Annotated in this window: 44 protein-coding genes; 20 read left to right on the top strand and 24 right to left on the bottom strand. The window is 39.4% G+C overall.

Annotated features, from left to right (window positions below; translation table 11 throughout):
- Positions 1 to 592: 592 nt before the first annotated feature.
- The 3 genes from groL to AC27JP_RS16655 all read right to left on the bottom strand — a co-directional run bounded on the left by groL (position 593) and on the right by AC27JP_RS16655 (position 3,217).
- A complete protein-coding gene (gene groL, locus AC27JP_RS16665) occupies positions 593 to 2,245 on the bottom strand; it encodes a chaperonin GroEL (protein WP_487117210.1) in 1,653 nt (550 codons plus the stop codon).
- Between the two features lie 72 nt (positions 2,246 to 2,317).
- On the bottom strand, positions 2,318 to 2,608 hold the full coding sequence (locus AC27JP_RS16660) for a co-chaperone GroES (RefSeq protein WP_487117058.1): 291 nt from the start codon (positions 2,606 to 2,608) through the stop codon (positions 2,318 to 2,320).
- A gap of 105 nt (positions 2,609 to 2,713) precedes the next feature.
- Positions 2,714 to 3,217 carry an FxsA family protein gene (locus tag AC27JP_RS16655; protein WP_487117057.1) on the bottom strand — a complete coding sequence of 168 codons (504 nt, stop codon included), beginning with the start codon at positions 3,215 to 3,217 and terminating at the stop codon, positions 2,714 to 2,716.
- A gap of 229 nt (positions 3,218 to 3,446) precedes the next feature.
- On the opposite strand from AC27JP_RS16655, the gene cutA reads away from it, so the two are divergent.
- Positions 3,447 to 3,758, top strand: a complete 312-nt coding sequence (gene cutA / locus AC27JP_RS16650; protein WP_487117056.1) for a divalent-cation tolerance protein CutA — start codon at positions 3,447 to 3,449, stop codon at positions 3,756 to 3,758.
- 5 nt (positions 3,759 to 3,763) lie between these two features.
- Complete coding sequence (locus AC27JP_RS16645) at positions 3,764 to 5,614, top strand: protein-disulfide reductase DsbD (RefSeq protein WP_487117055.1); 1,851 nt, start codon at positions 3,764 to 3,766, stop codon at positions 5,612 to 5,614.
- A gap of 140 nt (positions 5,615 to 5,754) precedes the next feature.
- On the opposite strand, the gene AC27JP_RS16640 is transcribed toward AC27JP_RS16645, so the two are convergent.
- From AC27JP_RS16640 to AC27JP_RS16630, 3 genes are read right to left on the bottom strand one after another with little or no spacing between them, the layout of a single operon-like run.
- Entirely contained in the window at positions 5,755 to 8,205 is a 2,451-nt protein-coding gene (locus AC27JP_RS16640) for a bifunctional diguanylate cyclase/phosphodiesterase (RefSeq protein ID WP_487117054.1), read from the bottom strand.
- Positions 8,206 to 8,207: 2 nt separating this feature from the next.
- A complete protein-coding gene (locus AC27JP_RS16635; protein ID WP_487117053.1) occupies positions 8,208 to 9,437 on the bottom strand; it encodes a hypothetical protein in 1,230 nt (409 codons plus the stop codon).
- Positions 9,409 to 9,882 (bottom strand): hypothetical protein, encoded by a 474-nt coding sequence (locus AC27JP_RS16630; protein WP_487117052.1) that lies wholly within the window; start codon positions 9,880 to 9,882, stop codon positions 9,409 to 9,411. The genes AC27JP_RS16635 and AC27JP_RS16630 overlap by 29 nt, the downstream gene beginning before the upstream one ends.
- Before the next feature lie 270 nt (positions 9,883 to 10,152).
- Between AC27JP_RS16630 and aroQ the strand changes: the two genes are divergently transcribed.
- The 4 genes from aroQ (at position 10,153) to AC27JP_RS16610 (ending at position 12,766) form a co-directional block, all read left to right on the top strand.
- The gene (gene aroQ, locus AC27JP_RS16625; RefSeq protein WP_487117051.1) at positions 10,153 to 10,608 is read left to right on the top strand and encodes a type II 3-dehydroquinate dehydratase; all 456 of its coding nucleotides are present in this window, start codon (positions 10,153 to 10,155) and stop codon (positions 10,606 to 10,608) included.
- Positions 10,609 to 10,679: 71 nt separating this feature from the next.
- Positions 10,680 to 11,132: an acetyl-CoA carboxylase biotin carboxyl carrier protein gene (accB, locus tag AC27JP_RS16620; protein ID WP_487117050.1), complete on the top strand. Its 453-nt coding sequence runs from the start codon at positions 10,680 to 10,682 to the stop codon at positions 11,130 to 11,132.
- Positions 11,133 to 11,154: 22 nt separating this feature from the next.
- Positions 11,155 to 12,501 (top strand): acetyl-CoA carboxylase biotin carboxylase subunit, encoded by a 1,347-nt coding sequence (gene accC / locus AC27JP_RS16615; protein WP_487117049.1) that lies wholly within the window; start codon positions 11,155 to 11,157, stop codon positions 12,499 to 12,501.
- 91 nt (positions 12,502 to 12,592) lie between these two features.
- The gene (locus AC27JP_RS16610; protein ID WP_487117048.1) at positions 12,593 to 12,766 is read left to right on the top strand and encodes an oxidoreductase-like domain-containing protein; all 174 of its coding nucleotides are present in this window, start codon (positions 12,593 to 12,595) and stop codon (positions 12,764 to 12,766) included.
- Positions 12,767 to 12,809: 43 nt separating this feature from the next.
- Here AC27JP_RS16610 and elbB read toward each other — a convergent pair whose 3' ends face one another.
- Genes elbB through AC27JP_RS16595 form a run of 3 tightly spaced genes read right to left on the bottom strand, consistent with a single transcriptional unit; the run spans position 12,810 to position 16,125 of the window.
- A complete protein-coding gene (elbB, locus tag AC27JP_RS16605; protein ID WP_487117047.1) occupies positions 12,810 to 13,466 on the bottom strand; it encodes an isoprenoid biosynthesis glyoxalase ElbB in 657 nt (218 codons plus the stop codon).
- Positions 13,463 to 14,656, bottom strand: a complete 1,194-nt coding sequence (locus AC27JP_RS16600) for a Bcr/CflA family efflux MFS transporter (RefSeq protein WP_487117046.1) — start codon at positions 14,654 to 14,656, stop codon at positions 13,463 to 13,465. The genes elbB and AC27JP_RS16600 overlap by 4 nt, the downstream gene beginning before the upstream one ends.
- A gap of 2 nt (positions 14,657 to 14,658) precedes the next feature.
- Positions 14,659 to 16,125 carry an aminotransferase-like domain-containing protein gene (locus AC27JP_RS16595; protein WP_487117045.1) on the bottom strand — a complete coding sequence of 489 codons (1,467 nt, stop codon included), beginning with the start codon at positions 16,123 to 16,125 and terminating at the stop codon, positions 14,659 to 14,661.
- 346 nt (positions 16,126 to 16,471) lie between these two features.
- Here AC27JP_RS16595 and AC27JP_RS16590 point away from each other — a divergent pair, with 346 nt between their 5' ends.
- Both AC27JP_RS16590 and AC27JP_RS16585 read left to right on the top strand, forming a co-directional pair.
- The gene (locus AC27JP_RS16590; protein WP_487117044.1) at positions 16,472 to 17,437 is read left to right on the top strand and encodes a DMT family transporter; all 966 of its coding nucleotides are present in this window, start codon (positions 16,472 to 16,474) and stop codon (positions 17,435 to 17,437) included.
- A gap of 176 nt (positions 17,438 to 17,613) precedes the next feature.
- A complete protein-coding gene (locus tag AC27JP_RS16585) occupies positions 17,614 to 19,533 on the top strand; it encodes an alpha/beta hydrolase family protein (RefSeq protein WP_487117043.1) in 1,920 nt (639 codons plus the stop codon).
- Between the two features lie 57 nt (positions 19,534 to 19,590).
- On the opposite strand, the gene speB is transcribed toward AC27JP_RS16585, so the two are convergent.
- Both speB and AC27JP_RS16575 read right to left on the bottom strand, forming a co-directional pair.
- A complete protein-coding gene (gene speB / locus AC27JP_RS16580; RefSeq protein ID WP_487117042.1) occupies positions 19,591 to 20,403 on the bottom strand; it encodes an agmatinase in 813 nt (270 codons plus the stop codon).
- A gap of 58 nt (positions 20,404 to 20,461) precedes the next feature.
- Entirely contained in the window at positions 20,462 to 22,897 is a 2,436-nt protein-coding gene (locus tag AC27JP_RS16575) for a zinc-dependent metalloprotease (protein ID WP_487117041.1), read from the bottom strand.
- Between the two features lie 228 nt (positions 22,898 to 23,125).
- Between AC27JP_RS16575 and AC27JP_RS16570 the strand changes: the two genes are divergently transcribed.
- Positions 23,126 to 24,094, top strand: coding sequence for a class 1 fructose-bisphosphatase (locus AC27JP_RS16570; protein ID WP_487117040.1), 969 nt, complete (start codon positions 23,126 to 23,128; stop codon positions 24,092 to 24,094).
- A 251-nt stretch (positions 24,095 to 24,345) separates the two neighbouring features.
- A complete protein-coding gene (locus tag AC27JP_RS16565; protein ID WP_487117039.1) occupies positions 24,346 to 25,884 on the top strand; it encodes a methyl-accepting chemotaxis protein in 1,539 nt (512 codons plus the stop codon).
- 67 nt (positions 25,885 to 25,951) lie between these two features.
- Here the strand turns inward: AC27JP_RS16565 and AC27JP_RS16560 are convergent, their stop codons facing one another.
- Together AC27JP_RS16560 and AC27JP_RS16555 are read right to left on the bottom strand one after the other, a co-directional pair.
- Positions 25,952 to 26,275, bottom strand: coding sequence for a hypothetical protein (locus AC27JP_RS16560; RefSeq protein WP_487117038.1), 324 nt, complete (start codon positions 26,273 to 26,275; stop codon positions 25,952 to 25,954).
- A gap of 219 nt (positions 26,276 to 26,494) precedes the next feature.
- Positions 26,495 to 26,914, bottom strand: coding sequence for a tetratricopeptide repeat protein (locus AC27JP_RS16555; RefSeq protein WP_487117037.1), 420 nt, complete (start codon positions 26,912 to 26,914; stop codon positions 26,495 to 26,497).
- Positions 26,915 to 27,183: 269 nt separating this feature from the next.
- Between AC27JP_RS16555 and AC27JP_RS16550 the strand changes: the two genes are divergently transcribed.
- The 3 genes from AC27JP_RS16550 to AC27JP_RS16540 all read left to right on the top strand — a co-directional run bounded on the left by AC27JP_RS16550 (position 27,184) and on the right by AC27JP_RS16540 (position 30,252).
- Entirely contained in the window at positions 27,184 to 27,726 is a 543-nt protein-coding gene (locus AC27JP_RS16550; RefSeq protein WP_487079962.1) for a GbsR/MarR family transcriptional regulator, read from the top strand.
- Between the two features lie 163 nt (positions 27,727 to 27,889).
- The gene (locus tag AC27JP_RS16545; RefSeq protein ID WP_487117209.1) at positions 27,890 to 29,254 is read left to right on the top strand and encodes a cytochrome ubiquinol oxidase subunit I; all 1,365 of its coding nucleotides are present in this window, start codon (positions 27,890 to 27,892) and stop codon (positions 29,252 to 29,254) included.
- On the top strand, positions 29,251 to 30,252 hold the full coding sequence (locus AC27JP_RS16540; protein WP_487117036.1) for a cytochrome d ubiquinol oxidase subunit II: 1,002 nt from the start codon (positions 29,251 to 29,253) through the stop codon (positions 30,250 to 30,252). Before AC27JP_RS16545 ends, AC27JP_RS16540 begins: the two co-directional genes overlap by 4 nt.
- A gap of 71 nt (positions 30,253 to 30,323) precedes the next feature.
- Here the strand turns inward: AC27JP_RS16540 and AC27JP_RS16535 are convergent, their stop codons facing one another.
- Entirely contained in the window at positions 30,324 to 32,393 is a 2,070-nt protein-coding gene (locus AC27JP_RS16535; RefSeq protein ID WP_487117035.1) for a S9 family peptidase, read from the bottom strand.
- A 288-nt stretch (positions 32,394 to 32,681) separates the two neighbouring features.
- Between AC27JP_RS16535 and AC27JP_RS16530 the strand changes: the two genes are divergently transcribed.
- Positions 32,682 to 33,605, top strand: coding sequence for a manganese-dependent inorganic pyrophosphatase (locus AC27JP_RS16530; protein ID WP_487117034.1), 924 nt, complete (start codon positions 32,682 to 32,684; stop codon positions 33,603 to 33,605).
- 125 nt (positions 33,606 to 33,730) lie between these two features.
- Here AC27JP_RS16530 and AC27JP_RS16525 read toward each other — a convergent pair whose 3' ends face one another.
- Entirely contained in the window at positions 33,731 to 35,905 is a 2,175-nt protein-coding gene (locus AC27JP_RS16525; RefSeq protein ID WP_487117033.1) for a prolyl oligopeptidase family serine peptidase, read from the bottom strand.
- A 256-nt stretch (positions 35,906 to 36,161) separates the two neighbouring features.
- Here AC27JP_RS16525 and AC27JP_RS16520 point away from each other — a divergent pair, with 256 nt between their 5' ends.
- From AC27JP_RS16520 to AC27JP_RS16510, 3 genes are all read left to right on the top strand, one after another.
- On the top strand, positions 36,162 to 38,960 hold the full coding sequence (locus AC27JP_RS16520) for a TonB-dependent receptor (protein WP_487117032.1): 2,799 nt from the start codon (positions 36,162 to 36,164) through the stop codon (positions 38,958 to 38,960).
- A gap of 108 nt (positions 38,961 to 39,068) precedes the next feature.
- Entirely contained in the window at positions 39,069 to 40,439 is a 1,371-nt protein-coding gene (locus AC27JP_RS16515; protein WP_487117031.1) for a metallophosphoesterase, read from the top strand.
- Between the two features lie 170 nt (positions 40,440 to 40,609).
- Positions 40,610 to 41,164: a GNAT family N-acetyltransferase gene (locus AC27JP_RS16510; RefSeq protein WP_487117030.1), complete on the top strand. Its 555-nt coding sequence runs from the start codon at positions 40,610 to 40,612 to the stop codon at positions 41,162 to 41,164.
- Positions 41,165 to 41,405: 241 nt separating this feature from the next.
- On the opposite strand, the gene AC27JP_RS16505 is transcribed toward AC27JP_RS16510, so the two are convergent.
- The 3 genes from AC27JP_RS16505 to fadB form a co-directional block, all read right to left on the bottom strand.
- Positions 41,406 to 41,621: a tautomerase family protein gene (locus AC27JP_RS16505; protein WP_487117029.1), complete on the bottom strand. Its 216-nt coding sequence runs from the start codon at positions 41,619 to 41,621 to the stop codon at positions 41,406 to 41,408.
- A gap of 182 nt (positions 41,622 to 41,803) precedes the next feature.
- Complete coding sequence (gene fadA / locus AC27JP_RS16500) at positions 41,804 to 42,967, bottom strand: acetyl-CoA C-acyltransferase FadA (RefSeq protein ID WP_487117028.1); 1,164 nt, start codon at positions 42,965 to 42,967, stop codon at positions 41,804 to 41,806.
- Between the two features lie 15 nt (positions 42,968 to 42,982).
- The gene (gene fadB / locus AC27JP_RS16495) at positions 42,983 to 45,142 is read right to left on the bottom strand and encodes a fatty acid oxidation complex subunit alpha FadB (protein WP_487117027.1); all 2,160 of its coding nucleotides are present in this window, start codon (positions 45,140 to 45,142) and stop codon (positions 42,983 to 42,985) included.
- Between the two features lie 336 nt (positions 45,143 to 45,478).
- Between fadB and AC27JP_RS16490 the strand changes: the two genes are divergently transcribed.
- Positions 45,479 to 45,760, top strand: a complete 282-nt coding sequence (locus AC27JP_RS16490; RefSeq protein ID WP_487117026.1) for a hypothetical protein — start codon at positions 45,479 to 45,481, stop codon at positions 45,758 to 45,760.
- Positions 45,761 to 45,842: 82 nt separating this feature from the next.
- Here the strand turns inward: AC27JP_RS16490 and AC27JP_RS16485 are convergent, their stop codons facing one another.
- Positions 45,843 to 46,127: a MazG nucleotide pyrophosphohydrolase domain-containing protein gene (locus tag AC27JP_RS16485; RefSeq protein ID WP_487117025.1), complete on the bottom strand. Its 285-nt coding sequence runs from the start codon at positions 46,125 to 46,127 to the stop codon at positions 45,843 to 45,845.
- Between the two features lie 155 nt (positions 46,128 to 46,282).
- Here AC27JP_RS16485 and AC27JP_RS16480 point away from each other — a divergent pair, with 155 nt between their 5' ends.
- A complete protein-coding gene (locus tag AC27JP_RS16480; protein ID WP_487117024.1) occupies positions 46,283 to 47,479 on the top strand; it encodes an MFS transporter in 1,197 nt (398 codons plus the stop codon).
- Between the two features lie 56 nt (positions 47,480 to 47,535).
- Here AC27JP_RS16480 and AC27JP_RS16475 read toward each other — a convergent pair whose 3' ends face one another.
- The gene (locus AC27JP_RS16475; RefSeq protein WP_487117023.1) at positions 47,536 to 49,761 is read right to left on the bottom strand and encodes a two-component system response regulator; all 2,226 of its coding nucleotides are present in this window, start codon (positions 49,759 to 49,761) and stop codon (positions 47,536 to 47,538) included.
- Positions 49,762 to 50,115: 354 nt separating this feature from the next.
- Here AC27JP_RS16475 and AC27JP_RS16470 point away from each other — a divergent pair, with 354 nt between their 5' ends.
- Positions 50,116 to 51,027, top strand: coding sequence for a TIGR03899 family protein (locus tag AC27JP_RS16470; protein ID WP_487117022.1), 912 nt, complete (start codon positions 50,116 to 50,118; stop codon positions 51,025 to 51,027).
- A gap of 51 nt (positions 51,028 to 51,078) precedes the next feature.
- On the opposite strand, the gene AC27JP_RS16465 is transcribed toward AC27JP_RS16470, so the two are convergent.
- The 4 genes from AC27JP_RS16465 to AC27JP_RS16450 all read right to left on the bottom strand — a co-directional run bounded on the left by AC27JP_RS16465 (position 51,079) and on the right by AC27JP_RS16450 (position 57,085).
- Positions 51,079 to 51,840 carry a phosphoadenylyl-sulfate reductase gene (locus tag AC27JP_RS16465; protein ID WP_487117021.1) on the bottom strand — a complete coding sequence of 254 codons (762 nt, stop codon included), beginning with the start codon at positions 51,838 to 51,840 and terminating at the stop codon, positions 51,079 to 51,081.
- Complete coding sequence (cysI, locus tag AC27JP_RS16460) at positions 51,833 to 53,575, bottom strand: assimilatory sulfite reductase (NADPH) hemoprotein subunit (RefSeq protein WP_487117020.1); 1,743 nt, start codon at positions 53,573 to 53,575, stop codon at positions 51,833 to 51,835. Before cysI ends, AC27JP_RS16465 begins: the two co-directional genes overlap by 8 nt.
- Positions 53,575 to 55,386: an assimilatory sulfite reductase (NADPH) flavoprotein subunit gene (locus AC27JP_RS16455; RefSeq protein ID WP_487117019.1), complete on the bottom strand. Its 1,812-nt coding sequence runs from the start codon at positions 55,384 to 55,386 to the stop codon at positions 53,575 to 53,577. Before AC27JP_RS16455 ends, cysI begins: the two co-directional genes overlap by 1 nt.
- A 214-nt stretch (positions 55,387 to 55,600) precedes the next feature.
- Positions 55,601 to 57,085: a serine hydrolase domain-containing protein gene (locus AC27JP_RS16450; RefSeq protein WP_487117018.1), complete on the bottom strand. Its 1,485-nt coding sequence runs from the start codon at positions 57,083 to 57,085 to the stop codon at positions 55,601 to 55,603.
- Positions 57,086 to 57,671: the final 586 nt, after the last annotated feature.

Here is a 57,671-nt window from a genome sequence, read left to right as displayed (position 1 = left end):
CACGAGTTAAAATACTGTTTTCACAGAGATACATTGTTAGGAAGCTTCGCACAAAACCGTTACCAGTAATGCACTATCCCTAGGCTACAACCTGTCGTAAGGTTGGTCTCACTAACATATAAATGAATATGCTGAGACAATAACTTCAACAGCTTACACCGGAAGATCACTTCCAGTAGTCGTTGAATGAAACCGATAATCGTATAGAAATAACCGTAGCAATACAGGTAAGGAAATGACCTTACTAATATGGTAAACATGTTATTTTATATCTTGGAAGACTAACTACTGGGGTGCCATAATGGCTTGTCGGCAGACTGAATGTCGCCGGTCTTTTTCCTGACAGCATAACTTGTCAGCTGGTTTGTAGTTGTCTATTGTCGGCAGGCCTAGGCCGCCGTTTTTCTTTTTCCAATTGTATACTTATAGAAAACACAATTGCGCGACATCTTCGAAGGAAGATTCCGGCAATCGGTTTATGTATACCGATTACCGGTGTCGACTACTAAGTTTGCAGGTATGGAAGCAAGCGAGTTAACGCTTGCTTACGGTGTAGCCTGCTAGGTTAGTGACCTACACGACTCTCGTCGCACTACATCATACCACCCATGCCGCCCATACCACCCATGCCGCCCATATCAGGCATCGCAGCAGCTGGTGCATCTTTAACTGGCGCATCAGTGATCATAGCTTCTGTTGTTAACATTAAGCCAGCAACTGAGGCAGCAAATTGTAATGCGCTGCGTGTTACTTTAGTTGGGTCAAGAATACCCATAGCTAACATATCGCCGTAAGTGCTGTTACCAGCATTGTAACCGTAGTTACCTTCACCGTTACGTACTTCGTTTAACACCACTGAGGCTTCATCACCTGAGTTAGTTGCGATTTGACGTAAAGGAGCAGACATGGCACGAATAGCAACGTTAATACCGTGGGTTTGGTCTTCGTTGATACCTTCTAAATCTTTAATCGCTTCTGCTACGCGAACAAGGGCAACACCACCACCGGCAACAACACCTTCTTCAACCGCAGCTCGTGTTGCATGAAGTGCATCTTCAACACGCGCTTTTTTCTCTTTCATTTCAACTTCAGTCGCTGCACCAATTTTGATAACAGCTACACCGCCAGCTAATTTAGCTAAACGCTCTTGAAGTTTTTCTTTGTCATAATCTGAAGAAGAATCTTCAATTTGGCCACGAATTTGTGCAACACGTGCTTGAATTTCAGCTTCTTCACCAATGCCGTCGATAATCGTTGTATTATCTTTAGAAATAACAACACGTTTTGCTTGGCCTAAGTCTTCTAATGTTGCTTTTTCAAGCTCCATGCCGATTTCTTCAGAAATAACCGTACCGGCAGTTAATGTTGCGATATCTTGCAACATCGCTTTGCGACGATCGCCAAAACCTGGAGCTTTAACAGCAGCAACTTTCACAATACCACGCATGTTGTTCACTACCAATGTCGCTAGTGCTTCACCTTCAACATCTTCAGCGATGATTAATAGCGGCTTACCTGCTTTAGCAACACCTTCAAGCGTGGTTAATAATTCACGAATATTAGAAACTTTTTTGTCTACTAATAAAATGAATGGGTTTTCTAATTCAACCGCACCGCTTTCTTGGTTGTTGATGAAATATGGAGAAAGGTAGCCACGGTCGAATTGCATACCTTCAACAACGTCTAATTCGTCAGTTAAGGCTTGACCTTCTTCAACAGTAATTACACCTTCAGTACCCACTTTTTCCATTGCTGTGGCAATGATTTTCCCCACAGTTTCGTCAGAGTTAGCTGAAATAGTACCGACTTGCTCAATGGCTTTATTGTCGCTACATTCTTGCGATAAACCTTTTAATGATTCAACAGCAGCAACAACCGCTTTGTCGATACCACGTTTAAGATCCATTGGGTTCATGCCCGCTGCGATTGATTTTAAACCTTCATTAACAATAGCTTGTGCTAAAACAGTTGCGGTAGTTGTACCGTCACCCGCTTCATCGTTGGCTTTTGAAGCAACTTCTTTCACCATTTGTGCGCCCATATTTTCAAACTTGTCTTCAAGTTCAATTTCTTTCGCAACAGAAACACCGTCTTTAGTGATTGTTGGGCCACCGAATGATTTATCTAAAACTACGTTACGACCTTTTGGACCTAACGTTACTTTTACTGCGTCTGCTAATACGTTCACGCCTTTAAGCATTTTAACGCGTGCGTCGTTACCAAATAATACGTCTTTTGCCGCCATGTTCATGACTCCTTATAATCTATATTTGCACCGATTGAGATCAGCACAATCAAATGAGTTGGAAATTGTTAATTATTCTACGATGGCTAAAATGTCAGACTCTGACAAAATTAGCACTTCTTCGCCGTCAATTTTTTCAGTTTTCATGCCGTAACCTTCACTGAAGATCACTTGGTCGCCAATTTTTACATCTAACGCACGCACGTCACCGTTTTCTAGAATTCGGCCCTTGCCTACAGCAACTACTTCACCGCGTGTTGATTTTTCAGCAGCACTACCCGTTAATACGATGCCGCCAGCAGACTTAGACTCTACTTCTTTACGCTTGATGATCACACGATCGTGTAATGGACGAATACTCATTTCTTTCTCCTGAGATGTTCTATTAGATAAAAATAAAGGATTTTAATTTTGTTGATTCAGAGATGGGGATTAAATAAAACTTCACAAGCCCCAACAAATATTTTTTTAATCTTTACGTTCAAATTCACCGTCTAAGGTCTGTCCCTTATGAGGTTGTTGAATATGTTCTTGAAAAGGTTTTTCTTGTGGCCCTGAAAAATCATCTTGGTTATGGCTGTGGGTGTGAAACTGGAAATGCTGGCTATTGCCACTATTGTTCTTTATCTGTGCTTTAACACTACTAACAATGGCGTTTCTAACGGTAGGAACAAGTAAACTCAAACCAAAAATGTCAGTGACAAAACCTGGTGTTACTAAAAACACCCCGGCAACTAATAACATTAACCCAGTGACAATTTCATCAGAGGGCATTTGCCCTTGCGCCATTTTTGTTTGTACTGAATTTAAGGTGGAAAGGCCTTGCTGACGCACATATTTAGCACCTAGCCAAGCGGTAAAAATAACAATTGCTATGGTTGGCCACACACCTAATACAGCGCCAACTTGCATCAATACAGAGATTTCAATAATAGGAATAATAATAAAAAGTAAAAATAAAATACGAAACATAACGACACCTAATGATCTTTGATGAAACTAATATGGGGGTAAACGGGTCTTTTTCAACCGAACAAGCTTTTTACACATTTTCTAACTGGGCAGTTCAGCTGAATTGTATATTTACAGCTAGAAAAAAGTTAACGTAGGCTAATGTTTGAATTCTGTTGTTTTGAGTATATTACTAACTCAATTAAACTATATTGCGACAGAATAAGTTTTTATTAAGGCCTTTTTGATAATGTATCAAGTAACATTATGCACATGCCCAACCATAGCTATCGCAGAAAACATTGCTCAGCAATTGGTTACGGAAAAGCTTGCCGCTTGTGTCAATATAATACCGAACATTACCTCGGTATATCGTTGGCACGACAATGTAGTCAGTGAGACAGAAGTACAGTTATTCATAAAAACTAAATTGGAATATTTTGATTTGCTTAATGATAGAATTAAGCAATTACACCCGTACGACACTCCTGAAGTTATCGCGTTGAACATCCAGCAAGGCGATCATCAATATTTAAACTGGATCAATGAGTCTTTAAAATAACGGTTATGAAAAAAGTTGTTGCTGTTTTTTGGTTAATTCTTACCTGCTTATCTTTTACAAATGCGCCTGTGGCACATGCACAAGATTCAATTTTTAATACCCCTGCATCATTATTTAGTAATGACGATGAGTTTTTAAAAGTTGATGATGCGTTTATTTTTGATTTTCATCAGCAGAAAAATAAATTGCAGGTTAGCTTTAACATCGCTGAAGGCTACTACCTTTATCGCCATCAATTTAAATTTACCACTAACAACGCCAGCATTGTTCCAGTAAATTTACCTGAAGGTGAACATCATGAAGATGAATTTTTTGGTGTTCAACAAATATTCACTGGCCAGCTTGCGTTTACCCTTGATATTGAACAAGCGAGCAGCGATGCAAATATAACGATTCGCTATCAAGGTTGTGCGAAAAAAGGCCTATGTTATCCACCAACGAAAAAAACCATTGATTTAAGCGAAGTTGCTTTTACTAAAAGTGCGGCAAATGATGCAGAAAATGTTTTAAATGCCTTAAGTACAGCTAATACCGTTACGCCAAGTAGCAATAATGAAACCTCAAACACCAGCACTAATAGTAGTGAGCAGCATCAGCTCGCTGACATGCTAAAAGGTGACAATATTTGGTTAACCTTAGCGGCATTTTTTATTGGCGGTTTATTACTCTCTTTTACGCCTTGTGTATTTCCAATGTACCCTATTTTAACCGGGATTATTGTTGGTCAAGGTGATAAGTTATCAACCAAAAAAGCCTTCACCTTATCGTTTTTCTATGTTCAAGGTATGGCCGTAACCTACACCTTACTCGGTATTGTTGTTGCTATTGCTGGCGCACAATTTCAAGCCATGTTTCAACACCCCATCGTATTAATAGCCTTAAGTGTATTATTTATCTTCTTAGCACTTTCGATGTTTGGTGTCTTTAACCTAGCTTTACCAAGTAGTTGGCAAAACAAGCTAAACAACATAAGTAGCAGCCAAAAAGGCGGCTCTTACGTGGGTGTATTGATAATGGGTGCTATTTCAGGTTTAGTGGCATCACCTTGTACGACAGCGCCACTAACCGGTGCCTTGCTATACATTTCCCAGTCTGGCGATATATTATTAGGCGCGTCAGCCTTATACGCTTTAAGTTTAGGTATGGGCTTACCCTTACTTATATTAGGCAGCTCAGGCGGTAAACTACTCCCTAAAGCAGGGAATTGGATGAATGTTATCAAGAATATTTTTGGCTTGTTATTACTTGCCGTACCAATTTTCTTACTTGAACGATTCTTGCCAGCCTTAGTTATCGACGTAATGTGGGTGGTATTAATTTTAGCGACTGCCGGTTATTTTTATACCGTAAATCAAGATTCTAAGAAAACATTTGGCTTTGGTTTACGAAGCATTTTAATCTTCTTGGTCTTCTTTATTGGTGCAAATAAAGCTTACCAATTGCTTTATCCACCGACACAAGTTTCAGTATCACAACAAGCCGAACAACATGGCTTTGAACATGTGAAAAACTTAACAGAAATGAATCAAGCGATTGCCAAAGCGAATGCTCAAGGCAAGACCGTGATGGTTGATCTTTACGCTGACTGGTGTGTTGCCTGTAAAGAGTTTGAAGAATACACTTTTTTTGAAGCTAATGTACAAAGTGCCCTTGCAGACTCAGTATTACTGCAAATTGATTTAACCGATACCGGCTCAAAGGATAGTGTTGAACTGATGTCACACTTTGAAGTATTTGGTTTACCGTCAATTTTATTTTTTGATAAATCAGGCAATGAGTTAACGCAACGACGAGTGACTGGCTTTATGGGAGCTGATGAGTTCTCAACTCATGTAACAAAAACTTTTGCTCCGTAAGTTCTAGTTAAATTAAGCAATAAAAAAAGCGCCACACGGCGCTTTTTTTTGTCTGCAAAGTAAGTACTCTACAAGACTCAACTTGCTTGATTACTGTTGACCTTAAGCTGCAACAACATTAACGAATCAATACCATGCTATTAATTTACTGCTGATTCTGAATGAACAAACACTTTCCATTTACCACCAACAATTTGTCGGCTAATAAAGTCATACAGCTCAGTTTCAGGAATAGGTTTAGAAAAGTAATAGCCTTGTATTAGGTCACAATCATTGTCAGACAAACTGCGTAACTGCGCCTGTGTTTCCACCCCTTCGGCAATAACCGTCAAACCTAAATTTTTCACCATGGCGATGGTCGACATAATAATCTGAAAATCGGCATGGTTTTCTAACATCCCAAAAACAAAGCTCTTATCTATTTTAATAACGTCTACGGGCATACGTTTTAAGTAAGCCAGTGAAGAATAGCCGGTACCAAAATCATCAATGGCAAAACTAAAGCCAAGACGGCGCATGGCATCCATGGTTTCAATCGCTTTATCTATATCTTTAACTAAGGTTTGCTCGGTCAACTCAAGTTCAAAGTTTGCCGCTGGCAAATCAAATTCAGCTAATAACTCTTCCAAATAGGCAATCAAATTTACATCAGCAAATTGTCCGGCTGACAGGTTTATCGCGATAGTGACATCTGCCAAGCCAATATCTTTCATGCCCTGATAAAGTTCAAAACAGCGTCTAATGACCCAATAGCCCAAATCAATCATATGCTCTGAATTTTCTAAAATGGGAATAAAATCATCGGGCGAAACCATGCCGCGTTCAGGATGCTGCCATCGAAGAAGTGCTTCAAAGCCGTGTAATTTATTGGTTTTAGCCACTAATTGTGGTTGTAAACTTAAGCTAAACTGCCCTTTTGCAAGCGCTTGCTTAACTTCACTTTCCATCATCACTCGTTGAGCTACACGCTGGAACATGCCGCCTTGATAGATAAAGTACTGATCGCCTCCATTATCTTTTGCTTCATACATGGCAATATCGGCATGGCTGATAAGTTCACTTGCTTGTACTAGTTCGCCTTCTGTCATGGCAATACCAATACTACAAGTAACATAAAACAAATTACTATTAACTTTAATTGGTTGTTGGAAGCTCTTTAAAATTTCCTTAGCCAGTTCTTCAGCAGCTTCAAATGCGGTATTCTCATTGAGCAAAATCAAAAATTCATCGCCACCAAAACGGCAGACCATATCAGCATTTCTAACACTTAAGTTTATACGATTAGCCGCCTCAATAAGCAGTTTGTCACCTTCACCATGGCCATGAGTATCATTAACTTTTTTAAAATCATCTAAATCTAAAAATAGAATACCAACATTGCTACTTTGTCGGCTGGCATGTTGCAATAATTTGCGTAATTGAAAATTAAGCATATTACGATTAGGCAAGCCAGTTAATAAGTCGTACATGGCAATATTCTCTAATTCTTGAGTCTTTTGCGTTACTTCAATATTTAACTGTTCGAGTTCATAGCTCAGTTCTGTTGTGGCATTGATTAAAACATCAATTTCATCAGGAAATACTTTTGACTGCTTTATTTCAGCTTTTCGAAATTGTTCAAATTCTTTTCGCGCCAATAAAGGCAAGATATCGGAAAGGATCAATAGCCGTTTAGTAAAGGGTCCAGCAACAAAATGAACCAAAAAGGCAATAACAATAAGAATAGCAACAGCTGAAAGGACAAATTGTAAACGATAGTCATAATACTTCTTGGTGAAAGAGCTGACATCATCAACCTGCGCCATATAAAAGTTTTTTGTCTGTGAGGCCGCTAACGGTAACAAATTTATCAAATAGCTTTTGTTGTCATGCTCTACTTGCAGACTATCTTGTTTCACACTCGACAATAACACTTGTGATTGGCTATTCATAAACAATGCGTTCATTAACTTAGGAGCAGAAGAGGTGATGGTTTCTGCCTGTGCCAGCTGAACTTGCTGTGATTTATCAAAAGCAACAATCGCCACTTGGTTTTCTAATGCTTGGTTAATAGCAAAAATCACATCAACAAACGATACCGCCATCGAGACAATCGCCATATCACCTTTAGCATTTAAAATCGGAATTGAAACTAGCTGTACACACTGTTGTAAGCAATTCAATTGATAATCTGGTGTATTGGTTTCAATCACTCGCTTAATACTTGCTAGCACATCCTTAGACAAAGGGTCTGATTGAAACACTGGCTCCAAGTGCTCGGTAATCAACCATAAAGACTCAACATTATGATTAATTTGCAAAGCATCAAATTGTTGCTCTAAAGCATTTGCGGCTTGGTAAAAATCAGCCTGCTCTTTAAGCAAGATAAGATCAGAGAAAGATTCTAACCAGCTCCCCACTTGCTCTCGAACTATTCGACTTTGCATTTCAAACTGGGCCTTACCTTGGCGCAGCTTATTATCTTGGTATTGTTTGAATTCTTGATCTAATCGCGATATTGATAACATCGAAATAGCAAGACTTAACAGCATCAAAGCGCCAATCACAAGAATGAAGAATTTTAGCGAAACACTAACAAAATTAGACTTCATAATTAAAACCAGTACATAAACTGAATTGCCCAAACCTGCCAGTATTTACTATTATTGGCGATAGGATCAGGCTGTACTATCGGTGATAACCGAGCCCCACCTTCCATCCAGTGATATTCGGCATTCACTCGAAAGTTACTGGCAAAGTCATATGACAAACCAATAACCGTATCATTATGAAAACCAAAATAAGCAGGCACTAAGCCACCGGTAGCTTGTTCCAATTTGCTGCCATTTTTATCATCTTTATTAGCATAAAAACGCTCATGTCTGGCCATAAACGACAAATCTTTCTTCAGCTGATAACTCGCTTGGACATAATAACCTTGGCCTTTCTCATCACGATGAAAGCCAGGTGCATAGAAACCAGTCGTGGCAAAACGTTCTTGAAACAACTCGACACTAAATTGCCAATATTCTCCTTCATAAAGTGCATTGGCGGTATAGAACTGGAAAACAAACTCACTATCAACAAAGTTATCAACTTCAGCTTTGTCATAGGTAAAAGTTGAATCAAGCGCAGAGATACCAAAGCGCCATTGTGAATAAGGTGGTTGCCAATAAATACTCGCTTGAGTATCTAGATCATGGTCAATTTCGCCTAAGGCAAACTTACCAATGACAACATCAGTTTGCTCATCAGATATTGCACTTTTTCCTCGGCTAAAGTTAAAATCAATGTCTCCTAAGCTGTCATCACTGTAACTTAACTTAACCGCCGCACCATCACCACCAACGGCAATGTCTCTAAAACCGTCAAAATAAACAACCTGCGGAATAATAATTGAAGGACGGGCAAACGGAATATCGCGAGTACTTGAATATAACCAATGGTTATTTTTTACGCGACCAAAATAAAAACTTGCCTGCCATGCCTCAGTATGAAAAGCGTCCCACTCCAACAGTAAATAATCTAAGCGAGGACCCGCATGATAGCGATTGCCGCCATTGAGATAAACCGCCTGACCGGCAATACGAAAATCATCATTCAACTGATAAGAAGCATTAACACCGACTTCGGTTAGCTCCAGTGAAATACTTTCGTCATCATTAATATAATTACTATCGTTGGCATCAATAATACCTTGGGCCACAAAGCCATGTATCTGCAGTGGTTCACTTTTAACTTCCTTTGCATTCACACTTGCCACTAAACAAAGTGCAGCCACAGCACTTACGATATAAGACGATAACTTAAACGATCTAATCATCAATTTTAATGACGTTAACATCGCTGACCTCCAACAAATTTTCCACATAACCAATAGCACCTTTAGTCGACTTTACCGCCTCGACAAGCTCATTTTCATTTGCGACTTCAATCGGCGCAACACCATAACCAGAGAAGGTCAATTTATGCCAAATACGATCGAGCTGATACGGAAATAGCCGCAATTGTTCTTTGCAAAATTTTTGATGAATGGGATCCTCACTGGCTAAAACATAGATCACGATAGGCGTACCGTTTTGCCAGTGCACTTGGCGCATCGAGTATATTCGGCGCAATTGAGTTATTGATAACGAAACCGTATCGGCCGTTATATTGGAAATAACATTTATTGCTTGTACTTGCGAGCTAAACAGCAAAGTAACAAAAGCAATATGAATAAATATGACTTTAATAATTTCATCCTTGTTTCTAACATAGAACGACACGACAACATTTAAGCCCAACACATATTCCCAGTGTTAAGATTAAATCAATGAATTAATTAAAATTTCTACAATTTTTAGTTTAGTCAACTTAAAACAACTTACAACGCATTATTCCCTATAAATCACCTCCCAAGTGATTAGACCAGTATTTTGCTGCTATATTCTGCGAAAACACTATAATAATCGGCAAATGAGATTAAATTCAGCGAGGTTGCTGAAATTAATACAAACTTAGATATAAATATGACATGATAACAACATCAACTAACGTTAAAGGTGTTTTTACCGAAAATGACTACAAAGTTTAACATTTTAGTTCTAAATGGCCCTAACCTGAACATGTTAGGTAAACGTGAACCGACTATTTATGGCTCACTATCACTAACTCAGATTATGACAAATTTACAGTCTGTTGCCAATGAGGCAAATGTTCTACTCAGTCATTGTCAGTCAAACGCTGAACACGTGTTAATTGATGAAATTCATCAAAGCTTCGAAAAAATAGACTTTATTATTATTAACCCGGCAGCATTCACCCATACCAGCGTGGCAATTAGAGACGCCTTATTGGCCGTTAATATTCCGTTTATTGAGGTGCATTTATCAAACGTACATGCGCGAGATGCATTTAGACAACATTCATATTTATCTGATATCGCCATCGGTGTCATTAGTGGCTTAGGGGCTAATGGCTATAGCTATGCCTTAAACGCGGCGATTGAACAATTAAAAGCAGACAAAAATTAACCACAACCAATGTTTCACAGAAACCTTGGTCTCAAATAACATAAATTTAATAATTATTAAAAGGTATTCAAATGGATATTCGCAAAATTAAAAAGTTAATTGAACTAGTTGAAGAATCAGGGATCAACGAGTTAGAAATTTCTGAAGGTGAAGAATCAGTACGTATTAGCCGTGGTGGCTCTATTGTGCAAGCAGCCCCAGTGATGCAAGCTGCACCTGTTGCAGCGCCAGCAGCGCCAGCAGCTGCAGCCGCCGCTCCTGCCACAGAAACGACAGCACCAGTATTAACCGGACATGTTGTTCGCTCTCCTATGGTTGGTACTTTCTACGCTTCAGCTTCTCCTGATGCCCCTGCATTTGTTGAAGTAGGTCAACATGTTAATGCTGGCGATACCTTATGTATTCTTGAAGCAATGAAAATGATGAACCAAATTGAAGCAGATAAATCTGGCGTTATTAAAGAAATTTTAGCGAGTAATGAAGACGCTATTGAATTCGACCAACCGCTATTCATCATTGAATAAGCCCAACAGTAAGGGTCATTCCATGTTAGATAAAGTTGTTATCGCCAACCGAGGCGAAATTGCATTAAGAATATTACGTGCATGTAAAGAACTAGGTATTAAAACAGTAGCGGTACATTCAACTGCTGATAGAAACTTAAAGCACGTTTTATTAGCAGATGAAACTATCTGTATTGGTAAACCGTCGGCACCGGATAGTTACCTGAACATTCCAGCAATAATTACCGCTGCAGAAGTAACTAATTCTGTTGCTATTCATCCTGGCTACGGTTTTTTAGCTGAAAATGCTGACTTTGCTGAACAAGTTGAGCAGTCAGGCTTTGCCTTTATCGGCCCGAAAGCAGAAAGCATTCGTATTATGGGTGATAAAGTTGCGGCAATTAAGGCCATGAAAGTAGCTGGTGTTCCTTGTGTTCCTGGTTCGGATGGCCCACTAAATGATGACGATGAGGTAAACAAAGCCCATGCTAAACGCATTGGTTACCCTGTTATTGTTAAAGCTGCTGGTGGCGGCGGTGGCCGAGGTATGCGTGTTGTACGTACTGAAGAAGAATTAATTGACGCTATTGCTTTAACGAAAAAAGAAGCCGGAACTATTTTCAAAAATGACATGGTCTACATGGAAAAATTCCTTGAAAACCCTCGTCATGTTGAAATTCAAATCATGGCTGATGGCCAAGGTGGCGCAATTCACTTAGGTGAGCGTGATTGTTCAATGCAACGTCGTCACCAAAAAGTGGTTGAAGAAGCTCCTGCACCTGGTATTACCGCCGAAATGCGCGCTAAAATAGGTGAACGTTGTTGTAAAGCTTGTATCGATATTAACTATCGTGGTGCCGGTACTTTTGAGTTTTTATATGAAAATGGCGAGTTCTATTTCATTGAAATGAACACTCGTATTCAAGTTGAGCATCCAGTGACTGAAATGATCACCGGTGTAGACTTGATTAAAGAACAACTTCGTGTCGCTGCTGGCCAACCATTATCTTATACTCAAGAAGATATTAAAATTGCTGGTCACTCTATTGAGTGTCGTATTAATGCTGAAGACCCACGTACTTTTATTCCATCACCGGGTAAAATTACACGTTTCCATCCTCCAGGGGGGTTAGGTGTTCGTTGGGATTCTCATATTTACGCTGATTATTCGGTACCACCTCACTATGACTCTATGATTGGTAAGTTAATTACTTGGGGTGATAATCGTGATGTCGCGATTGCTCGTATGCGTAATGCGTTAAGTGAGTTAGTGATTGATGGTATTAAAACCAACATAGCCTTGCACCAAGATATTCTCAACGACCAAGGATTTGTTAATGGTGGCGCCAATATTCATTACTTAGAAAAGAAACTTTCTGATTTTGAATAACTCATAAGCTGCTATTGCCTACAAAAAAGCTCTGCATCCAGAGCTTTTTTTATTTATAATCTTTAATATAAAAAACAATGTTGCAAATTTAATGACCGAATTATTAGAAAAACCATTACCTCCTGCCGACGATGACTGTTGCGGCGGTGGTGCGTGTAACCCATGTGTTTGGGATCATTATTATGCCGAACGCAAAAAATGGCGTTTGCAACAAGTTGAATTAAAAGCAGCTGAAGAGCAAAATAAAGCACAAGCTAACGACTAGCTTAGCCTATGCCTCATCATTTCATCTCAACTAACCATCACGCTTAGTTGGCCATGTTAATCACTTTCGCAACGAGCTTATTAATACCAGTTGCCGCTTCGGTTAATGAAGTCGCAAGCATGTAGGCTGGCGTCGACACTAATTGTCGAGCATCATCAACAATAATATCGTCAACCTCACAATCTTTATGCGTTAAGCCAATATTCGTTAACGATTCTGCAATCGCAATATCTTTACCTATTGTTGCTTGCGCGTCTTTACCATAAATCAACGGGATCATAACCGGCGCAATGCACATATAACCCGCAGGTTTACCAGCTTTGGCAAACGCTTTACAGCTTGCTAACACTTGTTCATTAACCGAAATAGCTTCGCCGTTAATGGCAAAATCAGATAAATTTTTCGCTGCACCAAAACCACCAGGCACAATCAAAGCATCAAACTCTTCGATATAAAATTCTGACAAGTCTTCAACATCACCGCGTGCAATACGTGCTGACTCAACCAGTACGTTACGCTGTTCAGTTACCATAACTTCACCGGTTAAGTGATTTATAACATGGTGTTGATTAATATTCGGTGCAAAACAACGATACTTAGCCCCGGCCTGTTCAATCGCCAGCAGTGTTAAAACCGCTTCATGTATTTCAGTGCCATCGTAAACGCCACAGCCCGATAAAATTACTGCAATATTTTTCAAGTTTTCACCTCATTTTTTTCTAACACGCTATGCAAAATTTGACATAATAAAACTATGTACACAGCGACTGCCATTAGTACTGCAAATGGTAAGGCACTGCCGTCATAAAATACAGCCAAAATTGGCCCAGCCAAAGCACCAACACCAAAACGTAACGTGCCATTGACTGCTGTTGCCGTGCCTGCATGTTCAGTAAATTCTTGTAGTATTAAAGCATTAGCATTGACAGAAATCATCGATAAACTTCCCATCAATGGCAGTATTACCGCAACATGATACGGCAATGACAATGAGAATAAATTGGCAAGCACTAAACTAGTCGACGTTGTGAACGCAAGCAACAAGCCATAATGTAGCATTTTTCTCGAGCCAACTTTTGTCACCACACGGGTATTAATAAAATGCGCGCTCATTAACGCCAAAACATTGATACCGAACAACAGACTAAAGTCAAACTCAGAGACCTTAAATACCGTTAAATAGACAAATGAAATGGCAGTGATATAAGCAAAAAAAGCTAATGAAACCATCATAGAACTGATCAAATCTAAGCGTGCTTTTTTATTACTAAAAACAATTTTATAGCGCTCTATCGTACGATATTCTTTAGTTGAGGCTTTCGAGCTTACATCCGGTAAAAAGTAGTGACTCAAAACTAAGATAACTAACGCGTACAGGGCCAAAATATAAAATATCATTTGCCAGCTATGTAGCAATAACGCACTGCCGATGCTTGGTGCGATCATTGGCGCTAACATCATGATCATACTAACGTATGACAGGCCCTTAGCTGTGTCTTTGCCATAAAGTTGGTTAATAATTCCAGGTACCACAACTGTCGCTGCGCTACCAACAAAGGCTTGCATAAAACGCAATAAAATAAACTGCTCAATACTTTGTGCAACTGTTAGCAACAATGTTGCTAGCAAAAAGCCCGTTAAGCCTAAAATAGCTAACTTACGCCGAGAGTATTTATCAGCCATAGGGCCAAACACCAACATGCCTAACGCATAACCAAAGAGGTAGATACTTAAACTATTCTGCACTAATGGCATTTGAGTTGAGAAATGAGCAGCTAAGGTTGGCATTGCCGGTAAATACATATCTATCGCCAACGGCGACACGGCAATAATCGCTGCAAGCAAGGGCAATAGATATTTTAATGACAGTGTTACTGAGTTTTGGGGCACGCTTATGTTGTCCTCATTTTTTCTTGTACACTTGGATATTGATGCACTAATTTTCCTAAAACTTGGATCGCTTCATCAATGCGTTCACACCATTGCACGCCAAAGCTGATGCGCATATAGTTTTTATATTTTCCTGACGGAGAGAATATCTCGCCGGGTGCAAAATTAACTCCTTGAGCAATCGCTTGCTTGAAGAACTTACTGGTATCAACGTGAGAGCGACAGCGAACCCACAACACACTGCCCCCTTGCGGCTTGGATATGCACACTTGCTCAGGAAAGTGTTGGGCGATTAATGCTCGCATACGCTCGCAATTGTATCTCAGTGTTTTACGCAGCACCTGCAAGTGTCTATCGTATTCGCCACTCATTAAATAATCGGTCAAAGTCCATTGTTGCAACATAGGTGTTGAGCATGATTGTGCCCGCTTAACTCGCTTGGCTTTTTCTTCAAACTTTCCTGGCAATAACCAACCAACCCGATAACCTGGCGCTGCGGTTTTTGAAAAAGATGAACAAGTCAGGACTAAGCCTTTTTCTGAATATAACTGCGCTGATACTGGCCTTTTCTCAGTAAAATACAAATCGCTATAAACTTCATCTTCGATTAACGGGATATTATTTGCTTCTAGTAATGTCACCATCTCTTGTCGCTGTTTATCCGTCATCATAGAGCCTAACGGATTATTGATCGCGGTCGAAAACAAGCAAGCTTTTACCGGATGTTGTTTAATCACATTCGCCAATTCTGTGATACAAACACCATCTTCTGGGCAGGTATAAACTTCTAAAACTTTCATACCCAAACTTTCAATTAACTCAATTAAGCCAAAGTAGCACGGGGATTCAACAGCAATAATATCACCGCGTTCAGCAACACATTGCAACGCTATTGATAATGCTTCTTGTGCGCCATTAGTAATAATTAAATCATCATGATTTACCAACACACCTTGTTCTTGATACCGAAAAGCCAAATTCAAACGTAGCTTAGGATCACCATTTACCGGACCATAACTCACCGCTTTTTCGGAAACACGGCTGATCACCGAACGCATTAACCGAGCTAGCGCTTTATCTGGCGGGTGAGCATGTACTGGGTTAGAAATACCCAAGGCGACCGAGTCTGGAATATGCACAGCATCATAAACCTGCTCAATCAAGCTACGACACGAAACTTCTGAAGGCTGACAGCAGGCCCACTTTGCGCGTCGAGGTAATAAAGTTCTTGCCTGCTTAGCCTTTAAATAATAGCCCGACTGTGGCCTTGCCGATATCGCCCCTTGTCGTTCAAGCTCAACATAAGCCTGCTTGACGGTAGGCACACTAATTTCAAATTGCCGGCTAAGCTTACGTAAGCTTGGCAATTTATCTCCCGGACGCAAAGCGCCATTCTTTGTTTGCTGTTCAACAAAATCGATTACTTGTTGGTATAAAAACTCTGGTGCTGATTTATCAACTAGACGCATAACTGTATAGGTTGCATTTTCATTTTTCTGTATATGTTATTAAAACAAATAATCGATAAACTGTCTAATTATTAACAACGATTCAACTTGTTTTCATTTTCGAAAGCAAATAACGAGGAGAGGCACATGACATTTGCATATATTGTAAAAATAGTTTTAACAAAATGGATTAACACCTTGTCAAAAAGAGGTTTCAGTACCGCTCTCGTTAGACAAGAGACACAAATGCCAATGCCAATGCCTTCGCTAGGTAAGAATAGTTCAAGTAACCAGCAGGCTTGCTGCCCTAAATAGTATTGGTAGAGCTAGCAATGCGATCATTGCTAGCTCATATTAAGGACGAATTATGAACAATACTTTTTTATACATCATTACCGTGTTGATATGGGGCTCCACTTGGATTGCTATCAATTACCAATTAGGTGATGTTGCCTCTGAAGTGTCACTGTTTTATCGCTTTGGCTTAGCGGCATTAGTGCTATTTGTATATTGCCGATATAAACAAGTACCCCTGAATTTTTCAGCTCGCTATCATCTACAGTTTTTCCTGTTTGGCATGGCGTTATTCGGCTGCAATTATTTATTCCTTTACTCCGCACAGCAGCATATTAATTCTGCGTTAACCTGCATCGCATTTTCGATGATCATGTTTTTTAATGTCTTTAATGCTCGCATTTGGTACGGCACAAAAATAACTAAACCAGTATACCTTGGTGGTTTACTGGGGTTAGTCGGCATAATCACGTTATTTTGGCCGCAAATAAATGATACTCAGTTAGGGCCAGAAACATTGCTGGGATTAGGTCTTTGCATCACAGGGACTTTGTTCGCTTCAACCGGTAACATGCTGTCGATGAAAAATCAGCAAATGCAAATACCTCTAATGTCAGCCAACGCATGGGGAATGGCCTATGGCGCAACATTTATGGCATTGATGGCACTATTACAAGGTAAAGAATTTAGTTTTGACTATTCCGTGTCATACATCACCTCTTTGCTTTATTTATCAATATTTGGCTCGGTGATCGCTTTTGGTAGTTACCTGACCTTATTAAACCGCATTGGTGCTCATAAAGCCTCGTATGCATCGATTATGTTTCCAGCTGTCGCTGTCGTTATTTCAACATTTGTTGAGAACTTTTCTTGGTCACTATTCACAGTCGCTGGCTTAAGTTTTATTTTGGCGGGAAATTTAGTGGTACTGATGAAACCTAGAAAAAGCACAGTCGCTAAAAACGATTCTGCAGAGCAAGGAAAAAACTATGCTGAAGCGAATGTAAATCAAAAAACATTGAATACGGAAGCTTTATAGTTAGCTTAACTATTTTCCAAATGGTCAACTTTGTGCGCAGTACACTTAATCTTAAGTGCCAATTGCACGACGGTGCTGAATTCCTTCCTTTTCAGCACCGTTTTTTCTTTTTTACTTACTTATCAATAACCATTAATCATTTGTATATTTTCTGTTAACATTTAGTAAAAGGAATTTTGGTTATAAAAATAATGATACGAATCATACTAATAGTTTTATCAATGTGCATAAGCACTCTCTCTTTCGCTAAAAAATTACCTGTAGAAGCCTATGGCAAATTGCCAGTTGCTAGCCAAATGAAACTATCTCCTAGTGGCAACCATATTGCATTTATCAGAAACCATGACGGCAATTCATATGTCGGCGTTATTGATCGCCTGAAAAAGACAACAAAGTTTGTTGTTAATACGGATAATGAAAAGTTTAAAATTGGCTGGTTTCGATGGGCTAATGATGAAATGTTACTTGTTAGCGCACATTACCCTGTACACCGTATGCTGAGAAAATATACTGAGGCTCGTTTATACAAAATAAAAATCGACGGCTCAAAAAAAATGCGACAAGTGAGCATACCTAAAAATGGCGAACACGTTGCACAATTCCAAAATACTATTATTGATATGCTTCCTGATGAGCCGGATCATATTTTAATGGAAATAGATTACCAAAGTGGCAACAAGCCCGATGTATATAAAATAGATTTAAATAAAAAAAATACCCGCTCAAGAATAGTGCGGGGTAGAACTAACATTTATCATTGGATGACAGATCAACAACATAGAGTTCGTTTGGGCTTTGGACTCGATGAAACCCGCATCTTTTATTCTCTTTACGATCTAAAAACAAAAAAATGGCAAAGAATATGGGATTATGAAATATTTGATGCGCCTGATATAACCCCTCTTGGTTTTGGTCTAGATCCAAATAAACTTTATATTCGAGCTGACCATCAAGGCCGCTACGCAATATATACTGTTGACTTAACTAACGAGGAGTTACCACGAACACTCGTTTACTCTGATAAAAATTATGATATCGAAGGTAGTTTAATATATTCAAAACATACTAAAGAAGTTATTGGTGTGTATCACGGAGAATCAGAAGATAATAAAATATATTTCAACTCCTCTTACGAAAAATTTCAACAAGCTTTAAACCAAGCAATTCCTAATGCCTCAAATAACATAGCCAGCTTTAGTGATAATGGCCGCAAATATATTTTGCATACTAGCAGTAGTGAGACATCAGGAAGATATTATTTCGGCGATAGAGACACTGGAGAATTAACACCACTTATTGATGAGTACCCGCAGTTAAACAGCACAAACATTATCGGAAAAAGTAAGCAAAATTATCCAGCAAGCGATGGCTTAATGATAGAAGCCTATTTATCCATACCTGAAAATTTACCAGCTGAAAATAGGCCTGCGATCATTATCCCTCATGGTGGCCCCATGAGCAGAGTTTATGGTGGCTTTGACTGGTTTACTGAGTTTTTTGCTAGTCGTGGTTATCTAGTTTTTGAACCAAATTTTAGGGGTTCATCAGGATATGGGTTTAAGTTTGAAATGGCTTCTATAGAAAACTGGGGGGGTGCCATGCAAACAGATTTGGCCGACGCTGCAACATGGTTAGTAGAAAAACACCAAGTAGACAAAAGCAGAATTTGTATTATTGGTGCCAGCTACGGGGGATACGCCGCACTCATGGCGGCCGCTAAACAGCAAAACATCTTTAAATGTGCAGCAAGTTTTGCTGGTGTATCTGATCTGCAATATTTAGTGAGGAAATCTCAAAATTTTACCAACCATAAAGTTGTAGAAAAACAATTTGGCATGAATGCTGAAACGCTTGAGAAGAACTCGCCAATTAATTTTGCTAAGAATATCGATATTCCCGTCATGTTGATTCATGGTGAGCTTGACACCATTGTCCCTGTGCAGCATAGCCAAAATATGTTCGCTTCTTTAACCGAGCATAATAAAAAAGTCGAATATATCGAGCTTAAAAATGGCAATCATCACCTAAGTATTGAAAAAAATAGACTGACAACCCTAAATTCAATAGCTAACTTTTTAGCAAAACATTTACAATAGATGAAATACAGCAGATGAAGCGACAATACCTATCGCTTCTTCAAGAAAATATCAATTTCAGCTAAGTAGCATTTTCCCAGCGACTTCTTTAACAAGCTTTGCCGCGAGTTGTGAAGTCATATCGTCGATATCTTTGTTCGGGTTAAACTCAACAATATCGGCACCAACCAGTGGTGTATTTATATTATGAATTAAGTTAATGACTTCCCGGCTAGATAGCCCACCAGGCTCTCGGTGCGAAACACCCGGAGCAAAAGCAGGATCGATACCGTCTATATCAAGCGATAAATATACTGGATGTTCAAACACTAAAGGTTTCGATAATGGCCAATGTCTCATCTCTAACGATTCAACCTTAAACTTGGCAATTTGCTGTTCTTGATGCAAGTTTAGAGTTCTAATGCCTACTTGTACTAGCCTGTCACATAAACCATCTTCCATCACACGCGCAAATGGGCAAGCATTAGAGTAGCGATTTCCTTTAAAGGAATCGTATAAGTCTGAGTGGGCATCAATATGCAATATCGTTAGCTGGTCAAAGTGTTTACGATAACTTTTTAACACCGGGTAACTGATACTGTGATCGCCACCTAAGGTCATTAAGCGGGTATTGTTAGACAACAACTGATCACAGCGTTGCTCAATTGCCACAATAAAGTTTTCTGGCACAGCGACATTAATATCGCCAGCATCCAACCATCGTTCAGACTCTCGTATGTTTACGCCTAACTCAGTTGAGCCATTTAATGAGCCATGACTTAACACTTCGCGAATAAAGCTTGGTGCTAAAGCAGGTCCTCGCTCAAACGAAGAGTTATCGTCAAAAGGTATGCCTAACATCGCCACTTTAAATTTGCTATTTTCTGCCATTTTCTTACCTGTTTACTTCCCTACTTAACAATAAATACTAAGTAGGGAATGACTTTGCTTATAAACTGCCAATTGGTGAGCCTGGTGGCAACTTGATTTTAGACTCAGGCAATGATGATTTATCATGACTTAGGCTGTAATCAATTTGCTTAGCTAACAAGCTAAAGTGTGCACGTGATCCTTTGTATTTTCGGGTGCTACGTTTGTCACTCAACCACTGAGATAATTCGGTTAAAGCTAAATACACCTCTGCACGCACTTCTGGCACCACATCTTGCTTGTGCCATAACGCTAGTAAATGCTCAACTAACTGTTGATTCACTCGTTGCTGAACCAATAATGCTGTTGATACTTGCGGCGGTGATTGCAGTGTCGCATCAACGAGCTTAGTTAATAGCTGTCCAACCGAAGGAATATCATCATCAAGCATAGTTTGCTGTTGCAATCTCGCTAATCGCTCAGCATTAAGTAGTAACAATAAAGTGTGCTTAGCACTTGCTTCCGCGGCACTAATCGGGTCAAAGGTTAAGCCAGTATTGCTTAGAAAGCTTTCTCTATTACGACTGTAGCCATAAGCTTTTGGTGGAATTAAAGCGGTAATATTTGCCGGTACCGTCAACACTTTTGGCGATAAAGTTTCAAGTAAAGCACTTAATGCTGCTTGTTGAGCCTCTCCTGCAACCATTTTCTGCCGGTTACTAAATTGCTCACTACGCAGTTGATAACCATAATCAACACCAGCAATAAGTTTTGCCGCAGCTTCTACCTGAAAACGATGAAAGTTATAAATAGGTACTAAGGTTTGCTCAAGTTCTGACATCGGCGTACCAACGGGAATACTATTTACACCAAAATTTTCCAAGGCTAATTTTCTGACTTTTAGGACTCGATCAAGTTCTTGAGCGGCATTTTCGCCGTTATCCCATAAGTGCCCTGTGGCATGAGCGCCTGATTTAGGCCGAGCATCGGGGTCAGAAACGTATTGCAATCCTTGCTGCTGTGCCGAAGCCACCAACTCGGCAAGATATTGAGCTTCTTGATCTTTTTCAACGTCAGCATAACCATAGGCGATAACAAATTTATCCCAGTCGCCTATGTCTTTTGCATACGCATTTTCTAAGCTAATTTTATCGTTTTTAATGGTGATCAACGGGTGAGGATAATCCATCACCGACGCTCGGTCGTTAACACTGGCAGCAAAGTTATGGGCAATGCCTAAAGTGTGGCCAACTTCGTGTGCCGATAACTGACGAATACGCGCTAACGCCATTTCTTTCATCGCCGTCGTATCAGTGTCAGCGGTTTTAAATGGTGAGGTTAGGCCAAGGGCAATAAGGTAATCTTGACGTACACGTAGCGATCCTAAAGTAACATGGCCTTTGATAATTTCTCCTGTGCGCGGGTCAATTACCGAAGAACCATAAGACCAGCCACGTGTGGCACGATGTACCCACTGAATCACGTTATAACGCACATCCATAGGATCAGCATCACTCGGTAGCATTTTTACTTGAAAGGCATTTTTATAACCTATAGCTTCAAAAGCTTGATCCCACCAACGCGCACCATCAAGTAAAGCACTTTTAACCGGCTCTGGCACGCCAGCATCTAAGTAATAAACAATAGGCTCTACCGCTTCACTGACTTTAGCTTGTGGATTTTTCTTATTCAAACGATGACGAGGAATATCACGTTTGACCAATGGTTCATCAATTGCGCTGGCATAGTCAGCATAAGAGTTTTCCCAGAAACCACTGTAAGGATGAAATTGACGAGTTTGGTAGCCATCATCTGGTAATTTTATTAATGAATGATGTAAATTCACGGTAACGGCAGAAGCATCAGGAGTAACCGAACGCAAATGAGCGCCCGCTTTTGAGCCTTTATAGGTAACCGTTGCTTCTAATTCAGTATTATTCGGAAACGCTTTAGTACGTTTTGCATAAATGCCGCTACGCGATGTATCAATATTATAATTGCCCTGCTTTCTTCGCTTTAATTGCTCAGACAAGTTATGAATATCTGACAGTAAAAATGGCGTGTAATCAATAAGGATTTTACTGTTATCAGCTGAACTTTTACTGACTTTAAAGCCCCAAATAATAGAACTAGCAAACGCTTCGTCAATGGCTTGTTTCTCAAGAGCATTGTCAGTATCAGCACGATAATAAGTATTAAGCTGACGTAAAAATACTTTATCACCTACTTTTTCAAAGCGTACTAAGCGTGTATCACCTAGTTGACCTCGGTCTAAACCAATATCATTCGAGCCCACGCCATGGGGTAAACCACTTTGAAATAAAAATTCTTGCTGAAATTTATCTATTTCTAAAAATACTTTTCCTGTTTCATCATCAAGATAAAAAGAGAAATACCCTTTATTGAACTGTTTACCCTCTATAAATTCATCGTAACTCGCTTTGTCTTTTGCCCATGTTTGTGCAGATAGCACACCACAAACAAATAAAACCATTACCTTAATGAAAAACCTCATTTCATGTCCTTGTTGTCAGTAAAATTAAAATAATTAGAAGTACTGAAAATACTCTTATTCTTGTTATAATTGCGGTAAAAGTAATCTTGAAAGTTTTCAAGATTACTTAATACGATAATTAAAGCAACTTTTGATGTCTTGATAATACATCATAACATCGAAAATTAAATACAATATACAATTTACTCTTATAATAAGAGTTCGACTCTAAAGTGATTAGGTAACCCGATGCAACGACTAGCTCCAGCTTTACGTGAAGATAATGTACCGTTAGATTTAATTTCATTAATAAAAACTATTTTAGCTGCCACCAAAGAAATTTCATTTCGTGTCAGCCAAGCGCACTTGGGCGGCTTAATGGGCTCTACTTTGGATGAAAACATTCAAGGTGAAGTGCAGAAGAAACTTGATGTCGTTGCCAATGAATTATTTAAAGATATTTTATTGGAGTCAGGCTTTGTCAAAGCCATTTCATCTGAAGAAGAAGATACTTCAGTTGCTGGTGATAAAAATGGTAAATTTATTGTTTCATTTGACCCACTTGATGGTAGCTCAAATATTGATATCAACTCGTTAATCGGCACGATTTTCTCAATTCATGAAGCGCCAGCCGATATGGAAGCTAGCGACCCTGATATGTTCAAGCAATCAGGTAATCGCCAAGTGTGTGCGGGTTATGTACTTTATGGACCATCAACTATGTTAGTGATGACAACCGGCAGCGGCACACACTTTTACGTGTTAGACCGTACTCATGGCGGCTACTTATTAGTTGAACGTAACGTACAAGTACCACAAGATACCCAAGAGTTTGCTATTAACATGTCAAACCAACGCTTTTGGCAAGCACCAATGCAAAACTACATTAGTGATTTACTCGCCGGTGACACTGGCCCACGTGGCAAAAACTTCAACATGCGTTGGATTGCCGCTATGGTTGGCGATATTCATCGCGTATTAACCCGTGGTGGCTTATTTACTTATCCAGCAGATAATAAAAACCCTGAGAAGCCATACAAACTTCGCTTAATGTATGAAGCCAACCCAATGAGTTTTTTAATTGAACAAGCCGGTGGCTTAGCGATGACAAGTGAAGGTCGTATCATGGATATTGAACCAACTGACATTCATCAACGTGTTGAAGTGATCATGGGTTCAAAAAATGAAGTAGAAGCTTGTTTAGGTTATTACAAATAACGTACTAGCCAATCCCCTGCATCAACATAAAAGCATCTGAAAAACCATCAGGTGCTTTTTATTTGCTCACCCCCATATTCGACACCAAAAAAGTTAGATATAATACACACAATTAATCAGACAAAAAATCAATTAATTAGCTACAGTAAAGTTAAAACAAACACAGAACACACAATAAAAATGTGGGTTAAAACACATATAATGATAAGATAAATGTTCTATCAAAATCTTTTATCAAGGAAGATGAAACTATGAGCTATATCTCCACCGTTGAGCGCACATTCACTCCACAAGAACAACTCGTATCAACCACAGATTTAAACGGAGTAATCACCTACGCTAATCCAGAGTTTTGTAAAATTTCCGGCTATAGTTTAGAGGAGCTCATTGGCCAACATCACAATATTGTTCGACACCCTGACATGCCGAAAGCAGCTTTTAAAGATCTATGGGAAAAGTTAAAACAGGGTGATTCATGGCGAGGTATGGTGAAAAATCGCTGTAAAAATGGTGACTATTATTGGGTCGATGCTTATGTCACACCACTATTTGAAAATGGTCAAGTGACGGGCTATCAATCCGTACGTGCCTTCCCCAGTGACAAGCAAAAGACGCAAGCACAAGACCTCTACGATAAACTAAACAATAATAAGCCAATTGTTGATTTTCATGCCAATATCCGTTTAAAGCGCATAAGCGCATTAATTTTTATAATAGCCGCTATAACACTTGATTTAGCACTTGTTGGCACAGCCATATCTAGTTTCATTTTACTTGGCTGCCTAGCGTTATTAACGATAGTTTTTGCCGAAGAGTTGATTTCACTCCCCAACCAATTAACCACAACCAAAAAACAATTTGATAGCCCCTCTCGCCTTATTTACTTAGGCAAAGGCATTCTCAGTATTATTAATTACCCCACTGAACTCTATAAAGCACGAATAAAAACAGTTTTAGGAAGATGTAACGATTCAGGTGGAAGATTAGCAAAACTCGCAGACGAACTAGCGCAAACCTCACACGAAATGCGCAATAGTATCCAAGAAGAAAATGAGCATATTAGCCAATTTGCTACTGCTATTACCCAAATGAGTGCAACCATAGGTGAAGTTAGTCAAAGTACCACCTTAGCTCACGATAAAGTTGCAGAAGTACAAGCCGACTGCCTACAAAACATAGTCACGATTGATGCCAGTGAAGGCAAAATTGCGCAACTCGCTAGCGATGTTGAAAATGCCGCAAATAATGCCACTGAGCTAGTCGCCGACGTCGATAAAATATCTACCGTGATGAGTGAAATTCAAGGAATCGCCGATCAAACTAACCTACTGGCACTAAATGCCGCGATTGAAGCAGCAAGAGCTGGCGAGCAAGGTAGAGGTTTTGCAGTAGTTGCTGATGAAGTTAGAACGCTAGCAAGCCGCACACAAAGTGCCACGGAGCAAATTCAACTCTCTGTTACGGAATTACAAAAAACATTAACCACTTGGAACCAAGTCATGTTGACGAATAAGAACAGTGCAGATGAATGTTCCACTGAATCAAAAAATATCAAGCAAGCCATGCAAAACATTATCGATAATATTCAAAATGTTAATGATATGACGGCACAAATTGCCACTGCGTCTGAACAGCAAAGTGTTGTTGCTGAGCAAATTACTCAAGGTATTCACAATATTGACAACATATCTCAACGAAATACCCAGCTAGCGGGTGAAGTATCAGATAAAAGCATAGAAGTTAATAGCAATGCCGAAGCAATAGAAGAGCTAAGCACTAACTTTAGTTAAGCATATTAACCAAAAAATTTAAGCTTCGGTGATGGCGCTAGATGATTAGCGCCATCGCTGTATCTGCTTAACGAAACTTTCCTGCTTTATTTTTCATATTGACAACTTGGCGAGCAATAGCTAGCAACTCAGGTGATATATCATCAGCACCATTTTTAATTAATTTGCTAACATCACCCGATGAAAATAACGAACCGCGCTCAGACTTCACCCCTAATGATCTAACAAAATCTTTGGTTTGGCCTGTGCTCGCAGTATCAATATATTTCAAGATAACTTGTTCATTAAAGCTTTGCGGCTCTTGTTTCAATGTTGAAATTTGCTCAGATAAAGCAACAATTTCAGACTCTAGCATTTCAATTAATTCAGCAATATTGTTATAGGGTTTCATTACGATACTTAATTCTTCTAGGGTTATTTAACGATTTATTTACTATACGGATGATAAAGCACGCCCGCGTATGTGCCACATTTACGTTGTGATTGTACCGTGAATAAAAATGATTAAATAGCTTTCAATACACGGGAACTTATTGCTAGCAATAGTGCGGCATAATAGCCACATACTCTGCGCTTGGAATATTATTTTTAAGGCACTAAAGCAATTAACTTACGAGTTTTTTAACTCTACTAGCAAGTCATGAATTTCTGCTTTTAGTTGTTTATCGACAATTTTATTACAACTACTTTTTGCTTGTTCTAAAGCTTCGATTGCGCCAATTTTGTCGTTTAGCTCAACCTTTAATGCCGCAATTGAATAACCAATTGATGAACGAAAATCTTTATTATTAATTGCTTCAGCCTTAGTTAACGCTTGCTGATATATTGTCACGGCCAAGGCTAAATCATCGGTAAAGTCAGCCAGAGTTTCCCACTGCACAGGGTGATCTTTATCTGTGTTTTCATGCTCTTCGCATAGCTGTTTTAATTCCAAATAATAACCATCGAACCTTGATTGATTCTTTTGTTGAACAGCGGCCATTAAGCTATCAGTGAGCGAAAGTACGCGCTTATATATTTTGGTATTCATGCTGTGCCTTATCAAATGTGGTTAATTACGTTTCAAACTGGGATTATAAAGCTTTTACAGCAACTAAACATGAATTAACTAACTAAGCCGGCAATTCATTTCACACCGCTAAAATCCTATCTCGATCTATCTCCCCCCCTCACTCCAGAAATAACGCCTTGTGATAAAAATCACAAAAAACATCGTTTTTGGGCTTCAAATGCTTGACTTAGATCAAAAAAGGCCTACAATTTTCACAAATTACTGAAAATTCAGAAAGGACAGTAAGTATGAAAATAACACCTATGACGCAATCACTGGTTTTGCATTTTGGTGAAATGGGCTCTCGTTGGGGATTAAACCGTACGCTAGGCCAAATGTATGCCGTTATCGTGCTAACTGAAGCACCATTAAATGCTGACCAAATTAGCGAAGCGCTACAAATTTCTCGCTCAAACGTCAGCATGGGCTTAAAAGAATTAAAATCGTGGAACCTGATCAAACTACATCATATTCCAGGTGACAGAAAAGAGTATTTCTCTGCACCAAGCGATATTTGGGAAATAGCACGCACCTTAGTGGTTGAGCGCAGAAAACGTGAACTTGATCCAACTCTTTCAACCTTGCGCGATGCTTTAATGGAACAACCCAGCAATGAGTCAGACGAATATGCACAAATGCGGGTTCAGCAAATGCATGACCTCATGGAAATGGTGACCTTGTGGACAACCGAAATGCAAAGCATGTCATCTGAAAAGCTGTCTGCGCTGCTGAAATTAGGTGAAGGCATTAGCAAGATATTAGATGTAAAAGATAAATTATTATTACGCTAGTGACTTAGGCCGCTAGCTAACTTTTAAAGCCGATAGTAACAACCGAGAAAAAACCTAGAACATAATTTAATCAGTCAATTATACATAACTGACAAACTTACCTTAACCAAGTGGAGTACATCACGTGTTAGATGCAGCAGCTATTGCTAATGACACAAGTTTCATGCTTTCACGCATCCAATTTGCTGCCAATATTAGTTTTCATATTTTATTTCCAACCATCAATATCGCTTTATGCTGGATATTGTTATTTTTCAAAGTGCGCTACAACCAAACCCAAGACGAAAGTTGGTTGCGCGTTTATCGCTTTTGGGTGCGAATATTTGCCCTCACCTTCGCTATTGGCGTTGTAAGCGGTATCACTATGTCGTTCCAATTCGGCACCAATTGGCCAGGCTATATGGAAACCGTCGGTAATATTGCGGGTCCCTTGCTTGGCTATGAAGTACTTACCGCTTTCTTTTTAGAAGCCTCGTTTCTATCTATTATGCTGTTTGGTATGGACCGCGTTTCAAACCGCGTACATACCCTAGCGACAGTGTTGGTTTCATTCGGCACTACGCTTTCAGCCTTTTGGATTTTATCGCTCGACTCTTGGATGCAAACGCCAGCAGGTTTTGAAATGATTGATGGCGTCGCTCATGTAACTAGCTGGTTAGAGGTTATTTTTAATCCATCAATGCCATATCGGTTAATGCATATGCTATTAGCTTCAGGGTTAACCTCTGCATTTTTAATTGCTGGTATTTCAGCTTATCGGTTACTTAAAGGCGATAACAAAAAGTCGGTCAAACAAGCGTTAAACTTTGCCGTTGTTTTAGCTGCTTTACTTATTCCTCTACAAATATTCGTTGGCGATTTACATGGCTTAAATACCTTTAAGCATCAACCCGCGAAAGTAGCCGCAATGGAAGGTGTCTGGGAAACAGATTCTGGTGTACCTTTATTGCTATTCGCTTTACCTGATGAAGAAAAGCGAGAAAACAGCTTTGAAGTAAAAGTACCGAATGTCGCTAGCTTAATTTTAACGCATGATGCCGATGGTGAAATACAAGGGCTAAATGACTTTATTGGTGAACACCCACCAGTAGCGCCGGTATTTTTTTGCTTCCGTATCATGATAGGTATTGGCGTATTAATGCTATTGTTTTCATGGTTTGCCAGTTATCAATTTGTTGTCAAAAAACAATATCCAACCTGGTTATTAAAAACAGGTATAGCCATGACATTTTCAGGCTGGCTCGCAACCTTAGCAGGTTGGTATGTTACCGAAATTGGCCGTCAACCCTATTTAGTTAGCGGTATTCTGCGCACCAAAGATGCCGTCACTACGACGCCACCTGAAGAGATTGCTTTATCGCTAACTTTATATGCTGTTATCTATAGTTTTTTACTGATTGCCTACATCCGCACCTTATTTGTTATGGCTAACCGCGCCGTTGCCCTTGAGCAAGCAACACCGACAGTAAATACCGAAAATCCTGACAATAACCTCATTACTAAAGAACAATTAGGAGCTAAATTATGAATATAACCTCGCCTGATTGGCTACCCGTTGTTTTCATCGGCCTGATGGGGCTGTCATTTTTAATCTATGCAATTTTAGACGGCTACGATCTCGGTGTTGGCGTACTTCTGCCTTTAGACAACCAACAACATCGCGATAGCATGATTTACTCCATTGGCCCATTTTGGGATGCTAACGAAACTTGGTTGGTAATGGCAATCGGCTTATTATTAATTGCTTTTCCAAAAGCACATTCCATTATTTTTCAAGCGTTGTACTTACCAACAGCGGTCATGTTAGCGGGATTAATATTGCGTGGTGTATCTTTTGATTTTCGCACCAAAGCGCCAAGTACTGATAAACAAAAATGGGACTACGCTTTTAAATTTGGCTCACTGCTAGCAACGCTTGCACAAGGCTACATGTTAGGACGCTATATCACCTCTTTTGAAGACTCATGGTTAAGTATTGGCTTTTCTAGCCTTTCCGCTATTTGTGTTACAGCAGGCTACAGCTTTATTGGTGCTACTTGGTTGGTGATGAAAGCAGAAGGAGACTTGCAAAAACGAGCAGCAAAATGGGCACAAAAAACTAATATTTTAATGGCCGTTGGTATTGTCGCGATATGTTTAGCTAACTTACTTATTGACCAACAAATAATGGATAAATGGCTAGGTGGTATTCAAGTACTGATTGTTATTCCAATAACACTTTTATTGGGCTTTATTTTTGTCACTGTACATCTTTATTTGAATAAAGTGCCAATGGAGAATGATATCGGTTGCTGGTTCCCATTTTTAGCGGCAATTATTCTATTTATTATGTGTTTTTGCGGTTTAGCGTATAGCTTTTACCCATACATAGTGCCATTTAAAATGACTATTTTTGATGCTGCCAGTGCTCGAGAATCGTTATGGTTTATTTTTGTCGGTGCAGTAATTGTTTTACCTATGATCATCGGTTACACAATATTTTCTTATAAAGTATTCTGGGGCAAAACTACTAAGTTAAATTATTAGTCAATTTCACACGTATAAAAAAGCCCAAGTTTCTTTCTAACTTGGGCTTTTTCATCTAAGAAAAACTATGTTTATTTACTTTCGTCTTCTTCTTTGGTTTTTGCTTTTTTCGCTTTTAACTTTGCTTTATGGTCTAGCTTATAGTCAGGCATTTCTTTATTGCCTTCCATTAGGTAGTTATCCATCCAACGCATTAAACGTAAGCTGTAATCATATTGTGCAGCTGCTTTACGGTTACCGTGACCTTCACCAGGGTAATAAACTAAACGTACATCTTTACCTTGTACTTTCATGTAACGGTACATTTCCATTGATTGAGCTGGGTGTACACGTGGGTCATCTTTACCGTGCATAATTAACAAAGGCGTTTTTGACTGATGTGCCCAATAAATTGGGCTACGCTCTAGGTAATACTGCCATTTGTCCCACGGGTAAGAACGTGCATGTACTAAATGCATTTCATTTGAAATATCGGTAGTACCAAACTTAGATAATTGGTTTGAAATACCAACAAACATTACGCTAGCCGCAAAATGTTCCGTCAATTTAGTTGCTGCCCATGCTGAAGCATAACCGCCATATGAACCACCAGTAATACCAACACGCTTAGTATCAACTAAGCCCATTTCAACAAGGTAGTTTTTCATATCAACTAAGTCGTTAAACTCTGCGCCAGCATAATCATTTTGACCCAGCTTAGAGTACTCAACACCTTTACCTGTTGAACCACGGTAGTTAGGGTAAAATACAGCATAACCACGAGCAGCACCCATTTGACCAGGCTTAGAGTACGCTGTTACCCAGCCATTTTTCTCATGGCTTTCTGGACCGCCATGCACTTGCATGATTAATGGGTAACGTTGACCTTCTTTGTAATCTAATGGATAAACTAAAATACCACCCACTTCCACGCCATCACGCGCTTTCATGGTGATAGACTCTTGCTTAGCAAAGCGTTTATCGTTTAACCACGGGTTAGAGTCCGTTACTTTTGTCAACTTTTTACCACGAACAATGTAACTTTCATTCGGGTGCTTAGCGGTATGACCTTTTACTGATAAAGTTTTATCAGAGTTAGACACTGACAACGAAGACGCAATAATCTTCCCAGCTTTTACCTGAGTTTTATAGCTATTACTGTTTGGCTTAATATTAGCAACAATGCTTTCAGTGCCAACATTAGCAATGAAGTTTAGTTTATTGCTTTTATGTGACCATTCAATATCCGTTACGTGACCCGCAAACTTAGGTAACCAATCTTTGATTTCACCAGTTTTCACATCGGCTAAATATAAACGACCTGTTGCAGGGTCGTGCTTATCTTCTGCGCCAATCACGGCAATATGTTTACCGTTATGAGAAAACTCTGCCGTACCTAACTTACCTTCGGTAGCAATTGACATCGTCACTTTTTGGTCGGCTAAATTCATTACATGCCATTGGGCTTTCGTGTATGAATCGTCGATTAATGCCGTCGGTTGGGTTTTAACTAATAATTGTTCATTGTCTGCTGACCAATTCATATCACTTACATAACCAGCAATATCAACAGCATCTAGCTTAACGGCCTTATCTTGTGCGGCTAAATCAGTAACAAATAGCTGTTTATTCTTTAAGTCCATTTCATAAACTTCAGCTTTAAAGCCAAGTTCTTTCAGTTTTTTCTCTGACTTATCTTTCGCAGGCATTGCTAAAATGGCCACTTGCTTACCGTCAGGGCTAATGTCATAACGGCTAATCGAGGTATCTTTTAAGCCCATGACTTTTTGGCGTTCACCACCATCAACCGGAATGCGGTATAGCTGGGTAAATTTATCACCTTTAAATTTCGCAAGAAAATAAACAAACTTGCCATCAGCTGACCATTCTAAGCCGCCAACATTCACTTTGCCGGTAATAAATGGACGAGCATTGCCTTTAGTATCCGTAATATAAAGACCGCTATAACTGCTACCATTTTTATCGACATATAATTCACGTGGTAGCGTGCGAGTAAAAGCAACATAATCACCGCTTGGGCTGATCACACTGCTGCGTACTGATTTTATTTTTGGGATATCTTCGATAGTGATCACGTCACTCGCCAGTGCGCTAACACTAGCCAATGACACCAATGCCACTAATGATTTTAATTTCGACATAAGTTCCTCATTTGAAAAAGCTGTCCATATGCATACGCTATTTTGAACAAAAATTATAATTATTGCCGGGCAATAGTAGCCTAATATTTTCGAACAACAAAGGATTAGCCGCCGAACTCTTAAGACAAATCAAAATCATGAATTAATTCATACCAAAGTTGTATAAAAAGACTGCAAATAGTGACTAGGCGAATAGTGCGATACTTTGATAGAATACGCGCCATATTATTGATACCCCGAATAACGCCAATTTGTTAATCGGTACATGGCACTTGGAGATAACGATTTATGCCAGCTTATGCAGTAGGACACAAAACACCTGATTCAGACTCAATCTGTTCAGCCATTGCCCTTTCTTATCTAAAAAACACTATTGGTGAAGATGTAAAGCCAGCTCGTCTAGGTGAGCTTTCACCTGAAACCTTGTTCATTTTAGACAAGTTTGGCTTTGAACAGCCTGAGCTTAAAATGACTTTTGCCGATACAGACGGTATTTATGTTGTTGACCATTCTGACCGTATTCAAGGTCCAGATGACATTGATGACTCAACCGTATTAGGCATTATTGATCATCACAAATTAGGTGATATTACCACGTCTACGCCATTAGAAATTTGGGTGCGCCCGGTAGGTTGTACTAATACCATTATCAAAATGATGTATGACTTCCACGGTGTTGAAATTCCAAAGAGCATTGCTGGTGCTATGATGTGTGCGATTTTATCTGACACAGTAATTTTTAAGTCGCCAACTTGTACCACAGCTGACATTAAATGTGTTGAAGCCCTTGCTGAAATAGCAGGCATTGAAGACTACAAAGCACTAGGCATGGAAATGTTTACGGTAAAATCTTCAGTTGAAGGTACGCCAGTGCGTGATTTAGTACTACGTGACTTTAAAGACTTCAACATGAACAATAACATTGTTGGTATTGGTCAATTAGAAGTTATCGACCTTGCATTATTTGACGAAATGAAAGCGGAATTACAAGCTGACTTACAAGCGGTTAAAGAAGAAGGTAACCGTCATACCGTCATGTTGTTATTAACTGACATTATGAAAGAAGGCTCAGAACTATTAGTGGTAAGTGACGACATTAGCATTGTCGAAAAAGCTTACAACACAACACTTGTTGACGGCAAAGTATGGATTGACGGCATCATGAGCCGTAAGAAGCAAGTAGTACCACCATTGCAAGACACTTTCGCTTAAACAGTTAATTTTAAAAGAGTTAAGTTTAACGCAGCTTATACTTAACCAAGTTATAAAGCATAAAAAAGCCCAGCAATTGCTGGGCTTTTTGTTAGCTGCCGTATAACGACAGCCTAATTTTGCGATTAAATATCTTTCACGCCCATATTAAATAACGTGAAACCATAAATATCAGCATACTGGTCGATCGTTTTGCTAATTGGCGTACCCGCACCGTGACCTGCATCAGTTTCAATACGAATCAAAGTTGGGTTAGTACCAGTTTGTTTCGCTTGTAGTTCAGCGGCAAATTTAAATGAATGGGCAGGAACCACGCGATCATCATGATCGCCCGTTGTCACCATAGTTGCAGGGTAATGAGTGCCCGCTTTTACGTTATGTACAGGTGAATAACCTAATAAGTACTTAAACATTTCAGCATTATCATCTGACTTACCGTAGTCATACGCCCAGCCAGCGCCAGAGGTAAAGGTGTGGTAACGCAACATATCCAATACGCCAACTGCCGGTAATGCAACTTTAAATAGCTCAGGGCGTTGCGTCATTACCGCACCAACCAATAAACCACCGTTAGAGCCACCCATAACTGCTAATTTATCTGACGATGTTACTTTTTCATCGATTAAGTATTCCGCGGCAGCAATAAAGTCGTCAAAAACATTTTGCTTCTTCATTTGCGTACCGGCGTTATGCCACTTCTTACCGTATTCACCGCCGCCACGTAAATTAGCAACCGCATATACGCCGCCTAATTCTAACCATGCAGCACGTGTTGAACTAAAGCGAGGCTGTAAGCTAATGTTAAAACCGCCGTATCCATAAAGAATAGTTGGGTTACTGCCGTCAAGTTTTAAGCCTTTTTTATGAGTGATGATCATTGGCACTTTGGTGCCATCTTTTGAGGTATAAAATACCTGCTTAGATTCAAAGTTATCACTGTTAAACTTAACTTTAGACTTCATATGTACTGACGACTCGCCACTAGCAAGGTCTAAGCTAAAAATTGTTGAAGGTGTTTTTTGGTTACTAAACGAGTAATAAAGTTTAGTTTGTGATTCTTTACCACTAAACCCGCCAGCCGTACCCACTTCAGGTAAGGCGATATCGCGAATTTTTTTACCATTTAAGTCATATTGCTGAATTAACGATGTCGCATCTTTCATATATTTAGCAAACAAGTATTTGCCGCCTGTTGAAACTGATAAAACATTTTCAGTTTCAGCAATAACGTCTTGCCAGTTTTCAGGGCTTGGGTTATTCGCATTGGCTTTTACAACACGCTTATTTGGCGCAGCCATGTTAGTTACAAATAATAAGTCATCGCCATTGCTGCTTACCATGTAAGTATCAGAGTCGGTGTTATCAACCACAGCTACTAACGGGGCATTATCTTTAGTTAAGTCTTTAATAAATAATTTATTACCTGAGGTAGAAACTGCCGCCGAAACTAGTAAATACTTACCGTCTTTCGTTACTTCACCACTGACATAACGGTGCTTCTCAGCGTCTGTGCCACCAAATACTAAAGTATCTTCAGCTTGCGCTGTACCTAGCTTATGGTAATAAAGTTTATGTTGATCTGTTTTTGCAGAAAGTTCGCTACCTTTAGGTTTATCGTAGCTTGAGTAATAGAAACCTTCGTTACCTACCCATGATAGACCACTGAATTTAATATCAACCAATTCAGTTTCAATCACTTCTTTAGTTTTAGTATCAATTACACGCGCTTTACGCCAATCACTGCCACCTTCTGAAATTAGGTAAACTGCATGCGAGCCATCTTCAGTAAATTCAATGCTAGACAAAGAAACTGTACCGTCTTCGCTAAACGCATTTGGGTCTAAAAATACTTCAGCCGCCTCATCACCTTTTTGACGATATAAAACATACTGGTTTTGTAAGCCGTCATTCTTATAAAAGTAGCTATAGTCACCTTCAATAAAGGGCATACCGACTTTTTCATAATCTAATAAATCAGCAAGGCGCGATTTTATTTTATCGCGGTAAGGAATTTGCTCTAAATAACCATAAGTGGTTTTGTTTTGCGCTTTAACCCACTCAGCGGTTTCAGCACTCATGTCGTCTTCTAACCAACGGTATGAGTCAGTTACTTTTGTACCAAAGTAATCATCAACAACATCGACTTTTTTTGTCATTGGATAAGTAACAGCAGCTACTTGTTCTGGTGTGCTAACTGCTTTCGCCGTTGAAGCTGTTGGCGTAGTGTCTTGGCCGCAGCCAGAAAGGCCAAATATCGCCAGTAATACCGCCGAGCTTAAAGTGATTTTTTTAGAATTCATAATTTACCATATAGGAAGGTTGTTGTTATTTTGCCAACAATAATATGGCAGTCTCGGTGACATGTCTATACAAGAGCAAACGACTTACATAATTGGCATTTTCAATATCTCCTCAATCTTAAAAATAACAAAATAGCGTAAAAATACTGAAATAATTCTGTCATGTAACTGCTGTAGCTTCTAAAGCCAATAATTCCTGGTTCAAAGTTAAGTACATTTTCGTACAAACACCCAATAAAAACAATGAGTATGTCACATGATTAAAACGAATTCCTGGCACGTTTTTCAACGCTCTGCACTTGCTGTAGCTTGCAGTGCTGCACTTTTTAGCTCAAGCATTATGGCGAACGATACCGGCTTCGGCGGCCGTATCACTGACGCTTCAAATACCGTTTATTTTGAAGGGGCAAAAGTTCGTATTAAGGAACTTAATATGACGGTTATCTCTGCACGAGATGGTTCATTTCGTTTTTCTCAGCTGCCCGCAGGAGATTACACGTTAGAGATATCTTATATAGGGGTTCCAACCGTTGAAAAGAAAATATCTGTAAGTGATACCGCTAATAGCCAGCAAAAATTCATTATTGGTAATACCCAAGAAGCTATGGACAACATTATTGTTTACGGGCAACGTGCTGGGCAAGCAGGCGCTATTAATCGCCAAAAAAATGCTGATAATTTAATGTCGATTGTCAGTGCCGATACCATTGGACAGTCCCCTGACCAAAACGCTGCTGAAGCTTTGCAACGCTTACCGGGCTTGTCGATTCAACGCGATCAAGGTGAAGGCCGCTTCGTCGCCATTCGCGGCATTGACCCAAATCTAAACAACGTAACAATTAATGGTGTTAACGTGCCATCACCTGAGTCTGGTGTGCGCAGTGTAGCATTAGATGTCATTCCATCGGAGTTAATACAAAGTTTAGAGGTGAGTAAAACCGTGACACCCGACATGGATGCTAACGCTGTTGGTGGCTCAATAGAAGTTAAGAGCTTAAGTGCTTTTGACCGCCAAGGTAGAAGTTACAGTGCCACTATTCAGGGCTCATACAATGAGCTAATGGAAGATACCAGCCCGAAACTGTCTGGCAGTTATACTGATATTTTTAACTTGTCCTCTAGTGCACAACTTGGGGTTGCCACTGCCGTATCCTGGTTCGAGCGTAAATTTGGCTCGAACAATATTGAAACTGATGGCGGTTGGGCTGATTTTGAATTTGAAGATGCCGCGACTGGTGACGACATTGAAGTATTTTCTGCAGAAGAAATTGAACAGCGCCATTATCAAATTACTCGTGAACGCTTAGGTGCAGCATTAAACTTTGATTTGCATACCTCAAGTACCGACAAGTATTACTTTAGAACCTTATACAGTAAGTTTTCCGATGACGAATATCGCCTGCGAAATCAATATAAGTTTGACAAAGGTGCCATTGATTTAACGAATTATAACGACTCTTCAGCGCAATTTGCTGACGCTGAAATGGAACGTGACACCAAAGACAGATATGAACAACAAGAGATCCTTTCCTTAGTACTCGGCGGAGGAAATCAAGTGGGTGATTGGCTGGTTGAGTACGACGTTGGTTATTCAAAATCAAGTGAAGAAGAGCCAAGTCGCTTGGATGTCACTTTTGTTGGCGAAGATTTAGCAATAGGTTACAACAGTACCGGCAGTATTTCACATCTAGTACAAAGTAGCGCTGCGCAAGATCTAAACAACTTTGCCATGGATGAAATTGCTTACGAAAACAACCTCACTGAAGATGAAGAATTGAGCTTTAAAGTCGATTTTAGTAAAGACTTTGTTTGGCAAAATAATAATGGTCAATTCAAATTTGGTTTTAAGCATCAGTCACGCGAAAAATTCAATGATGCTGATGCAACTATTTACGACGGTGGCTTTGACGATATATTTGCACAACAGTTTGCAACAGCAATACCAAATTACAATATCGGAAACTTTGGCCCTGGCATTTCGCAAAACTCACTTAAAGACTATGTATTAGCAAACCGCGCTGATTTTGATATTGACCAATTAAAGTCAACCATAGACAGCAAAGGTAGTTCGTTCGAAAGCAACGAAGATGTTAGTGCTGCCTATGCCATGGTAACGCTTGATATTGATAAGTGGCGTATTATTACCGGTGTTCGCTATGAAAGCACTCGCTTTGACACCCAAGGTAATAAAGTTGAACTTGTCGCTGATGAAGTTAACGATGACGAACAAGTGCTTATTTCCCCTTGGCAAGTTAAGAAAGATTACGACCACATACTGCCAAGCATAAATGTAAAGTATTCAGCATCTGATAAATTACTTGCTCGTTTCGCATTTACTCAAACTATAGCTCGGCCAACATTTGGTGATTCAGCGGCTTTTCAAATCATCGAAAGTGAAATAACTGAAAACGACGGTAACATTGAAACTGAGCGTAAAGCGGAAGTAGGTAACCCTGACTTAGCACCGTATGAATCAGATAACATCGACCTGTCTGTAGAGTACTATCCGGGCCATATTGGCGTGTTTTCTGCTGGACTATTCTACAAAGATATCGACAACTACATTATACAAGCCGAAGTTCAAGACAATGGCCAATGGTCAGGTTTTGAGGAAGTTGTTCAGCCTATTAACGGCGGCTCGGCATCACTGACAGGGCTTGAGCTTTCATGGACCAAGAACTTCCAGTCAGGGTTATTTGTTAGTGCAAATGGCACCTTCGTTGATACCGATGACAAGTTGCCAAATCAGGCAGATACGGTAGCTAACCTTATGTTCGGTTTTGAAAATAATAAATTCAGCGCTCGCCTTAGCAGCACTTACAAAAGCGAAAGCTTCCAATTTATTGATAACAGCAGCGATGTTTTTGAAGATACACACACCCAAATTGATTTCTCAGCTAAGTACTACATTGACGACACCATGCAGATCTATTTCAACGCCGTTAACTTAACTGACGAACCTTATTACCTCTATCACGGTAATGAAAAATACAATTATCAATACGAAGAATACGGCTCATCATTTGAATTGGGTTTTACTATCAATTCTCTTTAAAAGCCTGCTTTAGCTATGAAATAACGTCAACAAGTGCGCGGCTTCATAGCAAGCAATATCCAGCCACAAAGCGAAATAAATAACACCACTACTTCGAAAAGTAACATTATGAAAAATACGGTTAACAGCGATATGAACGCAAAAAATAAACAAACCTTATTCAAAGCCACACTTGTATTGGGCAGCTTACTATTCATCTCAGCATGCCAATATAATGCGCAACCAAATGCAAAAGCAAATACGCAGGCAGATATTAAAAACACTCAAGAACTAAACAAAAATATCAGTTTCCTTGCTTTTGGTGATGGCGGTTACCATACCGATTACCCGAAAGCCAAACACATTAAAAATCCACGTAATCGCGAACAATTTATCGAAAAAGAAAAGCAAGATTGGCAAGAAGACTACCGCCCAATGTCTGAGTTTGACCATGCACCTATTTACATCTACCCCGGCACGAACATAGCAACCGAGCAAGGTGGAGCAGGTCCAGTAGGCCAAGCCATGGCAACACTTTGTCAGCAACGAGCTTGCGACTTTGCCATTCAGTTAGGTGATAACATTTATCCCGATGGCGCAGACGCTAATGACGGCAAAGACGATCAAAAGCGTATGAATGAGCTCATTCTACAACCGCTTTTACCTTTATTCGCCGAAGAGCCAGAGCTAGTCGTTTATTCCGCGCTAGGCAACCATGACTGGAAAACCTCTAGGAAAGGCGTGGCATTACAGCAAGAATGGATGTCAAAGCAGAAGAATTTTCATATGGATGCACAAGGCTACTATCGTTACACGCAAGGCACACCGGGAAATGAGATAGAATTTTTTGTGTTAGACACCAACATGCTGTTGTCAGGGCAAACATTTTACGAGGTGCCATTAAACCCAGATGGCAGCGAAGGTGACCTCAGTACCGCTCTGGCAAATGGTAGTGCAGAACTGGAAGAACATGATGCGCACGAAGGCCCAATAAACGGTGAAGATAAAAAGCAATTACAGTGGCTAAAAGAGAGTATGGAAAACTCAACAGCTAAGTGGAAAGTGGTTTATGGTCATCATATTTTATGGTCAATTGGCGGCACTAAATATAGTGAAGGCCATGTGCTTAGAAAACTGATAATGCCAACATTATGCCAATATGCTGATGCATATATCGCCGGTCATGAACACGACTTAGAGCTATTAACCGATGATTGCTCAGCTTACCCCGAAAGTAATAGCCGTGCACCATTACCATTAATTATTAGCGGGGCAGCCTCAAAAATGCGCGGTAAACACACGCCGTTTGCCGAGCAACAAGCGCTAAAATATCCGCAATATGATTTACTTTGGTCAAAAAGCTTTACTTGGGGTTTTGCTCATTTAACGATAGATAATAACACTGACAAACTTGCCGTAGATTACTTTACTACACCACGCGACAGCTCAGGAAAGCTAGTATCTGAAACAAGTTTTAGTTTTCCACATCGAAGTTATTAGCCCACATAAAAACACCTATTTCCGCCCTCCTGAAAGCCAAGAACAAATTTCGCTCTTGGCTTTTTTAGCTATTACAGCAAACTGTCAAAAATTTAATATTTCACTTCGTTGAATGAATTTAAAAATGATAGCATGATCAAAAACTTGAACTCTACTTACGGGCAATACTTATGGAAATTACAAATTCAGCACGCCTTAGCTACAAATTAATTGATGAAAGTGACAGCGAATTTCTTTTTCAGCTTGATCAAAACCCAGAAGTAATGCGCTATATCAATGGCGGCAACATGACAAGTCGTGAAGACATTAAGAACAAATTCATTCCTCGTCACAATGCCTATAAAAATATTGATAAAGGTTGGGGGCTTTGGAAAGTAACCATTAATGAAACTCAACAAGACATTGGCTGGATTTTAGTTCGGCCGATGGACTTTTTTTCCGATAACCCAATTTGGGATGATATTGAATTAGGTTGGCGCTTCTTACAGTCTACTTGGGGAAAAGGTTATGCCTCTGAAGCAGCAATACAAATTCACCAAGCACTTGCCCAATTACCAGAAAATAAATTCTTTAGTGCTGTTGCTATGCACGGCAATGATGGCTCAGTTGGCGTGATGAAAAAAATGGGTATGGAATATATTAAATCTTATATTCATTCAGACTCACAATTAGGCGATTTAGACGTGGTGCTGTATCGATTGGAAAATAACGAACAAAGTAACTAAGCAAGCGACTGCTCGCTTAGTTAACCTGAACTCGGGATAATGAGAATGAAAAATAAAGCTATTTCAAAATCTTATCAAAACTCAACCTACAGTAGTGGTATTTATGTCTAGTTCAAGGCGTTTAAGTGTGCCCAATAACGAGTTATTGGCAACTTAAACAACGTAGAAATAGCTTTTAATAGGGCTGTTGTAGCATTTTGCTTATCTCGAGCTCAGGTTAGTTATATTACCAGTTATGCTGTTAGCCGTTTCGCATGTCACGCACCATTGCAGCGGTAATCGGCGTTCCTGCTATGCCCCATTGCCCTTCTGGAACTTCTTCAATTTTTACCCAGGTGACTGGCCGCATACCTTCACCTTCAATGGCAACCATGGTATCGGTTAACTTAGCAATCATGGTTGCTTTTTCTTCTTCGTTAAAAACATTTTCAATAATATTTACTGTGATCAGTGGCATGTTATTTTCTCCATTATCTTGTTCGCCAATCTCACTTCGTATACACGATTACGCGCAGACAGAGGCATTAAGCATAGTACAAAGATAAGATAAAAAGCAGGTAATTTAGCCAACAGTCAGGCACAAAAAAGCCCAACGATGTTGGGCTTTTTGATATCTATTTAGGAAATGCTATTTCGCGTTTAAACACGCTCAAATACTGTTGCAATACCCTGACCTAAACCGATACACATAGTGGCTAAACCTATGTTAGCGTCTTGCGCTTCCATTAAGTTAATTAAGGTGCCAGAAATACGGCTACCTGAACAACCTAGTGGGTGACCTAGTGCAATAGCGCCACCATTAAGGTTGATCATGTCATCCATTTTGTCTTCTAAACCTAATGAACGCACACACGATAATGCTTGTGCTGCAAATGCTTCGTTAAACTCAGCCAATTCAATATCTTCTAACGTTAAGCCAGCACGTTTTAATGCTTTCTTAGTAGCAGGAACTGGACCAAAGCCCATGGTTGATGGATCGCAACCAGCAACACCCATACCGCGAATTTTAACGCGTGGTGTTAAGCCCATTTCTTTGGCTTTGTCAGCCGACATGACTAACATTGCAGAAGCGCCGTCAGAAAGTGCTGAAGAAGTACCAGCAGTTACCGTACCGTTTACAGGGTCAAACACTGGGCGTAAACCCGATAAGCTTTCAACGGTAGTTTCTGGACGAATGACTTCATCATGTTCAATAAGCGTTAACGCACCCATGGCATCATGACCTAATGTTGGCACAATTTCATTTGCCCAACGGCCTTCAAGCATAGCTTTATGTGCTAATTGGTGAGAACGAGCGCCAAAGGCGTCTTGCTCTGCACGAGTAACACCGTGTTGCATGCCTAATAATTCAGCCGTTAAGCCCATGTTGCCAGCGGCACGAGAAATATGTTTGCTTAGTGCTGGGTCAAAATCAACATCGTACATCATAGGTACATGACCCATATGTTCAACACCACCAACCATAAACACATCGCCTTGGCCGGCCATGATATTGGTTGTAGCGTCATGTAGTGCTTGCATTGAAGAACCACATAAACGGTTAACCGTAACAGCACCGGTAGACTTTGGAATATCAGTCAACAATTGCGCATTACGAGCAATATTGAAACCTTGCTCTTTAGTTTGCTTAACATTACCCCAAATAATATCTTCAATTAATGCTGGGTCTAAATTCGGGTTTCTAACTAGCAATTGTTGCATTAAATGTGCTGATAACGTTTCAGCACGAACATTACGAAAAACACCGGCTTTTGAGCGCCCCATTGGAGTACGGATGCAATCGACAATAACGACTTCTTTCATGATTTTCTCCTACGCCTAAGCTGTTTTAACGTCAGTTGTAAAATAAGATTTGCCAGATTTCGCCATTTCGCGAAGTCCGTCAGTCACTTGATAAATTTCGCCTAGGTGAGCGTATTTATCCGCCATAGCAATAAAGTTATCTAAACCTAAGGTTTCTAAATAACGAATTGGGCCACCTCTAAATGGCGGGAAGCCTAAGCCGTAAATTAAGCCCATATCGGCTTCAGCTGCAGTATCAACCACACCTTCTTCTAAACAACGAATAACTTCATTGACCATAGGGATCATCAAACGAGCAATGATTTCGTCTTGGCTGAACTCTTTGCTTTCAACTGAAAATAAGTCATAAGCTGCTTGAGCTGCCACTTTCGTTGGACGACCACGCTTATCTTTACCATAGTCGTAGAAGCCTTTGCCATTTTTCTGACCAAAACGCTCATTAGCGTATAACGCACTTACCGGATCGTTATCAATTTTTGCCATGCGAGTTGGGAAACCTGATGACATCACGCCTGTACAATGGTCAGCAGTATCAATACCGACAACGTCAAGTAAATATGCTGGACCCATTGGCCAACCAAATTGTTTTTCCATGACTTTATCTACGGCCGTAAAGTCAGCACCTTCAAGCACTAATTGACTAAAACCGGCAAAGTAAGGGAATAGAACACGGTTAATATAGAAACCTGGACAATCGTTAACTACGATAGGTGATTTACCCATTTTCGCAGCATATGCAACAACGGCAGCAACGGTTTCATCAGAGGTTTCTTTACCACGAATAACTTCTACTAATGGCATTTTGTTTACTGGGTTGAAGAAATGCATACCACAGAATTTGTCTTTGCGTTTTACGCTTTCTGCCAGTAAATCAATTGAAATGGTTGAAGTATTTGACGTAACAATCGCATCGTCAGCTATATGGCTTTCAACTTCAGCTAATACCATAGCTTTAACTTTCGGGTTTTCAACTACCGCTTCAACAACAATATCAACACCTTTCACACTGTCGTAGCTTAAAGATGGTGTGATGTTGTTTAATACGCCCGCCATTTTCTTAGCGTTCATGCGACCACGTTCAACTTGCTTGCTCAAAATGCCTGCAGCCGTTGTTAAACCTAAATCTAAAGCTTGGTCGTTAATATCCTTCATGATGATTGGCGTACCTTTATAAGCAGACTGGTATGCAATACCACCGCCCATAATACCTGCACCCAACACTGCGGCTTTGTTAACCGCTTTAGTCGCTTGTTTACCGGCTTTTTTCGCTTTGCCTTTAACAACTTGGTCAGCCATAAATAGGCCAATTTGTGCGGTTGCTGCATCAGTTTTGGCAAGCTTTGCAAAACCAGCGTTTTCAAGTGCCATTGCGCCAGCACGGTCTAAACCAGCAGCAGCTTCAATGGTTTTTACAGTTGCCATTGGTGCTGGGTAATGTTTACCCGCTTTTGCCGCGATCATGCCTTTACATGTATTGAAGGTCATGATAGTTTCAGTTGGCGATAACTTTAATGCTTCCAATTTAGGTTGACGTTTTGCACGCCAATCAAGCTTGCCAGCAATGGCTTGTTTAAGCATGTTCATTGCCGCTTCACGTAAATGTTCAGGTGCAACAACCGCATCAAGTAAACCAACAGCCATGGCTTGTTCTGCTTTGTGTGCTTTACCTGTCGACATCCACTCAATAGCATTATCAGCACCAATGACACGAGGTAATCGTACTGTGCCACCAAAGCCGGGCATTAAGCCTAATTTCACTTCTGGAAGGCCAATTGAACACGTAGTGTCAGCGATACGATAATCACAAGCTAAGGTCATTTCACAACCGCCACCTAATGCGAAACCATTAATGGCAACAACCGTTGGCAAGTTAATATCTTCAAATGAGTCAAATACGTCAGAGCCTTCTTTGATCCATGGGATCAAAACTTCTTCAGGTTTTTTAAAGGTTTCTAAAAATTCGGTGATATCAGCACCAACGATGAACGAAGACTTACCAGAAGTAACTAATACCCCTTTTGCTTCACTACAGTTATTGATGGCATCAACAACTGCGATATATTCTTTAAACGTTGCCTGATCAAATTTGTTAACTGAGCCTTGCGCATCGAATTTAAATTCAACAATGCCGTCATCTAACAACTGGGCAGAAAGGCTTTTGCCTTGAAATAACATGCCTACTCTCCTGACTTTTATGGGTCGATTGACTGGTAATACGTAATCATAGACTACTACCAAGCGTGTGAATATTTAGCTTACTCATTATTTATAATAAACGAGTAAAAGAAATAAAGTGCCAATGAGTTTGCCTTGAAAGAGTTGGGAAAGCAAATTTTTTTAAACAAGCGTTTTAATTAGGTGTATTAATACTTTATATACAATAGAATAAATTGCAAAATGCAAGCTATAGCGATATGTTATCGCGTTGAAACTACATAGGAAGTAGAAATTATCAAACCATTTAAATCTATTTTTATCATCATGATATTAGCTTTATCGGCGTGCACCTCAGTGCGTACAATTGAACCTCAAATAACGCTAATATCACTAAAGGAAAGCATCAAAAAAGACGATAGTATATTAATCAAAACCTTTAATAACACTCGCTTTGAAATGATTGTAGTGAAAGTTACAAAAAGTCATATAATTGGCAAACTACATCAAGTAAAAATTAGTGATATTAAGCAAGTACAAATTAGAGAAATATCTGCTGCTAAAACGACAGGTGCCATTGTGGGTGGATATTTAGCAACAATTGCGACTGTTTTGTTGTTTGTCTTATTAATTTATTAAAATATGTCCAGTACTTATTATTAAATGTGAAATAACAATTCATAGTCAGTACTGGTCTGATTCATGTGCAGTTGAGCAATTATCATTTTACCCTACCTCGAGTTCCCCGTTGTTCATTCTTGAGCATTTTCGCTTGTAGCTCTTTTTCCATATCAATGTTGTGCCAATGAGCAATATCTAAAACTCTAAGCACTATATCCGCCAGCTCTTCAGCAAACTCCGCCGTTGGCTGCTCACCTCGACATTCATTAATGGCTTCACCCACTTCTGAGGCCACTAAGGCTAATGCTTCTAAGGTTGATTTATTGTGCCAACCCATGCGCTCAACCCAGTCATAATTTTGCTCAGCAAGTTTATTTATATTCATTTACTTTTTTCAGGTTAATTATTTCATGTTATTTACACTAACGCCTATCAACACGAAAGCATAGTTAAAGATTTCGCGTGCCGAGTTCATCGTGTAATTGACAAGTATTTAACATACAATAAGCAGCTCACCATTCAATTAAACGAAGATGAAAAATGTCACTCAACACGAAATTACGAACACCAGAGAATTTGCTGCTCGCCATGGCATTTATTATGCCGCTGGTATTCTCTGTTTGGATGGCATTACTGAATAATTTTGTTGTTGAGAAAGCCAACTTTACCGGCGTCGAAATTGGTATGTTACAAAGTTTACGAGAAGTGCCAGGATTTCTCGCCTTTACCGTTATTTATGTTTTATTTTTTATTAAAGAACAAAAGCTTGCCTTAATCTCATTAGGCCTAACCAGTTTAGGTGTCGCGGCAACAGGCTTTTTCCCTTCAGTTATCGGTTTATATTTGACTACAGTTATTATGTCGGTCGGTTTTCATTACTTCGAAACAGTCAATCAATCGCTCACCTTACAATGGATTAATAAAGATAAAACCGCACACTTTTTGGGTCGAGCCTTGTCAATAAAGTCTATCGCCTCTTTGCTTGCGTTTAGCAGCATCTGGCTATTGATGGAATACTTTACTTGGAGTTATCAAGCGACCTACCTATTATTTGGTGGTATAGCGCTAATTTTTACCTTATTCTTGGTTATCTCTTTCCCGCACTTTCCGCCGCCTGCAGAACAATCAAGAAAACTAATTTTACGTAAACGCTATTGGCTTTTTTACGCACTAACTTTTTTCAGTGGTGCTCGTCGACAAATATTTGTCGTCTTCGCGGGCTTTCTAATGGTAGAAAAATTCCACTATAGTGTTGCTGATGTTAGTGCTTTGTTTTTGATTAACTATGTTTTCAACTGGTTATTTGCCGCTAAAATAGGAAATTTTATTGGCAAGGTCAGTGAACGCAGTGTTTTACGATTTGAATATATCGGCCTAGCTATTATCTTTGTGTTATATGGAGTAGTAGAAAATGCCAATATTGCCGCAGCACTCTATGTTATTGATCATTTATTTTTTGCCTTGGCCATCGCAATTAAAACCTATTTTCAAAAAATTGCCTTACCTGAAGATATCGCTGCCAGTGCGGGAGTGAGCTTTTCAATTAACCATATAGCCGCGGTAGTAATACCGGCATTGTTGGGTATGGTATGGATAATTAATTCGTCATGGGTGTTTTACGTTGGTGCTGGTTTCGCTTGCTGTTCATTATTGTTAACCTTCTTAATGCCATACGCACCGGCAATTAATAATGAATTTAGTTTTAAAGAAAAGGTCGTGCCTGAACAAGCACTTTAATAGCAAATAAACCGATAATGATAAAATTATCGGTTTATTTCTCAGCTATGAGTTTACTAGCGATTGGTTTTTTCTAAATGTTTGAAGAATTCATCAACAGGCATAGGCTTAGCATAGTAAAAACCTTGCACTTCATCACAACCTAAGGCTTTCAGTTGCACTTCTTGCTCAACACTTTCAATACCTTCAGCAATCACCTTAAGATTCATTTGTTTACCTAAATTGATGATAGTATCAGCAATGACAGAGCCACCAGGTTCCGCTATATCATTAACGAAAGAGCGATCAACTTTCAAGCGGTCTAAAGGTAGTTTTTGTAAATAACTTAATGATGAAAAGCCGGTGCCAAAATCATCAAGTGCAATACTGATACCTTGCGCTTTCAATTGTACTAAGGCATCAATGATAACTTGTGGTTCATCCATTAATACATTTTCAGTTATTTCTAATTCTAACTTACTTGGATCAACTTTATTTAATTGCGTGGTTTTAATGATAGTGTCGACAAAATTGTCACGCTTAAATTGTGGAATTGAAACGTTAACCGAAATACTAACATCTTCAAATTGGCTAGATGCAAGCTTATTTAATAGCAAACAAGCTTGATCAACAACCCAGTTACCAATATCAATAATTAAGCCCGAGTATTCGGCTAGCGGAATAAATACGGCCGGAGAAATAAACTTTCCTTCCGCAGTTTTCCAGCGTAGTAATGCTTCAGCGCCAATTATTTTCCCAGTAGATAAACTCAATTGAGGTTGATACCAAAGCTCAAGGCGATTATCAGAAAAATCAGTTCTTAATTGTCGGATCATCCCTAAACGCCAAAGTGTTTTATCTTCCATTTCTTGTTGATAATAAACAAAGGGTTCTTGTTGTGATTTTTTCGCTAAATTCAGCGCTATGTTAATTTGGTTTAATACTTTAACCCCTCTCGAACCCGCTGATTTTTTAGCACAAAAGCCAAAACAAGCGCTGATGGGAAGGTTTTGTTCACCGGCAGCAAACGGTCGACTAAACAATGCTGTTAATGTTTCAGGATTGACAATATTTTTGGGGCCTATAATACCGAAAACATCAGCACCAATGCGAGCAAGCTGGCTTTTCTCACTAACACCACGAATGCGTGCAGAAACCGCCATCAATAGCTGATTGCCAATGTCTTGGCCAAGGCCGTCATTAATATCACTAAAATGATTAATATCAATTAGGGCGGCAACAAGTTCTTCATTGTCACTTTGGCAAAATTCATCTAACAAATTAACAAAATCTAAACGATTAGGTAATTCCGTTAACCAATCTTTATAAGCTGCATTACGAAGTTTTTGAAATAGGTGAACATTTTCATAGCCGGTGGCAATATTAGTTAAAAACACCTCGATTAACTGCTTTTCAATGTCCGTTAATGCCTGGCTAAGCTCTAAATGCACGACCGCTCTAAAACCACCACTACCAAAATATAGTGAAGTAGAATTCGCAGTAAAAAAATGTTGTTTTTGCTGAAAACAACTGGTGATTTGTCTTACCGCATCTGGGTTATCTAACGCCGCTAGTTTTTGATTAATTTTTGCATCAGATAATCCTTCTTGGCCTAAAAGGTACAAACTTAAATCATCAGCGCCTTCAACTATGCCCTGTCCTCGCGCACAAAAAACACTTGAATCTGAATCAGCAAGCGTTTTGAATTCGGCTAAAACACCACGAGCATAATCATGGACATTGTGGAGCTCAAGCAAATTGGCAGCCGCACCGATAATTCTTTCCAGCCCTTGTCTGTTTTTTGTAACTGAGTCAATCTGTTGATATGAACGAATGGCGGCATAAACTGTCGTCACTAATTTACGACGAGTCAGCTCTGTTTTGGTTTTGTAATCATTAATATCGTAATCTTTGATCACGCTTTCTTCTGGCGCGTAACCTGGCTGACCGGTACGCAAGACAATACGAATATCATCACGCTTTAATTGTTCACGTATATGTTTTACTACGGCAAGACCTGCATCGTCACTTTCCATAACAACATCAAGTAGCACGAGAACAATATCTTCATGTTCTTCAATAAGTTTGCAGGCATCTTGGCCAGAATAAGCATGCAGGTATTCCAAATGTCGACCAAGGACAACTAAATCAGATAAGGCGAGCTGAGTAACGGAATGAATTTCCGGATCATCATCAACAATAAGCACTTTCCATGTCTCACCAATAGCAGAATCTAGTATTTCATCTTCATCACTATCATCGATAAACAAAAAATCATCATTTGTGTTTTCGGAAACTTGCATATCATCCTCAATGCGCTAGTAAACGACAACTAGCGGTATTTTTGATCATCAATTTGTAAAAAATTGTCATCATATATAGGTACATAATAAAAGTCGGATTGGGATTATTCAACATTTCGTTGTAATAATATTTGCGACTTCAACTACATGACAATTAATTTTATCTATATGTACAATAAAAGATATAGAACTTGAGCTTTAAGCATTTATAAATTAAAGGTAAAAAATGATACTTTGTAAAGCGACTATCAAAATATAACACAATAGGCGAAAACATTATTTACGCTATAATTATGTCTCAAGCAATGTTAAGTTTACTATTTAGACAAATATTATCGCTTTAAGGGAAAGAATGTGACTTCTCCACATGCCGAAACTGGAAAAATAGTGGCTACTACCGTAGAAAAAAGTTCCCCTATTGTTATTGACAATGAGCAAACAGGCACCTCAGAAAAACAACCTTCAAAGGGCTTGCCTAAAGCCTCGTCTCAAAAACAACTACTTGCTTTAGCAAGAAAATTTTCTCTAGATGGAGCATTTTTACCGGAAGAGAAGCAAGCACCTATCGAAGATAGATCGTTTCGCCGCATCAAGCTAAGTGAATTACGTCAACAACAAAATATCGAAGCGATTGTATTACGGGCGATACAGTATTGTTCCGATAGTGCAATAGCAGAGCGAGCCGACCAAGACTGGTTTAGTAGCTTTGTCTCTCTAGCCGAAGGGATAGGCAATAAAACCATGCAAGAGTTATGGGGAAAAATACTGGCGGGTGAAGTATCACAACCCGGCTCTTTTTCATTGAAAACCCTAAAAGCATTTAGAACTATGAGCATTACGGAAGCAAAACTTTTTGCAAAAGCTTGTAGTATTTCAATGAGTGATGCTCGTAAGAAAAACATTCGAATTATTAGTGGTGCATACCAAGTACCTAAGTTATTTAATTTTTTTAATAAAAATCGCCAACAAAGGCTAGATTTAAATCAATTCGGCTTAAGTTATGCAGATATATTAACTTTGGCTGATAATCATCTAGTTTTTGAGCAAGAAACGGAAAGCCACCCACTTGGCAAGCATGAACAAATCCAGTTCAGTTATCACGGTAAGCAGATCAGTTTTAATGCTAAAAAAGCGGACTGTATTCTGACCTTCTACAAATTCACCCCGATAGGTACAGAGCTTGCGCACCTCATTAGTGAAAATTTTGACGAAACATTCTTAAATTCAGCTAAAGCGCAATTGGCTGAAAATTTCACCATTGAATAATAGGCTCTTGAAATATGAAGAGCGTAACAAATCGCTCTTCATATTCAGTCTTTAAATTCCATCGCCATCGGTATGTAAACCACACTCTCTTTGCATGCCAGAAAAACGTGTATCACTTTCATCCATGCCAGCCGTTAATGGCCGTGTGCTATGAACATCACCGACCGAGACATAACCTTCTTCCCATAATGGATGATATGGCAAGTTATTCGCGGTTAAATACTGATGAACATCTTTGTTTGACCAATCAATAATCGGATGTACTTTAAAACGGCCACGTAAAATACTGACTACAGGCAAGCCTTCACGATGACTAGATTGCTGACGTCTAACACCTGAAAACCAGGTTCCTGCTTGTAATTCGCTTAATCCACGTTCAAGCGGCTCTACCTTATTTCGTCGATTATACGCTTTTAATGATGCTTCATCCGTCGCCCACTCATCACCATACTTAGCTTGCTGCCATGCGGCACTTTCTTTCGCGCTAAATACCTGTAAGTTTAAATTCAAACGCTGAGTCAATTGCTCAATAAACTGATAAGTTTCTGGAAACAAATGACCAGTATCGGTAATGAGTACCGGTATATTGGGATCAATCTGCGTCAACATATGCAACATAACCGCAGATTGAATACCAAAGCTAGAAGATAAAACAAACTGTGACGGTAGGTTTTCCATTGCCCACTCAACACGCTGTGTCGCTGACTGTTTTTCAAGTAACTCATTCCACTGCTTTAACCAGGGCTCTGGTAGCGAAGCAGGAAATTTATTGTTGATCACAGGTGTTGCGCTCGCTTTAATAATATTAGTCATGAAAGTCTCGCTTACTTACTTTAACTTCACTAATAATGCCGGCACGAATCACAAAATCGCCAAACGCTTCGGTTTCATTACGCTCACTTACCCATCGAGCGACCAAACTATCTATTTCTTGCAAAATGTCAGTTTCATTTAGGTTTTCTTTGTACATTTTCGGCACTCTTGTACCAGCAAGATTGCCACCTAAATGCATATTATACTTACTAGGGCCTTTGCCCACTAAACCAATTTCCGCCAACATCGCGCGACCACAACCATTTGGACAACCGGTAACGCGTAAAATAATACTTTCATCAGCAATACCATGTTTAGCCAAAATAGTTTCAACATCAGTCACTAAACCTGGTAAATATCTCTCAGCTTCAGCCATGGCTAATGGACAAGTAGGAAATGCCACACAGGCCATAGAGTTTTTACGTTGCGTTGAAGCAGTGTCAGATATTAAGCCATGCGCACGGGCAATTTTTTCAATTGCCGCTTTATCGTCACTGGCAATACCGGCAACAATTAAGTTTTGGTTTGCGGTCATGCGAAAATCACCTTTATGAATTTTGGCAATTTCAGCAACACCGGTTTTCAACGGTGAATTTGGCTTATCAAGTAATCGCCCATTTTCAATAAATAGCGCTAAGTGGTGCTTACCGTCAAAACCTTCAGTCCAGCCAATACGATCACCACGACCGGTAAACTCATACGGACGGCTGTTAGAAAAAGCAATGCCTGCACGTTTTTCAACTTCCGCTTTAAAAGTATCGACACCAACACGATCTAATGTGTACTTTGTTTTGGCATTTTTCCGGTTAACACGATTGCCCCAGTCACGCTGGGTAGTCACTACCGCAGCAGCGACATCTAAAGTTTTTTCTAGTGCAACAAAACCAAAATCGTCAGCTTTGCGTGGGTAGGTCGACTTATCGCCGTGAGTCATGGCTAAACCACCACCGACAAGTACATTAAAGCCAACAAGCTTGCCATCTTCTGCAATAGCGACAAAGTTCAAATCATTAGCATGAACATCGACATCGTTTTGTGGTGGAATCACTACGGTAGTTTTAAACTTTCGTGGTAAATAAGTACTACCTAAGATAGGCTCAACCTCTCCTACTTCGGTACCGCCTTCAATTTTTTCACCATCTAACCAAATTTCTGCATAAGCACGAGTTTTAGGTAGTAAGTGTTCACTTATTTTCTTAGCCCATTCATAGGCTTCTTGGTGCAATTCAGACTCAACCGGATTAGTTGTACAAAGTACATTACGGTTAACATCACCAGCTGTCGCGATAGAATCAATACCGTACTCATTTAACGTTTGATGCATTAACTTAATATTAGGCTTTAATACACCATGAAATTGAAACGTTTGACGCGTGGTGATACGGATACTGCCATAACTGGTTTTTTCACGTGAAAACTTATCAATAGCTAACCATTGTGTAGGTGTGATGATACCACCCGGCATACGTGCACGTAACATAACATTATGTAATGGTTCTAACTTTTGTTTAGCACGTTCATTACGAATATCACGGTCATCTTGTTGATACATACCGTGAGTTCTGATCAATTGAAAATTATCAGCGGTAAAGCCACCGGTTACATGGTCATTTAAATCTTCTGCTATAGTGCCGCGTAAGTAATTACTCTCTGCTTTTAACCTTTCGTTATCAGCATGCTTACCTTCAACTATTAACGGGCCATTTGCTTGATTTTGTTGAGTCAAATCAGTCATTAGTATACATCCTTCTGATAACGCTTAGCGTTACGTAATTCTTTTAAGTACTCTTGCGCTTGCTCAGTGCTCTTGCCACCTTGCTCACTAATAATGTCAACTAATGCCACTTCAACATCTTTTGCCATTCTGCTCATATCACCACAAATATATAAATGGGCACCACGTTCTAACCAGGCATACACTTCTTGTGCATTTTCGCGCAAGCGATCTTGAACATAAATTTTTTCGGCTTGGTCTCTAGAAAATGCCAAATCGATTCGCGTTAACAAACCTGACTTCAGATAACTTTGCCATTCAACTTGATAAAGAAAGTCTTGAGTGAAGGTTTGATCGCCAAAAAACAACCAATTATCCCCGCTATCCCTCGTAGCTTCACGTTCTTGCATAAAAGCCCTAAACGGAGCTACACCAGTACCTGGTCCAATCATAATCACTGGCGTTTCGCTATTGGCAGGCAAACGGAAGTTATCATTGTGCTCAATGAAAACCTTAACTTCAGCGCCTTCTTCAAGACCATGAGCTAAAAAGCCAGACGCTCCACCTTGACGAGTTATTTCGCCCTCTTGGTATTCAACAAGCCCAACCGTTAAGTGTACTTCTTCTTCAACTTCGCTTTGTGAAGATGCGATAGAATAAAGTCTAGGGGTGATTTTACGTAACGCGTCAATAAACTCTTGCGCTGTTATTGTCGCTTCTGAGCCTAATGGTGCTGATTTAACCACATCAACAACTTGATGCTTAGCGGCATATTCTCTTAATACGGCTTTATCATCGAGTAATGCCAATAAAGCTTGGTTTTGACTTTTCTGTGCCCAAAATTCAATAAAATTAATTGAGGTTTGGGTGATTTCAAATTTAGCTTGCAAAGCATCAACAAGGCTAAAGGTTTCTTCCACAACCATAACAGTATCTTGATTCTGTAAACCAAGTTCTGCAATAAGCTCTTCAACAAGTGCTAAAGCGTTTTCAAACCAAACACCTAAGGCATCACCTGCTTGATAAGTAATACCTGACTCTCCCAGATCAATTTCGATATGGCGAACGTCTTTAGCTGAATCCCTACCAGTAATTTTTTGGCTAAGCAGAAGTTCAGCAGCATATGGAGCTTGCTTAGTGTATTGCTCTTCGTCATTGCTAACCCCAGCCAACGAAACAACATTACTAACCGGCTTATCAGCATCAAGCAGCTTTTTCGCTTCACCGATCACATTCGTTGACCATGTATTTGCATCGGCATCATAGTCAACATCACAATCAACACGCTCAGTAATTCTTTTTGCGCCTAGATTTTCTAAATACTGATCAAAGTCTTTACCTGTTTGACAGAAAAACTCATAGCTAGTGTCACCCAGTGCTAAAACACTGTAATGTAAATGCTCAAGTTTAGGGGCTTTCTTAGATGCTAAGAACTCGTGCAAGGCAATTGCATCATCAGGCGCTTCACCTTCACCATTAGTGCTAGCAACAATCAACAAATGACTAATATTCTTTATGGCTTTAGGCTTAATCTCACTCATGCTTTTAAGCTCGACATTTAAACCTTCAGCTTTGGCTTGTGCAGCTAAATTCTTTGCAACACCTTTTGCATTACCCGTTTGTGAACCGTATAAAATGGTCAACGTTGCTGCAGCGACACTATAAGTAGCGCTAGGAAGCTCTACAGTACTAACACTTTCGGCCTTCGCAGCTAAATAACCACTAGCCCACGCTAACTGAAGCGGGGAAAGATCATTAATACTTTGCTTAAAAGATGCCAGTTGATTAGTATCTAGCATTGTTTGGTTTAAATTTTTCTGTTCCGGCAACATCTCGACTATACGCCCATATCTAAATAATGAAGCAAGAATAGACGGAATAGCGTCGAATGAAAAAGAATAGAAACGGCTTTTTTATTCAAAAAAGGAATATAGAGAACACAGGATAATAAAAGATCAGCTAAGTGGTTAATCTCGTCGGGAATGAGAATATTCTCGATATTCTCATTTAGGGCACATTCACATTCATTGCATTTGTATAATGGTCTTAACCTTCCTTTTTTAAAAACTTCATTTTTTTCATATCATTGGTAGAAATTATGATCTCTTGAGGGGTTTTGATATTCACAACTACATAGCCTTCTTCAGACCAACAGAATTTTTCATTGCTACACTTTAATGGGATTGCGCCAACACTACCGACAAAGTTTAACTCACCAGTTTGTGCAAAACTAAACTCTACGTTACCTATCGTTGGATTGGTGTAAGTTTGCTTAGTCACCGTTTTAAAAGGTGAGTTTGAGTCAATATTTATACGATGGTAGTTGTAGGTATTTTGCCTATTTGATACTTGGATCTTTTTATCGTCTATCGGTTTAATAATGATTTTACTGGTCGATAATTTTGCGTTCCAACTATTATTTTTAGCTGGCTTTAGGCGTTTAGGTGAGCTGACTAACTGACCATAGTAATATAGGTTTTGACCTTCTGAAATTATCATAGCAACGTCAGTTTTGTCGGCGTTTATGTATAAGCTTGGTGTAAGCGTTTGTTGCGGTGTAACAGATTCAGATGGCAGAGTATCTTTAAAGCTTAATGCGCCTATATCTGATAAAAAACTATACAGTATTTTACTTGGTCTAAAGTCTGCTCTATTGCATAAAGAAAGAGCATATTCCTGTGACTCTGGTATTAATACAATGCTTTGGGTGTAATTTTCATAATAGCCACCATGTTGCAGAAATTGTTTACCGGCATCATCACTTTCTAAATACAACCCTGCAAAATAGTGATTATTTTTAGCACCAGTAGAGAGAGCTTTCGAATATTCAGGCATTGATACTAATTGCTGGTTCAAATATTTAGCCCATTTACTAAAATCGAGAGCATTTATCATTAAGTTTGAATCACCATAAATATAAGACTCCCCAGCATAGGTTATAAAGCCAGACTTTGTTTGAATATGGCCTTTAGCTCGATGTATTGGTAGCCGCTTAGGCTCATCAATGTATTGGGCATCTATATCAAGAGGACTATTAATCTGTTGGTTTAATAATTCATTGAGTTTTTTCTTTGAAACATTTTCAATCACCTGAGTTAAAGCGACATAGCCACCATTAGAGTATTTATATTCTGCTCCTGGAGTGAACTGTAGATTCAGATTGTGCTTAAGCAATGCTAAAGCTTCGTGTTGGGTATATTTTTCTGTTAAAGCTCTGCCTTGTAATTCGAATATACTCCAATGATCAGGAATACCACTTGTGTTGTTCATTAAGTCGTTAACGGTGATGTTTTCATTAGTATCAATTTCTGGAAAATAACGCTGTACTGCGCCATCAAGTGAGAGTTGGTTATTTTTAGCTAGAAGTATCGCTAGATGTGCAGTGAACTGCTTCGAAATAGAAGCAGTTACAAACGGTGTATCCGAGGTAATTGGATGATTTTTTCCTACTTCAATAATGCCCTTTGAATGGAAAATGTCTTTAGATGCATTGCCATATGCTAATGCGCAGCCAGGTTCGTTCTCTCCCACATACTGCTTAAGCGAGTCAGCTAACGTTTGAACGGCTGAAAAAGAAGCTGAAAAGCTATTAAAAGATAATAGTAAAAAGGCAAAACTTGTAAGAATCTTTCGGTTTATCATTCTGGGCGTACTTATTAGTTTTCATAGAGCTGCATTATTGATGAAAGCGAGAAAAATTGCTTTAAGTTAGTTACGTCATTCTTACGACAATTATGTGACATCCCTTTAATAGTAGTACTTTCAACTAGCCTGTTTTAAATAGTAAGTTCTTATTTAGACCGAGAATCGACGATAATAATATTTCTCATATGCCCCGCTAAGTGTTTGATTTCACATAACAGCAATTCTCATTCCCGATCAGATTAACCATAAGTAGCGATACAAGCAACGATATTTATCAGAAATAATCGGTTATTAGGAGAGTTTTTTAAACTCCAAACAGCAGAAAGCTCGTCACGTTAGTAACGGGATTCTTTAATAGGCGCCTAGCAATGTCCAGCTACGCATCACATGGGCTTTTCGTAACATAAGTCACACGACCATCAGCGCTTTTGTGTTTCAAAAAGAATAACTTGACCGATAAATGAATCAAACG

The organism is Colwellia sp. SU-HH01172, assembly GCF_057553355.1.
The sequence above is the reverse complement of the archived record's forward strand: the minus strand, read 5'-3'. Positions and strand labels throughout refer to the sequence as shown.

Bases quoted from the DNA above. Each gene is read 5' to 3' on its own strand.
- accC (WP_487117049.1), top strand. From the start codon at position 11,155: ATGTTAGATAAAGTTGTTATCGCCAACCGAGGCGAAATTGCATTAAGA.
- groL (WP_487117210.1), bottom strand. From the start codon at position 2,245: ATGGCGGCAAAAGACGTATTATTTGGTAACGACGCACGCGTTAAAATG.
- AC27JP_RS16465 (WP_487117021.1), bottom strand. From the start codon at position 51,840: ATGACTAATATTATTAAAGCGAGCGCAACACCTGTGATCAACAATAAA.
- AC27JP_RS16635 (WP_487117053.1), bottom strand. From the start codon at position 9,437: ATGTTAACGTCATTAAAATTGATGATTAGATCGTTTAAGTTATCGTCT.
- AC27JP_RS16570 (WP_487117040.1), top strand. From the start codon at position 23,126: ATGCAACGACTAGCTCCAGCTTTACGTGAAGATAATGTACCGTTAGAT.
- AC27JP_RS16590 (WP_487117044.1), top strand. From the start codon at position 16,472: ATGAACAATACTTTTTTATACATCATTACCGTGTTGATATGGGGCTCC.
- AC27JP_RS16520 (WP_487117032.1), top strand. From the start codon at position 36,162: ATGATTAAAACGAATTCCTGGCACGTTTTTCAACGCTCTGCACTTGCT.
- AC27JP_RS16555 (WP_487117037.1), bottom strand. From the start codon at position 26,914: ATGAATACCAAAATATATAAGCGCGTACTTTCGCTCACTGATAGCTTA.
- AC27JP_RS16560 (WP_487117038.1), bottom strand. From the start codon at position 26,275: ATGAAACCCTATAACAATATTGCTGAATTAATTGAAATGCTAGAGTCT.
- aroQ (WP_487117051.1), top strand. From the start codon at position 10,153: ATGACTACAAAGTTTAACATTTTAGTTCTAAATGGCCCTAACCTGAAC.
- fadA (WP_487117028.1), bottom strand. From the start codon at position 42,967: ATGAAAGAAGTCGTTATTGTCGATTGCATCCGTACTCCAATGGGGCGC.
- AC27JP_RS16575 (WP_487117041.1), bottom strand. From the start codon at position 22,897: ATGAGGTTTTTCATTAAGGTAATGGTTTTATTTGTTTGTGGTGTGCTA.
- AC27JP_RS16610 (WP_487117048.1), top strand. From the start codon at position 12,593: ATGACCGAATTATTAGAAAAACCATTACCTCCTGCCGACGATGACTGT.
- AC27JP_RS16505 (WP_487117029.1), bottom strand. From the start codon at position 41,621: ATGCCACTGATCACAGTAAATATTATTGAAAATGTTTTTAACGAAGAA.
- AC27JP_RS16595 (WP_487117045.1), bottom strand. From the start codon at position 16,125: ATGCGTCTAGTTGATAAATCAGCACCAGAGTTTTTATACCAACAAGTA.
- AC27JP_RS16475 (WP_487117023.1), bottom strand. From the start codon at position 49,761: ATGCAAGTTTCCGAAAACACAAATGATGATTTTTTGTTTATCGATGAT.
- cysI (WP_487117020.1), bottom strand. From the start codon at position 53,575: ATGACTGATTTGACTCAACAAAATCAAGCAAATGGCCCGTTAATAGTT.
- AC27JP_RS16485 (WP_487117025.1), bottom strand. From the start codon at position 46,127: ATGAATATAAATAAACTTGCTGAGCAAAATTATGACTGGGTTGAGCGC.
- AC27JP_RS16640 (WP_487117054.1), bottom strand. From the start codon at position 8,205: ATGAAGTCTAATTTTGTTAGTGTTTCGCTAAAATTCTTCATTCTTGTG.
- AC27JP_RS16480 (WP_487117024.1), top strand. From the start codon at position 46,283: ATGTCACTCAACACGAAATTACGAACACCAGAGAATTTGCTGCTCGCC.
- AC27JP_RS16455 (WP_487117019.1), bottom strand. From the start codon at position 55,386: ATGTTGCCGGAACAGAAAAATTTAAACCAAACAATGCTAGATACTAAT.
- speB (WP_487117042.1), bottom strand. From the start codon at position 20,403: ATGGCAGAAAATAGCAAATTTAAAGTGGCGATGTTAGGCATACCTTTT.
- AC27JP_RS16525 (WP_487117033.1), bottom strand. From the start codon at position 35,905: ATGAATTCTAAAAAAATCACTTTAAGCTCGGCGGTATTACTGGCGATA.
- AC27JP_RS16565 (WP_487117039.1), top strand. From the start codon at position 24,346: ATGAGCTATATCTCCACCGTTGAGCGCACATTCACTCCACAAGAACAA.
- AC27JP_RS16545 (WP_487117209.1), top strand. From the start codon at position 27,890: ATGCTTTCACGCATCCAATTTGCTGCCAATATTAGTTTTCATATTTTA.
- AC27JP_RS16535 (WP_487117035.1), bottom strand. From the start codon at position 32,393: ATGTCGAAATTAAAATCATTAGTGGCATTGGTGTCATTGGCTAGTGTT.
- AC27JP_RS16660 (WP_487117058.1), bottom strand. From the start codon at position 2,608: ATGAGTATTCGTCCATTACACGATCGTGTGATCATCAAGCGTAAAGAA.
- cutA (WP_487117056.1), top strand. From the start codon at position 3,447: ATGTATCAAGTAACATTATGCACATGCCCAACCATAGCTATCGCAGAA.
- AC27JP_RS16530 (WP_487117034.1), top strand. From the start codon at position 32,682: ATGCCAGCTTATGCAGTAGGACACAAAACACCTGATTCAGACTCAATC.
- accB (WP_487117050.1), top strand. From the start codon at position 10,680: ATGGATATTCGCAAAATTAAAAAGTTAATTGAACTAGTTGAAGAATCA.
- AC27JP_RS16540 (WP_487117036.1), top strand. From the start codon at position 29,251: ATGAATATAACCTCGCCTGATTGGCTACCCGTTGTTTTCATCGGCCTG.
- AC27JP_RS16550 (WP_487079962.1), top strand. From the start codon at position 27,184: ATGAAAATAACACCTATGACGCAATCACTGGTTTTGCATTTTGGTGAA.
- AC27JP_RS16510 (WP_487117030.1), top strand. From the start codon at position 40,610: ATGGAAATTACAAATTCAGCACGCCTTAGCTACAAATTAATTGATGAA.
- AC27JP_RS16515 (WP_487117031.1), top strand. From the start codon at position 39,069: ATGAAAAATACGGTTAACAGCGATATGAACGCAAAAAATAAACAAACC.
- fadB (WP_487117027.1), bottom strand. From the start codon at position 45,142: ATGTTATTTCAAGGCAAAAGCCTTTCTGCCCAGTTGTTAGATGACGGC.
- AC27JP_RS16655 (WP_487117057.1), bottom strand. From the start codon at position 3,217: ATGTTTCGTATTTTATTTTTACTTTTTATTATTATTCCTATTATTGAA.
- AC27JP_RS16645 (WP_487117055.1), top strand. From the start codon at position 3,764: ATGAAAAAAGTTGTTGCTGTTTTTTGGTTAATTCTTACCTGCTTATCT.